This is a genomic window from Pseudomonas sp. GW821-FHT05H12, from assembly GCF_059419385.1.
This window is the reverse complement of the sequence record NZ_JBWKRS010000010.1, coordinates 150,479-191,955: the sequence shown is the minus strand read 5'-3', so window position 1 is coordinate 191,955 and position 41,477 is coordinate 150,479. Positions and strand designations below refer to the sequence as shown.

Annotated in this window: 31 protein-coding genes and 1 pseudogene; 19 read left to right on the top strand and 13 right to left on the bottom strand. The window is 61.4% G+C overall.

Annotation, left to right across the window (positions count from 1 at the left end; genetic code table 11):
• Positions 1-91: 91 nt before the first annotated feature.
• The 7 genes from AC07SU_RS11745 to AC07SU_RS11715 all read left to right on the top strand — a co-directional run bounded on the left by AC07SU_RS11745 (position 92) and on the right by AC07SU_RS11715 (position 7,982).
• Positions 92-2,557 (top strand): TonB-dependent receptor plug domain-containing protein, encoded by a 2,466-nt coding sequence (locus AC07SU_RS11745; protein WP_494997106.1) that lies wholly within the window; start codon positions 92-94, stop codon positions 2,555-2,557.
• Positions 2,558-2,807: 250 nt separating this feature from the next.
• On the top strand, positions 2,808-3,560 hold the full coding sequence (locus tag AC07SU_RS11740) for an ABC transporter permease (RefSeq protein ID WP_494997105.1): 753 nt from the start codon (positions 2,808-2,810) through the stop codon (positions 3,558-3,560).
• 9 nt (positions 3,561-3,569) lie between these two features.
• Positions 3,570-4,331, top strand: coding sequence for an ABC transporter permease (locus tag AC07SU_RS11735; RefSeq protein ID WP_494997104.1), 762 nt, complete (start codon positions 3,570-3,572; stop codon positions 4,329-4,331).
• An 11-nt stretch (positions 4,332-4,342) separates the two neighbouring features.
• Positions 4,343-5,131 (top strand): ABC transporter ATP-binding protein, encoded by a 789-nt coding sequence (locus AC07SU_RS11730; protein WP_494997103.1) that lies wholly within the window; start codon positions 4,343-4,345, stop codon positions 5,129-5,131.
• A gap of 113 nt (positions 5,132-5,244) precedes the next feature.
• The gene (locus AC07SU_RS11725) at positions 5,245-6,204 is read left to right on the top strand and encodes a threo-3-hydroxy-L-aspartate ammonia-lyase (RefSeq protein ID WP_494997102.1); all 960 of its coding nucleotides are present in this window, start codon (positions 5,245-5,247) and stop codon (positions 6,202-6,204) included.
• Between the two features lie 136 nt (positions 6,205-6,340).
• Complete coding sequence (locus AC07SU_RS11720; RefSeq protein ID WP_176999096.1) at positions 6,341-7,594, top strand: dicarboxylate/amino acid:cation symporter; 1,254 nt, start codon at positions 6,341-6,343, stop codon at positions 7,592-7,594.
• Between the two features lie 7 nt (positions 7,595-7,601).
• A complete protein-coding gene (locus tag AC07SU_RS11715) occupies positions 7,602-7,982 on the top strand; it encodes a RidA family protein (protein WP_176999095.1) in 381 nt (126 codons plus the stop codon).
• Here the strand turns inward: AC07SU_RS11715 and AC07SU_RS11710 are convergent.
• On the bottom strand, positions 7,970-8,596 hold the full coding sequence (locus tag AC07SU_RS11710; RefSeq protein WP_176999094.1) for a helix-turn-helix transcriptional regulator: 627 nt from the start codon (positions 8,594-8,596) through the stop codon (positions 7,970-7,972). The two genes, AC07SU_RS11715 and AC07SU_RS11710, sit on opposite strands and share 13 nt — an antisense overlap.
• A 70-nt stretch (positions 8,597-8,666) precedes the next feature.
• Between AC07SU_RS11710 and AC07SU_RS11705 the strand changes: the two genes are divergently transcribed.
• Entirely contained in the window at positions 8,667-9,770 is a 1,104-nt protein-coding gene (locus AC07SU_RS11705) for an alanine racemase (RefSeq protein ID WP_494997101.1), read from the top strand.
• Positions 9,771-9,995: 225 nt separating this feature from the next.
• Positions 9,996-11,390 carry a sodium:solute symporter family protein gene (locus AC07SU_RS11700; RefSeq protein ID WP_494997100.1) on the top strand — a complete coding sequence of 465 codons (1,395 nt, stop codon included), beginning with the start codon at positions 9,996-9,998 and terminating at the stop codon, positions 11,388-11,390.
• Between the two features lie 220 nt (positions 11,391-11,610).
• Here AC07SU_RS11700 and AC07SU_RS11695 read toward each other — a convergent pair whose 3' ends face one another.
• From AC07SU_RS11695 to AC07SU_RS11665, 7 genes are all read right to left on the bottom strand, one after another.
• Positions 11,611-13,224, bottom strand: coding sequence for a GMC family oxidoreductase (locus tag AC07SU_RS11695; RefSeq protein ID WP_176999091.1), 1,614 nt, complete (start codon positions 13,222-13,224; stop codon positions 11,611-11,613).
• Positions 13,225-13,250: 26 nt separating this feature from the next.
• Positions 13,251-14,468 (bottom strand): mandelate racemase/muconate lactonizing enzyme family protein, encoded by a 1,218-nt coding sequence (locus AC07SU_RS11690; RefSeq protein WP_494997099.1) that lies wholly within the window; start codon positions 14,466-14,468, stop codon positions 13,251-13,253.
• A 1-nt stretch (position 14,469) separates the two neighbouring features.
• Positions 14,470-15,780, bottom strand: coding sequence for an MFS transporter (locus tag AC07SU_RS11685; RefSeq protein WP_494997098.1), 1,311 nt, complete (start codon positions 15,778-15,780; stop codon positions 14,470-14,472).
• A 76-nt stretch (positions 15,781-15,856) separates the two neighbouring features.
• On the bottom strand, positions 15,857-17,281 hold the full coding sequence (aldA, locus tag AC07SU_RS11680; protein ID WP_494997097.1) for an aldehyde dehydrogenase: 1,425 nt from the start codon (positions 17,279-17,281) through the stop codon (positions 15,857-15,859).
• Between the two features lie 122 nt (positions 17,282-17,403).
• On the bottom strand, positions 17,404-18,849 hold the full coding sequence (locus AC07SU_RS11675; protein WP_494997096.1) for a mechanosensitive ion channel domain-containing protein: 1,446 nt from the start codon (positions 18,847-18,849) through the stop codon (positions 17,404-17,406).
• Between the two features lie 166 nt (positions 18,850-19,015).
• Positions 19,016-19,882, bottom strand: a complete 867-nt coding sequence (locus AC07SU_RS11670; RefSeq protein WP_494997095.1) for a pirin family protein — start codon at positions 19,880-19,882, stop codon at positions 19,016-19,018.
• A 76-nt stretch (positions 19,883-19,958) separates the two neighbouring features.
• Positions 19,959-21,164, bottom strand: coding sequence for a multidrug effflux MFS transporter (locus AC07SU_RS11665; protein ID WP_494997094.1), 1,206 nt, complete (start codon positions 21,162-21,164; stop codon positions 19,959-19,961).
• A gap of 101 nt (positions 21,165-21,265) precedes the next feature.
• On the opposite strand from AC07SU_RS11665, the gene AC07SU_RS11660 reads away from it, so the two are divergent.
• The 4 genes from AC07SU_RS11660 (at position 21,266) to AC07SU_RS11645 (ending at position 30,744) form a co-directional block, all read left to right on the top strand.
• Positions 21,266-22,372, top strand: coding sequence for an efflux RND transporter periplasmic adaptor subunit (locus AC07SU_RS11660; RefSeq protein WP_494997093.1), 1,107 nt, complete (start codon positions 21,266-21,268; stop codon positions 22,370-22,372).
• 2 nt (positions 22,373-22,374) lie between these two features.
• On the top strand, positions 22,375-25,458 hold the full coding sequence (locus AC07SU_RS11655; RefSeq protein ID WP_494997092.1) for an efflux RND transporter permease subunit: 3,084 nt from the start codon (positions 22,375-22,377) through the stop codon (positions 25,456-25,458).
• A 134-nt stretch (positions 25,459-25,592) separates the two neighbouring features.
• Entirely contained in the window at positions 25,593-30,329 is a 4,737-nt protein-coding gene (locus AC07SU_RS11650; RefSeq protein ID WP_494997109.1) for an RHS repeat-associated core domain-containing protein, read from the top strand.
• A gap of 1 nt (position 30,330) precedes the next feature.
• Positions 30,331-30,744 carry a hypothetical protein gene (locus AC07SU_RS11645; RefSeq protein ID WP_494997091.1) on the top strand — a complete coding sequence of 138 codons (414 nt, stop codon included), beginning with the start codon at positions 30,331-30,333 and terminating at the stop codon, positions 30,742-30,744.
• A gap of 159 nt (positions 30,745-30,903) precedes the next feature.
• Here the strand turns inward: AC07SU_RS11645 and AC07SU_RS11640 are convergent.
• Positions 30,904-31,401, bottom strand: a pseudogene (locus tag AC07SU_RS11640) (M20/M25/M40 family metallo-hydrolase); the annotation flags it as partial.
• Positions 31,402-31,407: 6 nt separating this feature from the next.
• Here AC07SU_RS11640 and AC07SU_RS11635 point away from each other — a divergent pair.
• The 3 genes from AC07SU_RS11635 to AC07SU_RS11625 all read left to right on the top strand — a co-directional run bounded on the left by AC07SU_RS11635 (position 31,408) and on the right by AC07SU_RS11625 (position 32,958).
• Complete coding sequence (locus AC07SU_RS11635; RefSeq protein WP_494997090.1) at positions 31,408-31,779, top strand: hypothetical protein; 372 nt, start codon at positions 31,408-31,410, stop codon at positions 31,777-31,779.
• Positions 31,780-31,870: 91 nt separating this feature from the next.
• On the top strand, positions 31,871-32,269 hold the full coding sequence (locus AC07SU_RS11630) for a hypothetical protein (RefSeq protein ID WP_494997089.1): 399 nt from the start codon (positions 31,871-31,873) through the stop codon (positions 32,267-32,269).
• A gap of 563 nt (positions 32,270-32,832) precedes the next feature.
• On the top strand, positions 32,833-32,958 hold the full coding sequence (locus AC07SU_RS11625; protein WP_494997088.1) for a hypothetical protein: 126 nt from the start codon (positions 32,833-32,835) through the stop codon (positions 32,956-32,958).
• A gap of 168 nt (positions 32,959-33,126) precedes the next feature.
• On the opposite strand, the gene AC07SU_RS11620 is transcribed toward AC07SU_RS11625, so the two are convergent.
• From AC07SU_RS11620 to AC07SU_RS11610, 3 genes are all read right to left on the bottom strand, one after another.
• Positions 33,127-34,356, bottom strand: coding sequence for a M20/M25/M40 family metallo-hydrolase (locus AC07SU_RS11620; protein ID WP_178923523.1), 1,230 nt, complete (start codon positions 34,354-34,356; stop codon positions 33,127-33,129).
• A 47-nt stretch (positions 34,357-34,403) separates the two neighbouring features.
• Positions 34,404-35,462: a diguanylate cyclase gene (locus AC07SU_RS11615; RefSeq protein ID WP_494997087.1), complete on the bottom strand. Its 1,059-nt coding sequence runs from the start codon at positions 35,460-35,462 to the stop codon at positions 34,404-34,406.
• Between the two features lie 78 nt (positions 35,463-35,540).
• Positions 35,541-36,173, bottom strand: coding sequence for a LysE family translocator (locus tag AC07SU_RS11610; protein ID WP_494997086.1), 633 nt, complete (start codon positions 36,171-36,173; stop codon positions 35,541-35,543).
• A gap of 123 nt (positions 36,174-36,296) precedes the next feature.
• Here AC07SU_RS11610 and AC07SU_RS11605 point away from each other — a divergent pair, with 123 nt between their 5' ends.
• The gene (locus AC07SU_RS11605) at positions 36,297-37,709 is read left to right on the top strand and encodes an aminotransferase-like domain-containing protein (protein ID WP_494997085.1); all 1,413 of its coding nucleotides are present in this window, start codon (positions 36,297-36,299) and stop codon (positions 37,707-37,709) included.
• On the opposite strand, the gene AC07SU_RS11600 is transcribed toward AC07SU_RS11605, so the two are convergent.
• Positions 37,687-38,766, bottom strand: a complete 1,080-nt coding sequence (locus AC07SU_RS11600) for a sigma-54 interaction domain-containing protein (RefSeq protein WP_176997491.1) — start codon at positions 38,764-38,766, stop codon at positions 37,687-37,689. The two genes, AC07SU_RS11605 and AC07SU_RS11600, sit on opposite strands and share 23 nt — an antisense overlap.
• 463 nt (positions 38,767-39,229) lie before the next feature.
• On the opposite strand from AC07SU_RS11600, the gene AC07SU_RS11595 reads away from it, so the two are divergent.
• On the top strand, positions 39,230-39,970 hold the full coding sequence (locus AC07SU_RS11595) for a response regulator (protein ID WP_176997492.1): 741 nt from the start codon (positions 39,230-39,232) through the stop codon (positions 39,968-39,970).
• Positions 39,967-41,271: an ATP-binding protein gene (locus AC07SU_RS11590; RefSeq protein ID WP_494997084.1), complete on the top strand. Its 1,305-nt coding sequence runs from the start codon at positions 39,967-39,969 to the stop codon at positions 41,269-41,271. Before AC07SU_RS11595 ends, AC07SU_RS11590 begins: the two co-directional genes overlap by 4 nt.
• Positions 41,272-41,477 lie beyond the last annotated feature (206 nt).

Sequence of the window (41,477 nt, the reverse complement as noted above, 5' to 3'; positions counted from 1 at the left end):
CCTCCCCCCTCTCCCCCCCCCCCCCCCCCCCCCCCCCCCCCCCCCCGTGCTCCTACAAAGGATGGTGTGATTTTCTCTAAGGACCACTTTTATGTTCCAACGCACTCCGTTGGCCGGCGCCATTGCGCTGGTCATGGGCAGCCTTGCCGTGCCTGTCTTTGCAGCCGACAACAGCCAGCCCACCGCCAAAAACGATCACCTGGACACCGTCGTGGTGCTCGGCACCCGCCGCAGTGACTTGACCGCCCTGCAGAGCGCTGCCCCCATCGACGTGTTGTCCGGCGAGCAACTGCAGCAAACCGGCGCCACCGACCTGTCCGGCGCCCTCACCGCCCTGTCGCCATCGTTCAACTTCCCGCAGTCGCCCCAGGGCGCGTTCGCCGGTTCCATCGCCCAAGGCGCGTCGCTGCGCGGCCTGGCCTCGGACCAGGTGCTGGTGCTGGTCAACGGCAAGCGCCGTCACAGCAGCGCCAACATCACCCGCCAGAGCCTGGTGAACGGACGCGGTGCGGCAGCGGTGGACTTGAGCCTGATCCCCCTGAGCGCGATCCAGCGCGTGGAAATCCTGCGCGACGGCGCCGCCGCGCAATATGGCTCCGACGCCATCGCCGGGGTGATCAACATTGTGCTCAAGGAAAACGACGACGGCGGCAACCTCGGCTACCGCTTCGGTGGCTATGACAAAGGCGACGGCATCCAGCGCAAGCTCAGTGGCTGGAAAGGCTTTGCCCTGCCCAACGACGGCTTCCTCACCCTGAGTTTCGACGCCGGCAGCCAGGACCCGGCCAGCGACACCAACCCTGACAATCGGATCTTTTACCCCGGCGACACCAGCGTCAACACGCCGCGCGAGCAGAACAACCGCTACCGCACCTGGCGCTGGGGCTCGGGCAATATCTCGGACCAGTACAACGTCGTGGCCAACAGCGAGATCGGCCTCGGCGAGGGTTTCACCGCCTACGGCTTCGCCACCTACGCCCACAAGAACACTGACGCCGAAGGCTTCTTCGACCCGCCCACCACCTTGCGCAACAACTACGGCAGCACCGCGTTGCAACGTTACCCGGACGGCCGCTTGCCGGTGACCCGCTACGGCCTGGAAGACTATGCCGTGACCGGTGGCCTGCGCTTCGAGGACGATCGACTGGGCAAGTTCGACCTGGCGTTGAACCATGGCAACAACACGCTTAAGTCCGATGACCGCAACGCGATCAACCCCAGCTATGGCGTGAACAGCCCGTCGAACATCTACACCGGCAAGCGCGAGAACGACCAGACCAACCTGACCCTGGACTGGGTGCGGGACTTCCCCACCGACTTGCTGTTCAAGCCGCTGACGCTGTCGGCTGGCCTGGCCTGGCGTAAAGAGAACTACCAACTCAGTGCCGGTGAGGCGGCTGGCTGGCAGAACGGGCCGTTGTTCAATACGGTCGACCCGATCACCGGGCGGCGCATTCCCGGCTATTACTCGGGTATTACCCAGGTGGACGCGGCGTCCCTGGAGCGCAAGGTGCTCGGCGCCTACATCGACGTCGAAGGCCAGATCACCGAGAAGTTCCAGGCGGGCGTGGCGGTGCGCACCGAGCACTATTCGGACTTCGGCGACACCACCAACGGCAAGCTGTCGCTGCGTTATGACTTCACCCCGCAGATCGCCGCACGGGCCACTGCCAGCACCGGCTACCGTGCGCCGTCGCTGGTGCAGAGCGGCATGTCGTCGTTCAGTGTGCAGGTGGTGGAGCAGCCGCCGGGCAGCGGCAACTACGTGGAGGTGCAACAACGCACCCTGCGCGCCAACAGCCCCGAAGCCCAGGCACTGGGCGGCAAGGCGCTCAAGCCGGAAGAGTCGACCAACTACTCCTTGGGCCTGGTGTGGCGCCCCCTGGAAAACGCCTCGGTGACAGTGGACGCCTACCGCATCAACATCGACAACCGCATCACCCTCTCCGACCAATTGCCGGCCAGCGTGGTGACGCCGATCTTTGCCGGCACGCCCTACGCCAACATCCAGAGCGCGGCGTTCTACACCAACGTGGCCGACACCCGCACCAACGGCATCGAGCTGACCGGCAACTATCAGTGGGACTTGCAGCAATGGGGTCGCCTGAACCTGAGCAGCGGCTTTGCCAAGACCAATACCACCATCACCGGCTTGCGCGACGTGGGCAATATCAAGGGCTCGCAGATTGTCGGGCGCAACACCCAGGGCCTGATCGAGGACGGCACGCCGGATTCCAAGCTGACCTTGAGCGCCAACTGGCTGTATGAGAACTGGGGCCTCACCGTGGCGCAGCGTCGGTATGGCGAATGGAAAAGCCTCAACGCCACCAACCCCAACCTGGACCAGACCTTCAGTCCGCAATGGGTGACCGACGTGGACTTGTCGTACACCTTCCACAAAGGCATCAAGGTTTCGGTGGGCGCGATCAACCTATTCGACACCCACCCGGACAAGGCCGACGGCGCGCAACTGTACGGCGTGCCGAAGTACTCGATCACCAGCCCCGAAGGTGCCCAGGGTGCGTTCTACTACACCAGTGTGAGCTACAACTTCTGAGGCGACTGCTGAAGGGGTGCTGCTCCAGCAGCACCCTTCTGCTGCCCAGGCATCAACCCATCTCCCTGAAGATCCACTGTAGGAGCTGGCTTGCCAGCGATGGCGGCGGCACAGCCAACCATGATGTCGACCGGAACATCGCTATCGCTGGCAAGCCAGCTCCTACAGGGGATCTTCAGGGTGTTCGGGATTCGTACATGGCACATGTCTTGCGATAGCTGTCGGGTATTCAGCTGAATTAAGACCTGCCATGCGCCGACTCCGCCCCCTCACCTGGCTTATCTCACCCCTGGCCCTGCTGTTCGCCTGGGCCCTGGTGGTGCACCTCGCCATCTTCCCGCGCAACCTGTTGGTACCACCGGCCCAGGTGCTGCAAACCTTTGAAGCCCTGCTCGCCAGCGGCGAACTGCTCGACCACCTGGGCAACAGCCTGTCGCGCCTGGGCCTGGGGTTTGGCATCGGCTCGCTGTGCGGCCTGGCCTTTGGCGTGCTGATGGCGCTGTCGAAAAACGTCGAGGCGTATTGCGGCCCGCTGTTTCACACCCTGCGCCAGATCCCGAGCATCGCGCTGATCCCGATGTTTGTGCTGCTGTTCGGCATTGATGAAACCTTCAAGATCATCATCGTCGCCAAGACCGCGTTTTTCCCGGTGGCCCTGGCGGCCGGCGAAGGCGTGCGCGGCATCCCGCGCAGTTACTTTGAAGTGGCCGATGTGTACCGCCTGCGCTGGCCGAGCTTTGTACGCCTGGTGGCCCTGCCCGCCGCTGCGCCGCCGATCATCACCGGTTTTCGCATCAGCCTGACCCGCGCCTGGGTGGTGCTGGTGGCCACTGAGTTGCTGGCGGCCGACAGTGGCCTGGGGCAGATGATCGAAATGGCCCGGCAGATGCTGCGCATCGATGTGGTGATGGTCGGCGTGGTGGTCACCGGAGTGATCGGCTTCGGCCTCGACTACGGCTTTCGACGCCTCGAACAACGCCTGTTCCGTTGGCAGACCCGCTAGGAGTGTCCCATGCTGCCCTTGTTGAAGAAATCACGCGGCCTGTTGCTGCCGCTGCTGTTGATCCTGGCGTGGGAATACGCCTCGCGCCAGGACGCGGCAGGCGCGTATGCGTTTGTGCCGCTGTCGGCGATTGGCTCGGCGCTGTGGGAAATGCTCGGCAACGGCGAGTTGCTGGTCAACCTGCTGGCTAGCCTGGCGCGCACCAGCACCGGCCTGGTGCTGGGCATTTTGTTCGGCGTGACGCTGGGGGTGCTGATGGCGCTGTCAGGCGTGGCCAACCGCTTGATCGGCCCGCTGTTCCATTCGATTCGCCAGGTGCCGATGCTCGGCTGGATCCCGCTGATTGCCATGTGGTTCGGCAACGGCGAGTTCTCCAAGGTGCTGATCGTCAGCCTCGCGGCGTTTTACCCGATGGTGCTCAACACCTATCAAGGCTTCAGCCATGTGGAGCGCCGCTACCGTGAAGTCGGCCAGGTGCTGGGGCTGACGCCGCTGCAACAGTTCACCCAGGTGCTGTTGCCGGCCGCACTGCCGAGCATCGCCACCGGCGTATTGCACGCCCTGGCATTTGCCTGGGTCACGGCGATCGGCAGTGAGCTGTTCCTGTCCTCCGGCGCCGGCCTGGGCAACTTGATGATGAACGCCGAAGCCGGTTCGCGCATGGAGGTGATCGTGCTGAGCGTGTTGTGCATCGGTTTGCTCGGCTACTTGATGACCCTGTTGTTCACCCTGCTGAGCCGCCACCTGTTGCGCTGGCGCAACCTCCGTTGAAAGGTCCCGATATGAATGCCATTGCCCACCACACCCTCCACCAGCACGTGCAGACCGGCGCCCTGCAGATTCGCGGCCTGAACAAGGCCTATCGCATCGAAGGCCGCGACCTGCCGGTGTTGCAGGACATCCACCTCGACGTGCGCCCGGGGGAGTTCATCAGCATTGTCGGCGCCAGTGGCTGCGGTAAATCCACCTTGCTGCGTCTGATCGTCGGGCTGGAAGCCGAGTATCAGGGCGATATTCTGCTGGACGGCAAGCGCATTGCTGCCACAGGCCTGGAGCGCGGCATTGTGTTCCAGGATCACCGCCTGTTCCCGTGGATGACCGTCAGCCAGAACATCGCCCTGGCCCTGAAAAACCACACGCTGCCCCAGGCCGAAAAAAGCCGTTTGGTGACCGAGCATATTGCCTTGGTGAACCTCAGCGGCTTCGAGAACGCCTATCCCCATCAACTCTCCGGTGGCATGGCACAACGTGCGGCAATCGCGCGGGCGCTGATCAACAAGCCCAAGGTGTTGCTGCTGGACGAACCCCTGGGCGCCCTGGATGCGTTGACCCGCGTGCACCTGCAACGGGAGCTGCAACGCATCTGGGTGCAGCAGCGCTGCACGGTGATCATGGTGACCCACGACATCGAAGAAGCGCTGTACCTGGGTGACCGGGTGATTGTGATGGACGCCCACCCCGGGCGGATCAAGCATGAAATCCGCGTCGACCTGCCCCACCCACGGGACCGTGCCTCGCCGGTGCTGCAAGGCTACAAGGAACAGTTGCTGGAGGAACTGGTGGCCCACTGAGGCCAAAGCGCATGTGACAGACGGAACTTTACAATTTGTCTTGATATGGATATTTTATCCAAACATAGACAACAGGGCTTCCGTGCCCGGGTACTTTTCCAGAGGTCCGTCCCATGCAACTGTCCACCTACCACGACGTCATCGCCGCCGCCCAGCGCCTGGAAGGCTTTGCCCATCGCACGCCGGTCTTCACCTCGCGCACCCTGGATGCCGAGACCGGCGCCCAGGTGTTCATCAAGTGCGAGAACCTGCAACGCACCGGCTCGTTCAAATTTCGCGGTGCGTTCAATGCCCTGTCGCGCTTTGACGAGCAGCAGCGCAAGGCCGGGGTGGTGGCGTTCTCTTCCGGCAACCACGCCCAGGGCATCGCCTTGGCCGCGCGCCTGCTGCAGATGCCGGCGACCATCGTCATGCCCACCGATGCGCCGGCAGCCAAGGTCGCAGCCACCCGTGAATACGGTGCCAGCGTGGTGTTCTACGACCGCGTCACTGAAGACCGCGAGCAGATCGGCCGGACCCTGGCGCTAGAGCACGGCATGACCCTGATCCCGTCCTACGACCACCCCGACGTGCTCGCCGGCCAAGGCACCGCCGCCAAGGAACTGCTGGAATTCACCGGCCCCCTGGACGCGCTGTTCGTTGGCCTGGGCGGTGGCGGCATGCTCTCGGGCACCGCGCTGTCGACCCGCGCCCTGGCGCCGGACTGCCTGCTGTACGGCGTCGAACCCGAGGCCGGCAATGACGGCCAGCGCTCGTTCCAGACGGGCAGCATCGTGCACATCGATACCCCGGCCACGATTGCCGACGGCGCTCAGACCCAGCACCTGGGGGAGCACACGTTCCCGATCATCCGTGACCAGGTGAACGACATCCTCACGGTGTCCGACGCGCAACTGGTGGATGGCATGCGCTTCTTCATGCAGCGCATGAAGATGGTGGTAGAGCCCACCGGTTGCCTGGGCCTGGCGGCCTTGCGCAATGCCAATGGCCGGTTCAAGGGCCAGCGCGTGGGCATCATCGTCACCGGTGGCAACGTCGACATCGAAAAATACGCGAGCCTGCTACAAGGCTGACCCGCACCCCGCACACACCTGATTAATGGCCGAAAAGCGCCCGCCGAGGCGCTGACGGCCCCGCTTTGCCTGCTGAAAACTGCCGCCGATAAAAAACGCCCGGGCGTGCCCCGGGCCTCAACAACAAGAGGTGCTTATGAAAAACCGTTACCTGGCCCGGGCCATCGTGATTGCGATACTCCTGGGTGTACTGGTGGGAGCCGTGTTGCATGCGCAACTCGACGCCGACACCGCCAAGACCCTCGCCGGTTACTTCAACCTGGTGACCGATGTGTTCCTGCGCCTGATCAAGATGGTGATCGCGCCGCTGGTGCTGGCCACGCTGATCAGCGGGGTCGCGAGCATGGCCGACAGCGGCGCCATTGGTCGTGTGGGCCTCAAGGCGATGAGCTGGTTCCTACTGGCCTCGGTGGTGTCGCTGCTGATCGGGCTGCTGCTGGCCAACCTGTTCCAGCCCGGCGTGGGGCTTGGCCTGAATACGCCCACCAGCGGCGCCAGTGGTTTGAACACCGCCAGCTTCAACCTCTCGGGCTTTTTGTCCCATGTGTTCCCGCGCAGCATCGTCGAGGCCATGGGCAATAACGAGGTGCTGCAGATCGTGGTGTTTTCGTTGTTCTTCGGTGCGGGGCTGGCGTTTGTCAAAGGCCAGGGCAAGTCGAGCATCCTGAACGTGCTCGAAGAGCTGACCCAGGTGATGTTCCGCATCACCGAGTACGTGATGTGGGTGGCGCCGCTCGCGGTGTTTGCGGCCATCGCCGCCACCATCAGCCTGTACGGGCTGGGCATGCTGGTGAGCTTCGGCAAGTTGATCGCGCAGTTCTACCTCGGCCTGGCGCTGCTCTGGCTGGTGATCGGCGGCGCTGGCTACATCGCGCTGGGCGCACGCTTCAAGCGCCTGTTGCACTTGCTGCGCAGCCCGGTGTTGCTGGCGTTTTCCACGGCCAGCAGCGAGGCCGCCTACCCCAAGACCATCGCCGCCCTCGACAACTTCGGCTCGCCCAAGCGCGTGACCAGTTTTGTACTGCCCCTGGGTTACTCGTTCAACCTCGACGGCTCGATGATGTACCAGGCCTTTATCGTGATGTTCATCGCCCAGGCCTACGGCATCGACATGAGCTTCGGCCACCAGGTGATGGTGCTGCTGACCTTGCTGGTGATCAGCAAAGGCACGGCCGGCGTGGCCCGTGGCTCGCTGGTGGTGCTTGCGGCCGGCTTGCCGATGGTGGGCCTGCCGGAAGCCGGTTTGCTGCTGATCCTGGCAGTTGACCCGATTCTGGACATGGGCCGCACCGCCACCAACGTGTTCGGCTGTGGCGTGGCCACGGCAGTGATCGGCAGCACCACACCCGACGAACAGCCTCAACCGGCTCCCCTTCCCTCCCTTGCTTGAGACCACTATGACTCTGCATCACACCCCAAACGCGTCGCCGCCTGCCGGCCATTATTCCCAGGCCGCCAGCCACAACGGAACGCTGTACATCTCCGGGCAATTGCCGGTGAGCCCCGACGGGCGCCATAACTTGTCGGCCCCGTTTGCCGAACAGGCCCAGCTGGCGTTGGATAACCTGCTGGCGATTTTGCAGGCCGCCGGCGGCACGCCCCAGGACCTGGTGAAGGTCACGGTGTATGTGGCCGGGGTTCGGCACTGGCCGGAATTCGATCGCGTGTACGCCGCCGCGCTGGGCGAGCATCGGCCGGCACGGGCGGTGGTGCCGGTGCCGGAGTTGCATCATGGGTACTTGGTAGAAATTGAAGCGGTGGCGCGCTACTTGGCGTAGGTGTAGACCGCCGCGCGCGACACGCCCAGGTGCGAGGCCACGGTCTCCATGGCCCGGCGCACGTCCATGCATCCGGAGTCCTTGAGCTCCTGCATGAGCAGGCGCCGGTCTGCGGCCTTGAGGGCTCGCGGGGTGGTGGCCAGGCGCGCGGCGAACTGGTCGATGCGCGCACGGATGGCGTCGGCCCCGGACGGGTCCAGGGATTCGCCGGGCTTGTCGCCGCTCACCGAGCCGAACTGTTCAAGCAGGCCCTGCAAGCCACGGAACAACGACAGGTCGACGTTCATGCACAGGGCCGCCACGTATTGGCCGCTGGCGTCCTTGATGCCGATGGAGGTGCTTTTGACCTGGCGGCCATCGCTGAACTGGTTCTGGTAGTTGGCAATGATTTGCGGGTACTCGGGGTCGGCGATGCGCGCCAGGCCCAGCTCGGTGGCCGGATCGCCCGGCGCACGGCCCGAGAGGTTGTTGTGGATGGCCAGGATCGCGTGCTGCGGGTCGCGCAAGTCGTGCAGCACCACTTCGCAGAACGGGCTGAAGGTTTGGCTCAAGCCTTCGGCGATCTGTTCGAGCTGGCTGATCAGGGTGGTTTCTTCAAGCGAGGTCTTTTTCATGCAAGACAACATATCCAGTCCTGGACAGGGCGTCAATTTCGACCCTGCCCCCTATCGTGGAGCTTCAACCATGGACACCCCTGCCGCACTGATTGATACCGTGAAAATGCAGCGCAATCTCCGGCGCATGCAGCAAAGGGCCGACGCCCTGGGCGTGCAGCTGCGTCCGCATGTCAAAACCCATAAGTGCGCCCAGGTGGTGGCGGCACAAATCGCGGCGGGCGCCCGAGGCATCACGGTGTCGACCCTCAAGGAAGCCGAGTATTTTTTTGATCTGGGCATCCCTGACATTCTCTACGCAGTGGCGATGGCACCGCATAAGCTGCCTCAGGCCCTGGCACTGCGCCGTCGCGGTTGTACCTTGACGCTGATCACCGACAGCCTCGCCGGGGCCCAGGCGATTGTCGATTTCGGCCGCAAACAGGGCGAAACCTTTGCGGTGATGATCGAGATCGATTGCGACGGCCATCGCTCCGGGGTCAAGCCGCAGGATCCCGTCTTGCTGGAGATTGCCCGCGTGCTAGGCGACAGCCTGGTGGGTGTGCTGACCCATGCGGGTGAAAGTTACGGGCTGGACACGCCCGAGGCCTTACAGGCCATCGCCGAACTGGAGCGCTCCCGCTGCGTGGAAGCGGCCGAGTGCATTCGTGCCGCCGGGATGCGTTGTGGACAGGTGAGCGTGGGCTCCACGCCGACTGCGCTGTCGGCGGTGAGCCTGGAAGGCGTCACCGAACTGCGTGCTGGTGTGTATGCGTTTTTCGACCTGGTGATGCACAACATCGGCGTATGCCGCACCGATGAATTGGCCCTGAGCGTGCTGACGACGGTGATTGGCCACCAGCCGGAAAAAGGCTGGATCATCACCGATGCAGGCTGGATGGCGATGAGCCGGGACCGTGGCACGCAAACGCAGAAGCGCGATTTTGGTTATGGCCAAGTGTGTGACGAGGCCGGTGAGCTGATCGATGGGTTGCTGTTGAGCAGTGCCAATCAGGAGCACGGTGTGGCGCGGTTCCAGGGGCACGGGGCGGAGGTGGTTGCACAGTTTCCACTGGGGACACGCCTGCGGATTTTGCCGAACCATGCGTGTGCCACAGGGGCGCAGTTCGGCAGTTACAACGCGGTGTTGGAGAGTGGCGACGTAGAAGTGTGGGAACGCTTGCGCGGCTGGTAAACCCAGCATGCCCATCGATGGGTTGCGATACGCCGGGATCTGTAGGAGCCCGGCTTGCCGGCGATGGCGTCCGCAAGGCCGGCAGAAGATTCGAGGGACCCATCGCCGGCAAGCCGGCTCCTACATACCTGGTGGGTATCACCTGATACTCACTTGATATTAGACGCCAACAAAACAGAGGGGTGAAACTAGCGCCAATTATAAAAATACCTAAAGAGTATAACCATGCCCTCCCATTCCTCCTGGATCGTCCTGTCCATCACCGGCCTGTACATGCTCAGCCTCGCGCTGATCAGCTACGGCGTGCGTCGGCACTCGCGCAGTGCTACCAACTACACCACCGGTGGCGGGCATTTTCCGGCCTTTTTGATCGGCTTCCTGATGCTCTCGGAGTTCATCGGCACGGCGGTGAGCATTGGTACCGCGCAGACCGGGTTCAAGGTTGGCTTGTCGGCCGCGTGGAACCTGTTTGCCCTGGCCTTGGGTTTTGTATTGTTCGCCTGGCTGCTGGCGCGCAAGTACAAGGAATTGGGCGACAACACCATCTCCGGCGTGCTCTCGCGCAACTACGGCCAGCGCACGCGCTTTGCCACGTCCATCATCACCATTTTTGCCCTGGAGATCGTCGCCGTGTCGATCTACGCCAGCGGCGGCGCGGTGTTGGCGAGCGTGATGCAGGTGGACCGCACCCTGGCCATCGTCATCGTCGGCGTGGTCTCGGTGGTGTACGTGAGCATCGGTGGCATGCGCTCGGTGATTTACACCAACTTCGTGCACGCGGCGCTCAAGTACCTGGGGGTTGGCCTGGCACTGTGGTTCGGCCTTAAGCAGGTGGGCGGCATCGGTCAGTTGCAGGCGCAGTTGCCGGCCAGCATGTTTGAGTGGACCACTGTGGGCTGGGGCCAGATCATCGCGTGGATGATCGCCGGCATCGGTTCGATCTTCTCCACCCAGTACGTGATCCAGGCAGTCAACACCGTGAGCCATGCCGGCAAGGCCCAGCGGGCGTGTTTCTATGTGGCGGTACTGATGGTGCCGTTTGGTATCGGCGCGGCGTTGATTGGGATGTGCAGCGCGGTGCTGTTTCCCCAGGTGGATTCGCTGCAAGCCTTTCCCAGCCTGATCGCCAGCATGGACCAACTGACCGCAGGCCTGGTGGTGGCGGGCCTTGCCGGTTCGCTGTTCGGCACCATTTCGGCGGTGAGCATGGGCTCGGCGACGTTGTTGCTACGCGACTTCTACGAGCCGTGGTTCAACCCGGAAAAAAGCGACGTGAAGAACCTGCGCTTCGTGCGCCTGGCGACGATTGCAGTGGGTTTGCTGCCCATTGCCCTGGCGCTGACCTCGGACAAGGTGCTGATGATCGCCTTCCTCGGCAAAGCCCTGCGCGCGTCCCTGGCAGTGCTGGTGTTGCTGGTGTTCTATGCACCACGGTTTGGCACAGCGACGGGGGCGTTCCTGAGCATCATTGCGTCATTGGTGGCGACGGTGGGATGGTTTCTGGCGGGGAACCCGTGGGGGGTTGATAACGCCTACGTGGCGTTGCTGACGCCGTTGATCATAATGAGTTTGAGCCATGTGATGCAGCGCCCCACCCCGCTGACCACACAAGCCACCTGACCGGTAGGAGCCCGGCTTGCCGGCGATGGCGTCCGCAAAATCAACACATGATTTGAGGGCCTCATCGCAGGCAAGCCAGCTCCCACAGAGAGAGGTGATGCCCTGGGATTTGTAGGAGCCCGGCTTGTCGAATCGTCGCACCGCGGCGATGGCGTCCGCAAAATCAACACATGATTTGAGGGCCCCATCGCAGGCAAGCCAGCTCCCACAGGGCGACGGGTTAGCCGGCGTCTTGCAGGATCAGGTCGGCGCCCTTCTCTGCCACCATCAACACCGCCGCGTGGGTGTTGCCCGAGGTCACGTTCGGGAAGATCGACGCATCGACGATGCGCAACCCCTCCAGCCCGTGCACCTTCAAGCGCTTGTCCACCACCGACACCTGCGGGTCCGAGCCCATGGCGCAGGAGCCGCACAGGTGGTAGATCGAGCCGCTGTTCTCGCGGAAGTATTGCAGCATTTCTTCGTCGGTCTGCACCGCCGCGCCCGGCAAGACTTCGGCCACGGTGATGCCCTTGAGCGCCGGCGCCTGCATGATCTTGCGCATCAACCGGCTGCCCTGGATCACCTCGTCGATGTCCTTCTGGGTGCTCAGGTAGTTGGGGTCGATCAGCGCCGCATCACGCGGGTTTTTCGAGGCGATGCGGATGGTGCCCCGGCTGGTCGGCCGGCACGGGTTGAAGCACAGCAGGAAGCCGGAATACGGCTCGGGCTTGAGGCTGGCCTTGTTGTTTTTCGGGATCTGGTACGACAGCGGGTTGAAGTACAGCTGCAGGTTCGGGTCTTTCTGCTCTTCGTTGCCGCGAAAGAAACCACCGGCCTGGTTGACGCTCATCGCCAGTGCGCCCTTGCGGGTGAACAGGTATTTGAGGCCCAGCTTGAACTGGCCGAACAGTGAGCTGAGTTCATCGTTCAAGGTCGGGATATTGGCCTTGTAGTAATAACTGGCACACAGGTGGTCCTGCAGGTTTTCACCCACGGCCGGCAGGTGCTTGACCAGCGGGATATTGTGCTCGGCCAGCAGCTGCTGATCGGCCACGCCGGACAGTTGCAGGATCTTCGGCGTGTCTACCGCGCCAGCGCAGAGAATCACTTCCTTGCGCGCAGTGAAGGTGCGGCTCACGCCGTGCTGGGTCACGGCAATGCCGGTGGCGCGCTGCTGGTCGTCGAACAACACGCGGTCGACCAGGGCATGCAACTCCACCGTCAGGTTGGAGCGCCCCAGCGCCGGGTGCAGGTGCGCAAAGCTACTGGAACTGCGCTCGCCGTTGCGGGTGTTGACGTCATACAGGCCGGCGCCTTCGAAGTTCGGGCCGTTGAAGTCGTCGCTATGGGCATAGCCCAGTTGCTCACAGCCCTTGAGGAACACGTCGCAGATCGGGTGGGTCTGGCCCTTCATCGGCGTGATGCTGATGGGGCCGCTGCTGCCGTGGTACTCGGTGTCGCCCAGCGGGTGGTTTTCCAGCTTGCGAAAGTACGGCAGCACGTCTTTGAAGCCCCAGCCGTCGTTGCCGTTGGCCGCCCAATCATTGAAGTCGTGGGCCTGGCCACGCACATAGATCATGGCGTTGATCGAGCCCGAACCGCCCTGCACCTTGCCCCGTGGAGCATAGATGGCACGGTCGGCCAGCTGCTTTTGCGGCTGGCTGTAGTACATCCAGTTGAAGGTCGGGTTGTAATACATCTTGGCGAAACCGACCGGGATCTTGAACCACCAGGAGCTGTCCTTGCCACCCGCTTCCAGCAGCAACACGGAGTGTTCGCCCGAGGCGGACAGCCGGTTGGCCAGCACGCAGCCTGCGGCGCCAGCCCCGGCGATGATGTAGTCATATGTCATTCACGGTTACCGCGTAGTCGTTTTTTTTAGCCCTTGGCGGGCGAAGTGTCTTTCACGTCAGCTGGTGTGGGCGCCATTTGCAGGTGCAGGCGCTCGCCGGTGTACGGCGTGTGTTTGCGCACCACGTCCATGTTCAGCTCCACCCCAAGGCCCGGCTCGCTGGACGGGATGATGTAGCCGTCCTCCCATTGCAGCGGCTTGGTGAGGACTTCGGCATGAAACCCGCCCCAGGTCATGATGCTTTCCTGGATCAGGAAGTTCGGCGTGCAGGTGGCCAACTGGAAGCTGGCGGCCGCGCCAATCGGCCCGTTGTACAGGTGCGGGGCGATCTGCGCGTAGTAGGCCTCGGCCATGCTCGCGATCTTCTTGGCTTCCAGCAGCCCGCCGCAGCGCGCCACGTTCATCTGCAGGATCGACGCGCCACCGGCTTGCAGCAGCTTGAAGAATTCGTACTTGGTGGTCAGGCGCTCACCGGTGGCAATCGGGATGCTGGTCTTGGCCGCGACCTGGGCCATGGCGTCTTCCTGGCCTGGCGGCACCGGTTCTTCGAACCACAGCGGGTCGTATTTTTCCAGGCGCTTGGCCAAACGGATCGCCGACGACGGCACCATCTGCCCGTGGGTACCGAACAGCAGGTCGCACTTGTCTCCCACTGCTTCGCGGATCTTGCGGCAGAAGGTTTCGCAGCGCTCCAGCACTTCCAGCGAGATCTGGTGACCGGAGTACGCGGTGTACGGGCCGGCCGGGTCGAACTTCACGGCGGTGAAGCCCTTGTTCATGTTCTCGATGGCGCACTCGGCCGCCAGGTCCGGGTCGTCGTAGTCGTACTCACCCTTGCTGTTGACCGGGTACAGGTAGGTGTAGGAGCGCAGGCGCTCGTTGACCTTGCCGCCGAGCAGTTCGTAGACCGGCTTGTTCGCCGCCTTGCCGATGATGTCCCAGCAGGCCATTTCCAGGCCGCTGACCACACCCATCATGGTCAGGTCCGGGCGCTGGGTGAAACCGCTGGAGTAGGCCTGGCGGAAGAAACGCTCGATGTGGTGCGGGTCATGGTTGAGCAGGTAGCGCTCGAACACGTCCTCGATGATCGGCAGCATGGCCTTGGGGCCGAAGGTGGCGGCGTAGATCTCGCCGACGCCTTCGATGCCGCAGTCGGTCTTGAGCTTGACGAACAGCCAGTACATGCCGCCGATGTGCGGCGGTGGAACGGCAACGATATGGGTTTCAAGGGCGACGATTTTCATCTCAGGCACCTGTCTGGTTGAATTTTTTACGGTTGATACGGGCGCGCAGGGTCAGGGCCGCGAGGGTGCCGAGCACGCCGATGAAGGCGATGTAGCCGAAATACAGGTTGTAACCGGCCTTGCCCGGGTAGGCGTCGGTCAGGTAGCCGTTGATCAGCGGAATAAACGTGTCCGGCAGGTAACCCACCACCGACACGATGCCGATGGCCAGCCCGGTGATGCGCAGCGGGATGTCACAGCTGTCGAGGATCGCCCAGTACAGGCCACGGATCGCGTAAGTCATCAGGCCGATGAAGATCACGGTGCCGATCAGCAGGCCCAGGCTGTTGAACGCCGGGAACACGATCAGCCCGACCATCGCCAGGGTCACCAGCGCCAGGGCGACGATCAGCACCGAGATGTTCGAGAACTTGTCCCCCAGCCAGCCGCCACCGATGCCGCCGATGGGGCGCATCCACAGCTTGATGGTGGTGATGGTGCCGGCCATCACGGCGGTCATGCCGCTGCCTTGCAGGTAGTCGGAGAAGCTGTAGGTGGCCCAGAACATGTGGTAACCACAGAACACGATGGCGGTCACCAGCCACAGCTCGGGGATTTTCACCAGGGTGGTCAGGTCGGCGATCAGGTTGAACTTGCCCTTCTCCACCGCGGCGGTCTCGGCCAGGGACTTGGGGTCCTTGAGCAGCACCAGGCCGCAGCCGATGGCGATACAGATGAACGAGTACATGTACACCACATGCTTGAAGCCTTCGGCGGCCGACTCGCTGCGGGTCTCGGTGGCGTAGGCGAACAAGCCCAGGGCGACGGTGGCGAGCAAGGCTTCCACCAACCCACGGCCGCCGTCGAGGATGCCGAAGAAACGGCCCTGTTCGGTGTGGTGGGCAATCATCTTCACGCGCTTGAGCACCGAGGCCCAGAACGTCAGGCCGGTGGTCAGGCCCCAGCTGCCGAAGATGATCATCAGGCCGGTCATCGACGGCACGCTGGCGTACCACAGGCCCAGTGCGCCGGTGGCGACCAGGGAGAAGAAGATCAGGAAACGCGGTGGCAAACGGTCGGCCAGCCAGCCGCTGGGCAGGTAGCTGAGCAGGAAGATCGTGCCCAGCATGGAGTACAGGTAGCCCAGCTCGCTGTGGTTGATGTGGAACACTTCCAGCATGGTGGTCTGGTAGACCTGACGCAGGTAGAGGATCGGGTAGATCGCCCCGGCGGCCAGTACCAGCAACAGCAATTGGACGTAGCGACTGGCTTTGTCGCTGTTTGCCGCGGACACGGCAACGGAAACCTGGGCAACGGGTGCAGGCTTGGACATCGTGTGGACCTCAGGCACCCGATGCGCGGGTGCCCTGATAATTGTTTTTATTGAAGGTGCAGCAGGTGTTCGTGGATCAGTACTTCATGACCACCAAGCGGGTCTGGGTGAATTCAAGCATCCCGTGCTTACCGTCATCGCCGCCCAGCCCTGAGCGCTTCCAACCGGCGTGGAACCCTTGGTAAGGGTCGGCCGGGGTGCGATTGACGTACAACTCGCCGGCCTCAATGGCATTCGCCACTTTCATCGCCGTGCGGTAGTTCTCGGTGTAGAGCACCGACGACAGGCCGAACTGATGGTCGTTGGCCATGGCCAGTGCTTCATCGATGTCGCGGTACTTGAGCACCGGCAACACCGGGCCGAAGATTTCTTCCCTAATGATTTCCATGTCCTGGCGGCAGCCACTGAGCAGGGTCGGCGGGTAGAAATGGCCTGGCCCCTCGGGCAGCACGCCGCCTGTTTCCAGTACAGCACCAGCGGCGACGGCGCGCTCGACCATGGCGTGGATATTCTTTTGCGAACTGGCGTTGACCAGCGGGCCCATCAGGCTGGCGTCGGTTGCGCGATCGCCGAACTTCACCGCGCTGATCTTTGTTTTCAGCAAGTCCAGGAACCTTTCATAGACAGCCTCGTGTACGTAGACACGCTCCACCGCCGTGCACAGCTGGCCGCAATGGGTGGTCTTGGAGGCGACGATGGCGCTGGCGGCCTTTTCCAGGTCGGCGTCGGCTTCGATGATCGCCGGGGTCTTGCCGCCCAGTTCCAGGGACGGCTTGGCGATGTTGGCCTTGCAGTAATCCAGCACGATGCGCCCGGCATTCACGCTACCGGTGAGGGTAATCAGGCCCACCGCTTTGTGGGTGCAGACGCTGGCAGCGGTGCCGTGGTCCATGGTCAGGATATTGATCACGCCTGCCGGAATGCCGGCCTTGACCACCGCGCGGGCAATCTCGAAGGCCGACAGCGGCGTGTTGTTGCTCGGGCGCACCACCACGGTATTGCCCGCGATCAACGCCGGGGCGATCTTGCGCAGCAGGGTGTAGACCGGGTAGTTGAACGGAATCAGGCAGGCCACGACGCCAATCGGCTCGCGTTGCAGGAACAGGTTTTCGTCCGGGGTATCGCTGGGGATGATCTCGCCTTCGATACGGCGCGCCCATTCGGCGTGGTAACGGGTGATCTGGGCGGCGTAGCGCGCTTCGTTGCTGGCGTCGCTGACGCTCTTGCCCGACTCGCTGGCCAGGGCCGTGCCGATGGCTTCGGCGCAAGCGTCCAGAGCATCGGCAAAGGCCCGCAGGTGTTCGGCGCGTTCGATACTGGTGAGCTTGCCCCAGGTTTTCTGGGCGATGGCGGCGGCGTCGACGGCGGCAATCGCCTCATCGGCGGTGGCCGCGCTGACGTGGCCCACCAGGGTTTCGGTGGCCGGGTTGTAGACGGCGATCAGCGCGTCGCTGGCAGGTTCGACAAATTGACCGTTGAAAAAATTGCGCTCGAGTTGCATGTGGTTCGCCCAACGTTGTTGTTATCCGAGTGACATGCAGTTTTGTCATCGGCCAGCCGTTGGACAAACGATTTATTGCGTGGGGTAACGTGCGAAAAATGCAGGTTAGTCGGTTTTGGCCCTCACAAGCCGCGTTGGCGCAGCCACTGCAGGAAGCCCTTCTTCACCGGCACCACCGGCGCCTCCTGGGTCAGGGCCTGCGCGGCGTGCACGCGGAAATCGAGCAACGCCTTCATCGCCTCGCTGATGTCGTGGCGCGCGTCCAGGCACGGCTTCAAGTATTCCTTCTCGATGCGGTACAGGGTGCAAAAGGTCTTCGCCGAAAAATCCGCCAGCGCGGCCTGGTCCGACAAGATCCCCGCCTCGCCAATCACCTCCCCCGGCCCCATGCGCCCGGCCTCAAACTTATGGCCGCCCTTGATCAGCATCACCGAGACCACGCCGGACTCGACAATGAACAAGTGATCGCTGACCTCCCCGGCCGGCAGGATCATCTCGCCGGTGCGGTAGGTGTGCAGGGTCATGTTCTGGCTGAAGGTGTCTTTTTCTTCCTGGCGCAAGGTGGAGAAGATCGACGAACGCTCCAGCAACGCCCGCGCCGCAGACATGGCCGGCGGTGCACTGCTTTCAGTGGCCGACAACAGCCCCACCCCCGCTGCCTGCAAGTGCCGGAACGCCAGGTCGTACAGCTGATTGCGCACCTCGCGCTTGAGGGTCATGGTCGGCACGAAACCACTGATTTCGTACTCGACGCCACCACTGGCAGAGGTCTTGAACGCCACGCTGGGCGCCGGTTTGGCCAGCAGCGGCCGGCAACCCTGCATCGCCCGCTCCAGCGCCTCGATCACGATTTGCGGGCGCGCATGAGGGCTGACTTGCAGGCTGACCGACAAACCGAACATATCGGCCGGACGCGAAAAGTTGATGATCTTGGCCTTGGCCGCCAGGGAATTGGGGATCACCGCCAGGCTGCCCTGGGAGGTTTGCAGACGCGTGGCGCGCCAATCGATGTCGGTAACCCGGCCTTCGGTGCCGTCGATGGAGATCCAGTCATCGATCTGATAAGGCTTGGTGGTGTTGAGGACGATCCCGGAGAACACGTCGCTGAGGGTACTTTGCAAGGCCAGGCCGACGATGATCGCCACCGCGCCGGAGGTGGCGAGCACGCCCTTGACCGGCAGGTCGAGCACGTAGGCCATGGCGGCAATGATGGCGATCAGGAAGATCACCGCGCCCACCAGGTCCTGCAACAACCGCCCGGTGTGGCCGACCCGCTGCATCATGACCGTGCCGAGCAACACCGTGAGGGTGCGTGCCGCGAACAGCCACCAGCCGATCTGCAAGGCCGTGGCCGCCAGGTGCAAGGCCGTGTTGTCGGCATAGGGCGCCATTTGCATGGGGTTCATGCCGTCGTTGAACAGCACGGCGCTGTACACGGCGAAGATCGCCAGGCGTGCGGCGAGCTTCCAGCTGGCGAGGTTGACGGAGATGAGGCGCCACACGGCGATGTCGATAAAGATCAGCGCCAGGGCGCACAGCATCGGGTGTTCAGCGATAAATGAGGGCATCCAGGCGGCTCCAGGGGACATGCCGAGAAGATCGCATGAAATGAAAACGCTGGAAACAAAATGTGGGAGCTGGCTTGCCTGCGATGCAGACGCCTCGGTGTATGAGTTACACCGCGCTGATGCTATCGCCAGCAAGCCGGCTCCTACAGGGTTTTACGGTGAGCGGTCAGGCGTGCATCTGGCCGAATTTGCCCGAGTGGAAGTCCTCGAACGCCTGGTGGATCTCCTGCTCGGTATTCATCACAAACGGGCCGTGGCCGACGATGGGCTCGTCGATCGGCTCGCCGCTGAGCAGCAGCACCTTGGCGTCGTCGTTGGCTTCCAGGGTGAGCTGGCGACCATCACGCTCGAACAGCGCCAATTGGCCTTGGCGTGCGACTTCTTCGCCGTTGACCAGCACCGTGCCGCGCAGGATCACCAGCGCGGTGTTACGGCCGGCGTGCAGGTCCAGGGTGACCGGTTTTTCGGCGTTGAGGCGCAAGTCCCAGACGTCGATAGGCGTAAAGGTGCGCGCCGGGCCCCGGGCACCGGCAAACTCACCGGCGATCAGGCGCAGGTGCCCTGCGCCGTCAGCCAGGGGCAACACAGGGATGTCGCCGTCGACAATCGTCTGGTAACCGGCGTCGGCCATTTTGTCCTTGGCGGGCAGGTTGACCCACAGTTGCACCATCTCCAAGGCGCCGCCGCGACGGGCGAAGTCTTCGGAATGGAACTCCTCGTGGATGATGCCCTTGGCCGCCGTCATCCATTGCACGTCGCCAGGGCCGATTTTGCCGCCGGCACCGGTGGAGTCGCGGTGTTCGACCTCGCCGTCATACACGATGGTCACGGTCTCAAAACCGCGATGCGGGTGTTGGCCGACACCGCGACGCTGTTCGGTGGGTGTGAAATCGGCCGGGCCGGCGTGATCCAGGAGCAGGAATGGGCTGATGTGCTTGCCCATCGAGTCGTAGGAAAACAGCGTGCGCACCGGGAAGCCATCACCGACCCAATGGGCGCGGGGGCTGGTGTAGATGCCGATCAATTTTTTCATGGTGTACCTCCAAAGTGAGTACACCTTAAGTCGGTTGGCCGGTGAGCACTAGCCGGCAAAAGCGGCCTTGATCGTTCTATGTATAGGACAATCCCTTGACCTGGCGCTGACGCAGCAGGTGAAACGCGATGAAGGCCGTCACCGCAAAACAGGCCTGGATGATGATCATCGGCGCGGCACTGCCATCGCGCAGCTGGCTTAGCAATACGCCGCTGCAGGTGGCGCCGAACATCTGCGCAAAGCCCATCAAGCCTGCAGCCAGACCCGCGCGGTGCGCATTGGGCATGACGCCACCGGTGACCGAGCCCGGCAACACCAAGCCACCGCCAAGGGTGACCAGCGCGATCGGAACATCCAGGCCAAGTACCGACAAGCCGAACAGCTCGTAAATGGCCACGGCGGACACGCCGCCGACAGCCACCATTGTCACACCGATCGCCACAATCCGCTGCGGGCCCAGGCGCATGATGTTGCGCCGGGTATAGGTGGAGCCAACGATGAGCATCGACACGATCAGGCCGAAATTGATGCCGTACTCCAGACTGCTGAAACCCAGCAGATTGATGAACACGGCCGAAGAACCGGCAATCACCGCAAACATGGCGCCATAGGTGCACGCCAGGGCCACGGCGAATGCGCGGTATTGGCGGCCCTTGAGCAGGTCCAGGTATTGCCCGCCCAGCGTGCGCCAGTGGCCGGCTTTGGGATCGAGGAAGTGGTTGCTCTCGCGAAAGAACAGCAAGGCCAGCAGTAACACCACGCTGCCGATCACCAGCGCGAGGATGATCGGCGCGTGCCAACCGAACAGCTTGATCAACAGGCCACCAACCATCGGTGCCACCACAATGGCGTAGAGCATGCCGATCATGGTCAGGGCCAGTGCAGGCCCCGCCTCGGCTTTCCACACATCCCGCACCACGGTGCGCGCCAGTACCAATGCGGCGCAGGCGCCCAAGCCTTGCAACACGCGCGCTGCGATGAATTGGTGAATGTCGTGGACCAACAGCATCGACAAGGTCGCCAGCACGTAAAGCACCAGGCCGCCGATCAGAACCGGGCGACGGCCAATACGGTCCGACAGCGGCCCGAACAGCAATTGCCCAAGACCGAAGGCCGCCACAAAGGCCGACAACGCCAGCAATGCCGAACCCGCTGGCGCCGCCAGTGCGTGCTCGATAGCGCCAAGGCCGGGAATGATCAATTGGGTCGAAACCTCACCCAAGGCGGTAAGGGCAACCAGTAGAAACAACAAGCGGCGTGACGGTACCGGGGCGTTTGCCATGGGGAATATCCGGGGGCTGGATTAATTTATATTTCGACCATAATATGCGTAAAAAATTATGTCCATAATTTTTTGCCCACTGGTTACCCCCGGAGCCCGTCATGAACCTTCTCCCCCTGCGTCTTCTCACGCCCCTGGCCCTGTTGATCACCCTTAGCGGCTGCAACAGCAAGGCCGACACCGCCGCCGAAGTGCCCCTGCCCCGCCCGGTATTGGCGGCCAATGTCGAAGCCGCCGGCACCCAACAAAGCGCCTACACCGGCGTGGTGGCGGCGCGCACGGAAAGCGATTTGGGCTTCCGGGTCAGCGGCAAGGTCATCGAACGCAAAGTAGACCCGGGCCAGCACGTATCCCGTGGCGACACCTTGCTGGTGCTCGACATCGGCGACTTCGAACTGGCCCTGCGTTCGGCGAAGAACCGCGTCAACGCCGCCCAGGCGCAGCTGCGCCAACGCCGCGACGATGAAAACCGCTACCAGCGCCTGGCCAGCACCGGCGCCGTGTCGCGGCAGATCTTCGACCAGTCGGCAACCAACCTGCGGGTGGCCGAAGCCGAACTGGCCGCCGCGCAATCTGACGCCAGCCAGATCGAAAACCGGCGCACCTATTCCATCCTCAAGGCCGACGGGGACGGCATCATCACCGACGTGCGGGTCGACCGTGGGCAAGTGGTCGCCGAAGGGCAGATCGTCGCGCGCCTGGCCCATGACGGTGCCCGTGAAGCCATCGTCAACCTGCCGGAAAACAGCCGCGACCAGGCCTCGCAGAAAGCCCTGGCCTTCCCCTTCGGCGCCCCGGACCAGGCCGTCACCGCCACCCTTCGTGAGCTGTCCGCCAGCGCCGACCCCACCACCCGCACCTACCGCGCCCGCTACGTGCTGCACGGCGCCGTCGACCGCTTCGCCCTCGGTTCCACCATCACCGTACGCCTGCAAGGCAACGGCCAGGCCCAGCAAACCCGGGTGCCCATCGGCGCGTTGCAGGATGCGGGACAAGGCACCGGCGTGTGGCTGATCGGCGCGGACGACAAGGTCACCTTCGCCCCGGTGAAAGTCGCCAGCCTCGGCCAGGAAGACGCCCTGCTCGACGGCGGCGTGGCCCCCGGCCAGACCATCGTCGCCCTCGGCGCGCACTTGCTGCACAGCGGCGACAGGGTGCGCCTGCTGCCGGCCCAGCAATTGGCCCTCAACCGTAAACAGGACCACTGAGCATGCGCGGCATCAACCTCTCGGAACTGGCGGTCAAGCATCGCGCCGTCACGCTGTTCCTGATCATCGCGATCCTTGCGGCCGGGATCTTCTCGTTTGGCAAACTGGGGCGCGCTGAAGACCCCTCGTTTACCGTCAAGGTGATGACCATCACCGCCGCCTGGCCCGGGGCAACCGCCCAGGAGATGCAGGAGCAAGTGGCCGATCGCCTGGAAAAACGCCTGCAGGAACTGGATTACTACGACCGCGTCGAGACTATCGCCCAACCGGGCTTTGTCTCGATGCGCATGACCTACAAGGAGTCCACGCGGCCCAGCGAGATCCAGGACCTGTTCTACCAGACCCGCAAGAAGCTCAGCGATGAAGCCTCGAAACTGCCAAAGGGCGTGATCGGACCGTTCTTCAACGATGAGTATTCCGACGTCTACTTTGCGCTGTACGCCCTGGAGGCCGAGCACCTGCCTCATCGGCAACAGGTGCAAATGGCCGAGGACCTGCGCCAGGGGTTCCTCAACCTGCCGGGGGTGAAGAAGGTCAATATCCTCGGCGAGCAGGCGCAGCGCATCTTCGTCGAGTTCTCTTATGAACGCCTGGCGACCCTGGGCATCAAGCCCGACCAGATCTTCGCCGCCCTCGCCGCCCAGAATGCCGTGGCGCCTTCGGGCTTCGTGGAAACCGCCGGCGCCCGCGCCTACATCCGCATCGACGGCGCCTTCGACAGCCTGGCGTTGATTGAAAACGTGCCGCTGGAAGTCAACGGCCGCGTGCTGCGCATCGCCGATGTGGCCAGCGTCAGCCGGGGTTATGAGGACCCGCCCAGCTATCGGATTCGCCATCAGGGCGACCCGGCGCTGATGCTCGGGGTGATCATGGAAAAGCACTGGAACGGCCTCGAACTGGACAAGAGCCTCAAGGCCCAGGAAGCCAAAATCCAGGCCGACCTGCCCCTGGGCGTGAACTTCGCCAAGGTGTCCGACCAGGCGAAGAACATCAGCCTGGCGGTCAATGAATTCATGCTCAAGTTCTTTGTCGCCCTGGCCGTGGTGATGGTCATCAGCCTGCTGGCCCTGGGGTTTCGCGTGGGCTTGGTGGTGGCCGCAGCGGTGCCGCTGACCTTGTCGGTGGTGTTCGTGATCATGCTGCTCACCGGGCGCGAGTTCGACCGTATCACCCTGGGCGCACTGATCATTTCCCTGGGGTTGCTGGTGGACGACGCGATCATCGCCATCGAGATGATGGTGGTGAAGCTCGAAGAAGGCTTCGACCGGATCCATGCCGCGACCTTTGCCTGGAGTTCCACGGCGGCGCCGATGCTGACCGGTACGCTGGTCACGATCATCGGCTTCCTGCCCGTGGGCTTTGCGCGCTCGGGCGCCGGGGAATATGCCGGCAATATCTTCTGGATCGTCGGCTTTGCGCTGATTTCGTCCTGGCTGGTGGCCGTGGTGTTCACGCCCTACCTCGGCGTGAAACTGCTACCGCAGATCAAACCCGTGCCCGGTGGCCACGACGCGATCTATGCCGGGCGCTACTACCAGAAGCTGCGCCGCCTGGTGGAGGCCTGCGTGCGCGGCCGTTGGCTGGTCACCGGACTGGTGGTGGCCGCGTTTGTGCTGTGCGGGCTGGGCATGGGGGTGGTGAAGAAGCAGTTCTTCCCCAACTCCGACCGTTCAGAGCTGATCCTGGAGGTGTACATGCCGCCTGGCAGTGCGTTCAAAAGCACCGAGGCGGTGGCCGCGCAGCTGGAAAAAGCCCTGTTGGAAGAACCGCAAACCAGCTTGGTGGACACTTATGTGGGCGGCGGCGCGCCACGCTTTTTCCTGTCGCTGAACCCCGAACTGCCGGACCCGGCCTTTGCCAAGCTGATCGTGCAGACCCCGGACTCCCATGCCCGTGACGCCTTGAAGCTGCGTATGCGTGAGCGCATCGCGGCGGGTGAGTTTCCATCGGCACGGGTGCGCGTGACCCAACTGCTGTTCGGCCCGCCGGTGCCGTTTCCGGTGGTGTTCCGTGTCTCCGGACCGAACGTGGACGTACTGCGCGGTCTGTCTGAAGAGGTGCGCAAAGTCGTCGCCGCCAACAAACTGACCAAGGACGCCTTCCTCGATTGGGGCGAGCGCACCAGCGGTTATCGCCTGGTGTTGGATCAGGACCGTCTGCGCCTGCTGGGTTTCACGCCCAATGAGGTCAAGTCGCAGCTCAATGCATTGCTCAGTGGCAACCCGATCACCGAAGTGCGCGAAGGTAACCGCACTGTTTCGGTTGTTGCCCGTGCCCAGGGCAACCAGCGGGAGAACCTGGGTAACCTCAACAACATGACCCTGACCAACAGCGCCGGCACCTCGGTACCGCTGGCCCAGGTCGGGCATTTCCAGGCGGTGATGGAGGAGCCCATCCTCAAGCGTCGCAACCGCGCGACCACGGTGGAAGTACGCGCCGACATCATCGACGGCGTGCAACCGCCCGACGTGGAAATGGCCGCCTACAAAGACCTGCAACCGCTGATTGCCAAGTTGCCGGCCGGCTACCAGATCGACATCGGCGGCCCCGTGGAAGAAAGCGCCAAGGCCAACGTTGCCCTGGCGGCGCTGTTCCCGATCATGATCCTGCTGACCCTCACGGTGATCATGTTCCAGGTGCGCTCGTTCGGCGTGATGTTCATGGTCTTCGCCACCGCCCCGCTGGGGCTGATCGGTGCGGTGCCGACCTTGTTGCTGTTCAACCAGCCGTTCGGCTTCAACGCCATCCTGGGGTTGATTGGCATTGGCGGTATTTTGATGCGCAACACGCTGATCTTCACCGACCAGATCCGCCAGAACGAGGAACACGGCATGGCCATTCGCGAGGCGATCATCGAAGCCACGGTGCGCCGTGCAAGGCCGGTGATATTGACCGCGCTGGCGGCGGCGCTGGCGTTCATTCCGCTGACGCTGTCGGTGTTCTGGTCGTCGCTGGCGTATGTGCTGATCGGCGGGGTGCTGGTGGGCACGGTGTTGACGCTGTTGTTCCTGCCGGCAATGTGCAGTTTGGTGCTGGGACGCAAGCGTACGAATGCTGTTGAAACCTCGCACGTGACGGCCGGATAAGCTCTACAGAAAACGCCTGAAAACCACTGCAAAGTCCTTCGCCTGATCACACAGTGCGAAGGATTGCAGATGGATTTTCTTGTTGTTGGAGCTGTTTCTTGAACCCGGCCATTGGCAGGCTCGCCCTGACCCCAATGGACGTGAAGACGGTCGATGTCGAAGCCGTCTTTCGCGATTTCCGGGAATGCCTGAACACGTTTGATGACTGGGCGGAAAGCTTTTGGAGCTTTTCAGCGCTGGAAGTCGAACAGGTCTTCAAGGTCGGCGATGAAGTAGCGCTGGTCGCGCCGATCTCCTCTAAAGCACCAAGTCCCACCGTCGGCATGTGCGACGCACAGGGTTCGCTGACGCTGGTGCACCTGTTTGAAAGCACCCAGTTCGTGCCAATCGGCAACACACCCGTGATGCTCCAAGCCATCGCCCCGGATGGCAGCCCAATCGGCCCTCCCCTTCATCGCACCATCGGCCCCAGCGGCATTCTTGAAGTAAAGGATTGCACCCGCGATCAACGTTACCAGGTCACCTTTTATCCCAACGTTTCCAAGGACCACGTCAAGGCGCTGTATGCGTCTTACCAGACTGTGATCGAAGGGTTGGAAACGCGTTTGCGTGAAGCCTGGAACAGCACCTTCGAAACCCAGTGGAAAGACTATACCGACGCCACCCCGCTTGACCGACGCCGGATGCTGGAGACAGCGTTTCTGAGTGGCATGGGCAAGGCGTTGTACAGCCTTTGGGACAACCTCACCCAGCTGTTCGACTTGCTGGCCGATATAAAGCCCAACAGTGAAAAGCTGCTGCACTACCTGTCGCAAGCCGAACTAGATGAACTGCTGAAGCTGGGCAGTGAATCCATTGCCAAGGGTTTGCTGGTGCTCAATGACGAGCCGCTGTTGTTCATTTATGTGTCGGCGATATCCAGCTGGATTCGGATGTTGCCACCGCAGGAAATGAACGAGGTGATGGGCGAAATCACCGGCGAGATCCTGATCAACCTGTTGCTGATTCGGGCAACGGCAGGCATGGGTGTAACGGTGCGCCTCGGGGTTCAGGTGCTGGGGCATATCAAGTCCGGCCGAGTGCGTAAATGGCTGGAGATGTTGGCGGAGCAGCTTGTAGGGCCCCGTTTGGACGCACATGTCGAGGTGGTTAGACCTTTATTGCTTGGGGGGCCTGCAACGCCGATCAAGATGATCCCGGCTGTGCCGTTGAAGGCTGGGAATCACCTGGTTTCAAACCCGGTGCCGGTAGTTCGGGAAAAGGCTGCACAGCGTACGGTGCTGGTCAGGCAGGAACAGGTCGATGACGTGCCGGCGTCAGGGAAGAACCAGAACGGTGATGCGGCGACGTGTTCGGCGACTACGTGCACTAACGGTTGTCCGGTGTCGATGGTCACCGGCGAGGAATTGCTCACCCTCACCGATGGCACGCTCGATGGGATATTGCCGTTCGAATGGACGCGGCTTTATCGCACCAGCGCGGTGGAAGTGGATTGCGGGTTGGGGTTTGGTTGGAGTCATGCGCTGGCGCACCGGCTGGAGGTTTCCGGTGATTCGGTGGTGTGGACCGATCATGAGAACCGCTCGACTGAGTTTCCACTGCCCTCCTCCGCCCGCCCTGCGATCACCAACAGCTTGGCCGAAGCGGCGATTTATCTGGGGGTATTGCCGGATGAATGGGTGCTGGCGCAAGGCTCGCGTTTCTACCATTTCGTTAATGGTTTTCTGACAGCCATCAGCGATGCGTATGACAACCGGCTGCGTATCTCCCGGGACTTCAGGGGGCGCATTGAGCGAGTGGATAACGGCGTCGGGCGGTCGTTGTTTTTGCGCTATTCGTCGGGCCGCATTGTTGGTGTGGACTATCAGATTCATCGGGCCGAAGGGCCGGGTGAGTTTGTCTGGGTCACCGAGTACACCGTTGTTTCCTACGCCTATGACGACCTTGGCCGGCTTGTGTGTGCGACCAACGCTGTCGGTGAAAGCGAGTTTTATCGCTACGACGATCAGCACGTCATTCTTGAACGCCAGTTGGCCGGTGGGGCGAGTTTCTTCTGGGAGTGGGAACGGTCTGGCAAGGCGGCGCGCTGTGTCCGGCACTGGGCGAGCTTTTCGCAGATGGACACGCGCTATGCCTGGGATGACAACGGCCAGGTCACGGTGTTTAACGCCGATGGCAGCCAGGAAGTCTATGTGCATGACGAGCGTGCGCGGTTGGTGCAACGCATTGATCCGGACGGCGCCGAGCACTTCAAATCCTACGATGACAAAGGCCGGCTGACGGTTGAGCAGGACCCACTGGGCGCGATCACGGCCTATCAGTACGACGAAGCTGGACGCTTGGTGGCGTTGTTTCCGGGGGACGATGAGCCGACGTCCTACGAGCATGACAACGGGTTCGTACGGGTTGTAAGGCGTGGTCAGGCAGTCTGGAAGTATGAGCGAAATGACAGGGGCGATATCACCCGCAGGATTGACCCCAACGGCCACAGTACGGACTACAGCTACAACAAATATGGGCAACTGACGGGGGTTTGGTTTCCGGATAACAGTTGTCAGCGGCTGGTGTGGAATGAGCGTGGGCAGTTGCTTGAGGAGCATCTGCCGGAGGGTGGGATTAAGCGGTATCGCTATGACGACCTTGGCCGTCAGGTGGCGCGAGAGGATGAACATGGCGCGCTGACCCAGTATCAGTGGGACAGCGTGGGACGCTTGATTCGGGTGGTGTTGCCGGGGGGCGCTTTTAGGGAATACAGCTACAACCCTTACGGAAAAATCACGTCTGAGCGGGATGAGTTAGGCCGCGTTACCCGCTATGAGTATGCGGATGGGCTGCATCTGATCAGCCGTCGTATTAATTCCGACGGCACCCAGGTCAAGTATCGCTACGACAATGCGCGGTTATTGCTGACTGAGATCGAAAACGAAGTCGGCGAGATCTATGGGTTGCAGTACCACCCCAATGGCCTGATCCAGCAGGAGACAGGGTTTGACGGTCAGCGCACGACCTACGTCTACGACCTCAACGGCAACCTGCAGGAAAAGACCGAACACGGCGACGACGGCAGTCAGCTGGTTACTAAATACCAGCGCGATCCTGCTGGCCGCCTCGTAAGAAAAACCCTCCCCGATGGCAAAACCGTCGACTACACCTACGACCGCCAAGGCAACCTCCTCGGTGTCGAAGACGGTCACTGGGCTTTAGCCTACGAGTACGACAGCCAAAACCGCCTCACCGCCGAACACCAAGGCTGGGGCACTTTGCGCTATGGCTACGACGCCTGCGGCCAACTCCAGCACCTGCGCCTGCCCGACAACAACCGTCTTGTTTTTAATCATGCCAAAGGCGGCCACCTCGCCACCGTCGAACTCAATGGCGAAGTCCTCACCTCCCACCTGTTCAAAGCTGGCCAGGAACACCAGCGCCAACAAGGCCAACTGCTCAGCCACTACCACTACGACGACCAACAACGCCTGCATGCCCACACCGTCACCCAACAGGAGCACCACCTCTACGCACGCCACTACACCTACGACAAATCTGGCAACCTCACCCGCCTGCTCGACACCCGCAAGGGCCAGCACGACTACACCCACGACCCACTGAACCGCCTCACCCGCGCCGACCACTCCCAAGATTTACAAGAACGCTTCGCCCACGACCCGGCGGGCAACCTGCTCATACAAAACCGCCCCGGCCCGGACATCGTGGCTGGCAATCGGCTGATGATTCAGGGGGATCGGCATTACGACTATGACGCGTTCGGTAATCTGATCCGTGAGCGGCGTGGCAAAGGTCATCTACTCGTCACCGAGTACCGTTATGACTGCCAGCATCGGCTGGTTGGCATCACTCAACCCAATGGGCAGACCGCCAGCTACCGATATGACCCGTTTGGGCGGCGGATCAGCAAAACCGTAGATGACATAACCACGGAGTTTTTCTGGCAAGGCGACAAGCTGATTGCCGAGCACCACAAGGACCGGCACCGCAGCTACCTCTACGAACCCGGTAGCTTCAGGCCGCTGGCTTTACTGGAAGGCTTCGGTCCCAAACAAACCAAGCCCTACCACTACCAACTCGACCACCTGGGCACCCCGCAAGAACTCACCGCCCCCTCCGGCGAAATCGTCTGGTCCGCCCACTACCGCGCCTACGGCGAAATCAGCCGCCTGGACGTCGGAAAAATCGACAACCCGCTGCGATTCCAGGGTCAGTACTTCGATCAGGAAAGCGGGCTGCACTACAACCGCCATCGCTACTACAATCCAGATATTGGTCGTTACCTGACACCGGATCCGCTGAAGCTGGCGGGTGGGATCAACGCGTACCGGTACGTGCCCAATCCTACGGGGTGGGTGGATCCGCTGGGTTTAAGCACATGTCCGGGTGACGGGTGTAAACCGGGGGTTATAGCTGAGAGCCCATCTGCAACAGTAAAAGCTAACCAGCAAGAACCCACGCCACCCGAAACAAGCAATGCCGAGGACTATTTATATAGAGGAGACCAAAAACATCCGGATGAAATTTTTAAGAACGGTTTTAAAAGCAAGGGCGACAGCAACGACCTATATTTACACGCCTATGATAGTAATGACCCTCCAAGCAACTTTATCAGCACTTCCCCCTCAATTGATACCGCCAAAGACTTCGCAACGAGTTACGGGACAAAAAAAGGCTATCTATACACTCTAAAAAGCCTGCCGGGACACGATGTAAATTTAGAGCTTGGAAAGGCTACCCCTTTTGCAAACGAAAACGAATTTGCTATCCATCATAAGATAAATCCAGAGGACATTTTGGGCGTAACACCTTTGAAACGTGACGGAAGCTATGTAGGCTATTCAATACCGAACCCAAATAGGAAATAAAATGGAAGAGCAAAAAATAAAGGCAATTATAAATGGTCAGAAATCGGAGGTATCCGTAAGATACGACGCCCAAAAACTAACGATGACATTTTCCGAAGCAGAAAATTTTAACAAAACTTATCAGGAAAAGGATCTTTATATCTGCCTTGCGAAAATCAGAGCAGACTTTCCTCATATAACATTTTTATGCAAAGGAGCCAAAGTAAACGTCTTCCCCTCAAGAATGGCATCCCAGATGAGTGCGGGAATTGTTGCTTATGAGATGACGCTAGGAGAACAGGCAAATAGAGATAATATAGTTAATATATTCTCTTACGAGGAAAGCAATCTCACGAACAACCCACAAGATCAAATCAACTTCTTCAAGAGCTGGCTGAAGTCATTAGGCGCAGAGGATTATGAAAAGCTCAGCTAAGCCCCAAATCGTTCTAATCCCCGTAGGTTGCTCACGCCGGACTGCGAAGCGGCCCCAAGCGAGGCGCCGCTTTTCTTCAGGCAGATCACCGTCGGCTGGATTAGGGCTGCTTCGCAGCCCAGCGCAGGGCAAGCCTGCTCACTACAAGGACTGACTCATTCAGCGTTTGCTCAGTTCCATGATCATCCGGCTCAGCAGGTAGATACGTGGCGCTACGCTTTCCACTTCTGCGTATTCCTCCGGCGTATGGATGTTGCCGCCCACAATCCCGAACCCGTCCAACGTCGGCGTCCCGACCCCGGCCGACAGGCTCGCGTCCGCCGCACCGCCGCTGCCTTCAACTGTGAGTTTCTTGCCCAACTCGCCAAAGATCCCCTGGGCGATCGCAACGAGCTTGTCCGACTCCGGCGTCTGTGGCATCGGCGGCAGGCCGCGCTGCAACGAGGTCTTCACTTCGGTTTCCGGGATCAACTTGTTGGCCGATACCCGCGCCAGGTCTTTCTCGATCCGATCGAATTCTTCCGGCAGCGCCGCGCGCACGTCGGCCTTGGCGGTGGCCTGGTCTGGGATCACGTTAACCCGGTCACCCGCCTTGAGCACGGTGAAGTTGATGGTGGTTTTCTTCTCTTCATCCCCCAGCTTGCCCAACTGCAGGATCGATAGATGAAAAACAAACCGAATCTCGAAATACTCCAAGGCCTTTTGTTCATATATTGCACGGAAAACACCAAAAATTTAGAACGAGAAGAGATCATAGCTTCAAAAAACGTCAACAGTGAAACTGAGCTTGCAGAGCTTTTTAATATATTGACAAAGCCTGAATTCCTCTCATACAGAGAGGATGAACAGATATGGTTTATAGATACCATTGAACTATACCTTTCAAAAGGCGATGACTTTGAGGCCGTCTTTTATCTATTCGACACATACTTTGAAGATGAAATAACGGACAAAAGACAATTCATGAAAGTACTGCTTGAAAGCCTCAAGCGCTACAGCAGCGAGGCAAAAATTCAATCAGGGACAATAAAATAAAAACATTAAATCTTTCAAGCATTACATAAACATCCTGACTCGATCACTTGCCACTTTCTCACGTGAGTATCCAATGCTGAAATGTCCCTTCATGAAAGCTCCATACATCCCCAGAATTTCGCACGTATTAGGGGCACTATCGATATACGACCTTGAAGAAACCAAAGGTGCGGCCCTATGGAAGTACGACCCTAACAATACTGAAGAGCGGCAAATAATAATTAAAGAGTTTATTTTAAAAGAACTGTTATACCTATCCTACAGACACAGATACGTCCTGAGCTCCTTGCTTAAAGACGCACTAAATAGTCCAGACTATATTTTCTCTAAAGAGTTCGAAAGCAACTACGACGAATACACAACCATGGCATGGGACGAAACCGAAATCGTCGACCCCCGAGGCTTCTTCGCCGACATCTACCGACTCGCCCATGAAGTCTGGAAAGATGACCTCCAAAAAGCTAGTCTCGAAGACCCATCAACGTGGTAACCCCCATACCAGCAAACGTAATCTACACCCCCTGTAGTGAGCGAGCTTGCTCGCGCCGGGCTGCGAAGCGGCCCAAACCGAGGCGACTCGTTTCTTCAGGCAGATCGGCGTCGAATGGTTTGGGGCTGCTTCGCAGCCCGGCGCAGGGCAAGCCTGCTCACTACAATGAACGTGAACACTTTGACTGCAGAATGGGAGCAGCCCAACTAAACTAGCTCTGTGGCTCTTGAGATTTTTAATACAGTTATTCCCACTTGGAAAAACCGGATTTGCTATATCACCCTTTATCCAAACACATCCATTTCAACGCCAGCCTAAAATATTTCGTCGGAATTTTTGACATTTACGACAGAGAGAACACTAAGGGAAAAGCACTCGCCCGCTTCAACCCAAACGAACGTAAAGACCGAGAAGCATTAATACTTGAATACTGTCTAGATCCATTCAACAAACTTTCCTATCGCCACAGATACAAGCTAATAGAAACGTTAACTTATGCACTGAACACAGAAGACTTTAATTTCCATACTTATTTTGAGGATGACCCAGAGGAGTATTCAAAAATGGCTTGGGACGAAACCGAGATCGTCGACCCCCGAGGCTTCTTCGCCGACATCTACCGACTCGCCCATGAGGTCTGGAAAGACGACCTCCAAAAAGCCAGCGTCGAAGACCCATCAACGTGGTAACCCCCACACCAGCAAACGTAATCCACACCCCTGTAGTGAGCGAGCTTGCTCGCGCCGGGCTGCGAAGCGGCCCCAACCGAAGCGCCGCATTTCTTCAGGCAGATTGGCGCCGAATGGATTAGGGCTGCTTCGCAGCCCAGCGCAGGGCAAGCCTGCTCACTACAAGGACTAGCGTTTGCTCAGCTCCATGATCATCCGGCTCAGCAGGTAGATACGCGGCGCTACGCTTTCCACTTCTGCGTATTCCTCCGGCGTATGGATGTTGCCGCCCACAATCCCGAACCCGTCCAAGGTCGGCGTCCCGACCCCGGCCGACAGGCTCGCATCCGCCGCCCCACCGCTGCCTTCAACCGTGAGTTTCTTGCCCAATTCGCCATAGATCCCCTGGGCAATCGCAACAAGCTTGTCCGATTCCGGCGTCTGTGGCATTGGCGGCAGGCCGCGCTGCAACGACGTCTTCACTTCGGTTTCCGGGATCAGCTTGTTGGCCGATACCCGCGCCAGGTCTTTCTCGATACGGTCGAACTCTTCCGGCAACGCCGCGCGCACGTCGGCCTTGGCAGTGGCTTGATCAGGGATCACGTTGACCCGGTCGCCCGCCTTGAGCACGGTGAAGTTGATGGTGGTTTTCTTCTCTTCATCCCCGAGCTTGCCCAGTTGCAGTATCTGATGGGCAGCTTCCATTGCGGCGTTACGGCCCAGCTCTGGCGCGACGCCGGCGTGAGCGGCCTTGCCTTTGACTTCGACCACGGCGGTCGCGCTGCCTTTGCGCCACACGACCAAACCATCGGCTGGGCGGCCGGGTTCCAGGTTGAGGGTCACGTCGTGGCCCTTGGCGGTTTTGCGGATGAGGTCGGAGGCGGTGTCAGAACCGGTTTCTTCGCTGGCGTCGAGCAGGAAGGTGATTTGGGCGTAGTCCTTGAAGCCTTGGTCCTTGAGCACTTTGAGCGCGTAGATGCCGGCGACGATGCCGCCCTTGTCATCCATCACGCCCGGGCCGTAGGCGCGACCGTCCTTGATGTGGAACGGGCGCTCGGCGGCGGATCCTTCCTTGAACACGGTGTCCATGTGGGCCATGAGCAGGATCTTGGCTTTACCGGTGCCCTTGAGGGTGGCGATCACATGGCTGTTGTTGGCCGCTTTGTCTGGCACCAACTCAATGGAAAAACCCAGTTGCTTCAGCTCGTCGACGGCAATGTCGCGCACTTGGGTCAGACCTGGCTCGTAGCCAGAACCGGAATCGATATTCACCAAACGCTCCAGCAGTTTCAGGGCGTCGGGCTTGTACTGCTCGGCCTGTGCCTGGATCTGTTTGTGGGGTTCGGCGCTGTAGGCTGGCACGGCAAAGGACAACGCCAGGGTGGCGGCCAGCAGGGTACGGGAGAAGGTGAAGAGCATGAACCGATCCTTGTTTTTGTGATGAGGTGCCGCAACACCCTACCCCACTAAACCGAGCGTAACCAACTCCCCTGTACCGAACTGACCCGGTTGCGCCCGCTGCTCTTGGCTTCGTACAACGCCTGGTCGGCATCGTTGAGCCAACTGGTGGAATCGGCGTGGTCCGCCTGGTAGGGCGCCAGGCCGATGCTCAAACTCACGCGCAACGTCGGGTCCTGCGCATAGGCCAACGCGTTGAAGCGATCACGCAAGGCGTCCATCACTTCGGTGGCGCGGTTGAGCGGCATGTCCGGCAGGATCACGCAAAATTCATCACCGCCATAACGCCCGGCCAGGTCGGTGGCGCGCAGGTTCTGGCGCAATACCTTGCTGAGCTGGCGCAGCACGATGTCGCCGGTAACGTGGCCGTAGGTGTCGTTGATGACCTTGAAGTGGTCGATGTCGATCAAGGCAATCGCAGCGCCCGCCGGGCCACGTCGGCAACGCTGGAATTCGATTTCCAGATGGTCTTTCCACGCGCCGTGGTTGAGCAGGCCGGACAGGCTGTCGGTACGGCTCAGGGCCAGCAACTCGCGTTTGTGCCGGGCCAGGGTCACGGCCTGGCGGTAGCAGATCCACCCCAGCGCCAGGGGATACACCATCAGGATCGGCAGGCACGCATAGAGCTGTGCCGAAGTGGTGACGGCGATGAAAGCCGGAGTAAAGAGCAGCAACGATGTACCCATCCCCAACGCCTGTGCCACCCAGCCGGCAAGCATGAAGCGCGGCCCGCCGATGGCGACGTTGTTCATGGTCATCATCGACAGGGTCGTCACGCTGGGCAGCGGGTTGAAGTGCATCGCCCCCACCCAGAACCCGCCGCAGAACGAATCGAACAGCAAGTTACGACGCTCACTGCGCAACGCATGGGCGGCGCGCAGCGACAGGCGGAACGCCAGGTGTGGCCAGACAAACGCGTTGATCACCATCCACACCCAGACCCAGGCAGGCGGATGCAACGGGTACATGCCAAACGCCACGCACACAAAACCGAGCGTCAGCCCCAGTGTGCGCGACTTGTACAACCGTGAAGCGAGCGGAAGTCCATTTCCTCCGGCAGCCGTCATGGTGAGGGTGTGATCCTTGATGAATGCCTGGAGTCTATCAGGGGGGCGTCAAATCGCCACTACCGCTCATAAGCCCGATCAATGCGTCAAACCACGGGCCAGCATCAACGCCACGCCCACCAGCAGCACGGCTGTCGCCCGTTGCAGCACTTTCTGTCGTTGGGGGTTTTCCAGCAGGTGCTTGATGCGCTGGCCGAAATAGCAGTACAGGCAACCGCTGATGAACTGCAGCACCAGGAACGTCAGCCCGAGGATGGCAATGTCGACCATCGAGCTGTGCCCCCCGCTCCCGGCAAACTGCGGGAACACCGCGCTGAACATGATCAGGGTCTTGGGGTTGGAGAAGCCGGTCAGCAGCCCTTTGCCGAACCGGCTGCGCGCGGCCTCCACGTGGCCAATCCGGTCGATCGCGATGCCGCCGCTGGTCCACTGTTTGTAAGCCAGGTGCAGAATGTACGCCACGCCCACCACCTGGATGACCTGGGTGATCACCGGGTAACCGCGGACCAACTCGGAAAAGCCCACGGCAAAGATCAGGATCGAGATCAGGTACGACACGCTCGCCCCGATCTGCGCCGGGATCGAACTGCGCAAGCCGTCGCGCAGGCCCAGGCTCAACAACATCAGGGTCATGGGGCCGGGGCTGAAGGTCATGGCCGCGCAAAACAGCAGGAAGTAGAGAAACGAAGACAGGGTTAACGCGCTTGTCATGACCATGGACCCGAGGAAGAGAGCGCGCAGTCTAGGCAAACGGCATTGCACAAGGCAGGTAAAGTCAGGCCTAATCTGGCCGAACTTTACCGGTAAAATCACCGGCAAACGCAAGGAAGGTTTATGTTCGTATCCGCCATTGCCTTTACGCCAGGCACCCCAAAAGTGCAGCAGATTGTCGAGGCGTTCAGCCAGGCCATCCAGAACGGCGAATGGGCCCCCGGCAGCAAGTTGCCGTCGGTGCGTGAGCTGACTCAGGTTTTGGGCGTGAGCAAGTTCACCCTCAACGAGGCGCTGGACCGGCTGCGCGGGCGCAACCTGCTCACGTCCAGCCAGGGCCGTGGCTACTTTGTGGCGATGGACACCCTGCGCCCGACCAGCGCGAACTGGGTCGACCTGCTGCCCCAGGATTTACTCAGCGTGTTGCGCCGCCCCCTGGCCACCGTCGGCGCCGAACTGCGCCCCGGGGGCGGCCACCTGCCGGAAGACTGGCTCAACAGCGAAGCCATCCGCCAAGCCATGCGCAGCGTGGTGCGCGCGCCATCGTTGCGCGTCGCCGGGCTGGGCACGCCGGCCGGGCTGCTGCCGCTGCGTCAGGCCCTGCAACAGAAGCTGCACGCTGAAGGCTTGTCGGTGCCGGTGGAACAAATCATCACCACCCCCAACACCGTGCAGGGCCTGGACATGCTGATGCGCCTGCTCGCCCGCTCCGGCGACACCGTGCTGCTGGACGCCCCGTGCTATTTCAACTTCCACGCCAACCTGGCCCTGCATGGGGTCAAGGTGGTGACCATCGAGCGCCGCCCCGACGGCTTCGACTTCGCGGCCCTCGAACAGCTATTGGCCGAGCATCGCCCCAGCCTGTACCTGACCACCGGTGTGCTGCACAACCCCACCGGCCACTCCTTCAGCCCCAGCCAGGCATTTCGCCTGCTGCAACTGACCCGGCAGTATCAGTGCCACATCATCGAGGATGACCTCTACGGCGACCTGCACCCCAACCCTCCCCCGCGCCTGGCCGCCCTCGCCGGACTCGACCAGGTCACCTACCTGTCAGGTTTCTCCAAGGTCCTGAGCGCGAACGCGCGTGTGAGTTACGTGGTGGCCGCACCGCAACTGGCGGCCAACCTGACCAACATGAAGCTGATGAGCGGCGGCATTACGTCGGAGCTGTTCGAGCAGATCGTGTACCGCATGCTCAGCGAAGGCAGTTACGCCAAACACCGCAAGCGTATGGTGCAGCGGTTGCTGGAGGTCGGTGGGCGTGTCGAGCAATGGCTCAAGCGCTGTGGCTGCGAGCTGCCAATGGCGTATGAAGGCGGGATGTTTATCTGGGCGCGCCTGCCCCGAGGGGTGAACGGCGAGCAGTTGGCGCAGGACGCCTTGAAGCAAGGCCTGGTGCTCGCGCCGGGGGTGCTGTTCGGTTATGACCCGGCCCATCGCGACTCGATGCGCTTCAACGTGGCCCACAGCGATGAGCCATCGATGCAAAAGGTGTTTGAAGCCTTGTTGCTCAAGGCTTCGCGCGCCCCTTGAGCATGCCGTGGTTGACCAGCAGCGTGCGCATGGCATTGCGGGTAATCCCCAGCAAGTCTGCCGTGCGCAGTTGGTTGAAGCCACAGAACCCGAATGCCTCGCGCACGATCAGGTCTTCGATGTCGTGCAACAGCGTGTCCCCCGGCACCTCGAACAAGCGCAACAACTGCTCGCGAATCACCTCTTGGGGAATGCGCGGCGCGCCGTTGTTGACGCTGGCGTGCATCGCGCTGAGGCCGGCGGAAAACTTGAGATGGCTGGGCATGATCGGCTTGTCACCGGCTACCAGCAGCGCCAGGTGCACCACGTTTTCCAGCTCGCGGATGTTTCCCGGCCACGGGTAATCCAGCAGGGCTTGGGTGGCGGATTCAGACAGCATCGGTTCGGCAATCTTTAGCTTGGCGCTGTACAGCCGACGGAAGTGTTCCACCAGCGGCAGGATATCCAGCGGCCGTTCACGCAGGGGCAACACCTGCACCTGGGCGACGTTGATGCGGTAGAACAGGTCCAGGCGGAAATTACCCGCTTCCACGGCCTGCTCCAGGTCGATGTTGGTGGCGGTCACCAGGCGAATATCGATCTTGATCGGCTTGCGCGAGCCTACGCGCACCACTTCCTGCTCCTGCAGCACCCGCAGCAACTTCACCTGCAGGGGCAGCGGCAGATCGCCGATTTCATCGAGGAACAGCGTGCCGCCGTGCGCCTCTTCGAACCAGCCACCACGCCGGCCCACCGCACCGGAAAACGCCCCGGCCTCATGTCCGAAGAATTCGCTCTCGGCAAGGGTTTCGCTGATGGCGCCGCAGTTCACCGGCACAAACGCCCCGGTACGCCCGCTGGCGCTGTGGATGTAGCGTGCCACCAGCTCCTTGCCGGTGCCGGTCTCGCCATTGATCAACACCGGCGCTTCGCTGGGGCCGACGCGCTTGAGGTAGTCGAGCAGTTGCAGCGAACGCGGGTCGGAAAATACCAGGGCCTTGGCGCGGATCGACAACGGGTCTTTTTCGCCCTGGGGCAAAGTCAGGATCGGCGTGGGCTGCCCGTGGGGACGGTTCATGAACAATTTCCCGGCGGCGAGGATGGAGAATGATGGGCAACTGTACTCATCACCGGTTATAACCAGAAATACTTAAAATTCATTAGCACATAACCGACGTGATCACCGGCGAAAGCCCACCTGAGCTCAGTGGTGAAATTGAAATCGCCATCGCTGGCAAGCCAGCTCCTACAGGGGGCAGCGCAAGGCTGGATATCACCATCAATCCCGTAGGAGCCGGCTTGCCGGCGATGGCGTCCTTGAACACAACGGTGATCTTGCGGCCACCATCGCTGGCAAGCCAGCGCCTGCAAGCGATGGCGTCCGTAGCGCGTAAAGGTACCAATGCCCCCCTCTGTATCGGCTTTTTTGCGTCGTCGTGTATCTCCCCAACGCCAGATACACTGCAATACAAAGGGCACAAGGCAAGGCCTCGGGCAGTGGCTAGACTGCGCACCATTGACTACTTATTGAGGAAGGCAGCATGGATCATGTCGATCACATCCTGATCGTCGATGACGACCGGGAGATCCGCGAACTGGTGGGTAATTACCTGAAGAAAAACGGTATGCGCACCACCGTGGTCGCCGATGGTCGGCAGATGCGCAGCTTCCTCGACACCACCCCCGTGGACCTGATCGTGCTCGACATCATGATGCCCGGCGATGACGGCTTGCAGCTGTGCCGCGAGCTGCGGGTGGGCAAACACAAGGCTACGCCGGTGCTGATGCTGACCGCGCGCAACGACGAAACCGACCGCATCATCGGCCTGGAAATGGGCGCCGACGATTACCTGGTCAAGCCTTTCGCCGCCCGCGAATTGCTGGCGCGCATCAACGCCGTGTTGCGCCGTACGCGGATGTTGCCGCCCAACCTGGTGGTCAGCGAAACCGGGCGGTTGATCCGTTTTGGCCGTTGGCGCCTGGACACCACCGCCCGCCACCTGCTCGACGAAGACGACACGCTGGTGGCCCTGAGCGGTGCCGAATACCGCCTGCTGCGGGTGTTCCTCGACCACCCGCAACGCGTGCTCAACCGCGACCAGTTGCTCAACCTCACCCAAGGCCGCGACGCCGACCTGTTCGACCGCTCCATCGACCTGCTGGTGAGCCGCCTGCGCCAGCGCTTGCTGGATGATGCGCGGGAACCGGCCTACATCAAGACCGTGCGCAGCGAAGGTTATGTGTTCTCCCTGCCGGTGGAAATCCTCGGGGCTGACCAATGAATTTCAAGTGGGGCTGGCCGCGTACCCTGGCGTCGCAGTTGTCGCTGATCTTCCTGATCAGCCTGCTGTGCGCCCACGGGTTGTCGTTCAGCGCGCAGTTCTACGAGCGCTACATCAGCGCGCGCACGGTGATGCTGGGCAACCTGGAAAACGACGTGGCCACCTCGGTGGCGATCCTCGACCGCCTGCCCGCCAATGAACGCGCCAGCTGGCTGCCGCGCCTGGACCGGCAGAACTACCGCTACCTGCTCAACGCCGGTGAGCCCGGCGAGCCGATGCGCAGCGACGATGTACCCATGGCAGCCACCTCGATCAGCGATGCGCTGGGTGAGCACTATGCCCTGACCTTTCGTGACATCCCCGGCAAGCAGAAGCACTTCCAGGCGCACCTGACCCTGGCCGACGGCAACCCGATCACCCTCGACGTGCGCCCCGCCGCCCAGCCCGTGGCCTACTGGTTGCCGGTGGTGCTCATCCTGCAACTGGCGCTGTTGCTGGGCTGCACCTGGTTTGCTGTGCGCCTGGCGATCCGCCCGTTGACGCGCCTGGCGCGTGCCGTGGAAACCCTCGACCCCAACGCCCACCCCACGCCACTGGACGAAAAAGGCCCCACCGAAGTGGCCCACGCAGCGGCGGCGTTCAACGAAATGCAAAAGCGCATTGCCGAATACCTCAAGGAGCGCATGCAGATCCTCGCGGCGATTTCCCATGACCTGCAAACCCCGATCACCCGAATGAAACTGCGCGCCGAGTTCATGGAAGACTCGGTCGACCGCGACAAACTGTGGAGCGACCTCGGGGAAATGGAGCACCTGGTGCGTGAAGGCGTGGCCTATGCGCGCAGCGTGCACGGTGCCACCGAAGCCAGTCACCGCATCAACCTAGACGCCTTTCTCGACAGTTTGGTGTTTGACTACCAGGACATGAACAAACAGGTCAGCCTTACCGGCAAGAGCGCCGTGGTGCTCGACACCCGCCCCCACGCCTTGCGCCGGGTGCTGGTGAACCTGGTGGACAACGCCCTGAAGTTCGCCGGTTCTGCACAACTGGAAGTGGGCTCGACGGCGGGTGGCGAGTTGTCGATCAAGGTGCTCGACAACGGCCCCGGCATTGCCGAAGACGAGTTGAAACAGGTGATGCAGCCGTTCTACCGGGTAGAAAGCTCACGCAACCGCGGCACCGGCGGCACCGGGTTGGGGCTGGCGATTGCCCAGCAACTGGCCGTGGCGATTGGCGGTTCACTGACCTTGAGCAACCGCCCGGGCGGCGGGTTGTGTGCGCAGATCACGATCAACCTGTAGGCGCTTGCCTGCGAAAGCGGCGGCACGGTCAATAGCGATGTCGCCTGAACCACCGCCTTCGCAGCCTCGCCAAGGCTCGACAACTCCCACAGGTGGCCGGGTCCATCCTTTGAAATGCCGTCAAATGTGGGAGCTGCCTTGCCTGCGAAAGCGGCGGCACAGCTAATAGTGATGTCGCCTGAACCACCGCCTTCGCAGCCTCGCTA

Bases quoted from the DNA above. Each gene is read 5' to 3' on its own strand.
- AC07SU_RS11630 (WP_494997089.1), top strand. From the start codon at position 31,871: ATGAAAGCTCCATACATCCCCAGAATTTCGCACGTATTAGGGGCACTA.
- AC07SU_RS11720 (WP_176999096.1), top strand. From the start codon at position 6,341: ATGAAAAACCGTTACCTGGCCCGGGCCATCGTGATTGCGATACTCCTG.
- AC07SU_RS11725 (WP_494997102.1), top strand. From the start codon at position 5,245: ATGCAACTGTCCACCTACCACGACGTCATCGCCGCCGCCCAGCGCCTG.
- AC07SU_RS11715 (WP_176999095.1), top strand. From the start codon at position 7,602: ATGACTCTGCATCACACCCCAAACGCGTCGCCGCCTGCCGGCCATTAT.
- AC07SU_RS11610 (WP_494997086.1), bottom strand. From the start codon at position 36,173: ATGACAAGCGCGTTAACCCTGTCTTCGTTTCTCTACTTCCTGCTGTTT.
- AC07SU_RS11700 (WP_494997100.1), top strand. From the start codon at position 9,996: ATGCCCTCCCATTCCTCCTGGATCGTCCTGTCCATCACCGGCCTGTAC.
- AC07SU_RS11740 (WP_494997105.1), top strand. From the start codon at position 2,808: ATGCGCCGACTCCGCCCCCTCACCTGGCTTATCTCACCCCTGGCCCTG.
- AC07SU_RS11665 (WP_494997094.1), bottom strand. From the start codon at position 21,164: ATGGCAAACGCCCCGGTACCGTCACGCCGCTTGTTGTTTCTACTGGTT.
- AC07SU_RS11615 (WP_494997087.1), bottom strand. From the start codon at position 35,462: ATGACGGCTGCCGGAGGAAATGGACTTCCGCTCGCTTCACGGTTGTAC.
- AC07SU_RS11745 (WP_494997106.1), top strand. From the start codon at position 92: ATGTTCCAACGCACTCCGTTGGCCGGCGCCATTGCGCTGGTCATGGGC.
- AC07SU_RS11620 (WP_178923523.1), bottom strand. From the start codon at position 34,356: ATGCTCTTCACCTTCTCCCGTACCCTGCTGGCCGCCACCCTGGCGTTG.
- AC07SU_RS11735 (WP_494997104.1), top strand. From the start codon at position 3,570: ATGCTGCCCTTGTTGAAGAAATCACGCGGCCTGTTGCTGCCGCTGCTG.
- AC07SU_RS11685 (WP_494997098.1), bottom strand. From the start codon at position 15,780: ATGTCCAAGCCTGCACCCGTTGCCCAGGTTTCCGTTGCCGTGTCCGCG.
- AC07SU_RS11595 (WP_176997492.1), top strand. From the start codon at position 39,230: ATGGATCATGTCGATCACATCCTGATCGTCGATGACGACCGGGAGATC.
- AC07SU_RS11600 (WP_176997491.1), bottom strand. From the start codon at position 38,766: ATGAACCGTCCCCACGGGCAGCCCACGCCGATCCTGACTTTGCCCCAG.
- AC07SU_RS11645 (WP_494997091.1), top strand. From the start codon at position 30,331: ATGGAAGAGCAAAAAATAAAGGCAATTATAAATGGTCAGAAATCGGAG.
- AC07SU_RS11670 (WP_494997095.1), bottom strand. From the start codon at position 19,882: ATGAAAAAATTGATCGGCATCTACACCAGCCCCCGCGCCCATTGGGTC.
- AC07SU_RS11710 (WP_176999094.1), bottom strand. From the start codon at position 8,596: ATGAAAAAGACCTCGCTTGAAGAAACCACCCTGATCAGCCAGCTCGAA.
- AC07SU_RS11625 (WP_494997088.1), top strand. From the start codon at position 32,833: ATGGCTTGGGACGAAACCGAGATCGTCGACCCCCGAGGCTTCTTCGCC.
- AC07SU_RS11590 (WP_494997084.1), top strand. From the start codon at position 39,967: ATGAATTTCAAGTGGGGCTGGCCGCGTACCCTGGCGTCGCAGTTGTCG.
- AC07SU_RS11655 (WP_494997092.1), top strand. From the start codon at position 22,375: ATGCGCGGCATCAACCTCTCGGAACTGGCGGTCAAGCATCGCGCCGTC.
- AC07SU_RS11690 (WP_494997099.1), bottom strand. From the start codon at position 14,468: ATGAAAATCGTCGCCCTTGAAACCCATATCGTTGCCGTTCCACCGCCG.
- AC07SU_RS11695 (WP_176999091.1), bottom strand. From the start codon at position 13,224: ATGACATATGACTACATCATCGCCGGGGCTGGCGCCGCAGGCTGCGTG.
- AC07SU_RS11730 (WP_494997103.1), top strand. From the start codon at position 4,343: ATGAATGCCATTGCCCACCACACCCTCCACCAGCACGTGCAGACCGGC.
- AC07SU_RS11705 (WP_494997101.1), top strand. From the start codon at position 8,667: ATGGACACCCCTGCCGCACTGATTGATACCGTGAAAATGCAGCGCAAT.
- aldA (WP_494997097.1), bottom strand. From the start codon at position 17,281: ATGCAACTCGAGCGCAATTTTTTCAACGGTCAATTTGTCGAACCTGCC.
- AC07SU_RS11635 (WP_494997090.1), top strand. From the start codon at position 31,408: ATGAAAAACAAACCGAATCTCGAAATACTCCAAGGCCTTTTGTTCATA.
- AC07SU_RS11650 (WP_494997109.1), top strand. From the start codon at position 25,593: ATGGACGTGAAGACGGTCGATGTCGAAGCCGTCTTTCGCGATTTCCGG.
- AC07SU_RS11660 (WP_494997093.1), top strand. From the start codon at position 21,266: ATGAACCTTCTCCCCCTGCGTCTTCTCACGCCCCTGGCCCTGTTGATC.
- AC07SU_RS11605 (WP_494997085.1), top strand. From the start codon at position 36,297: ATGTTCGTATCCGCCATTGCCTTTACGCCAGGCACCCCAAAAGTGCAG.
- AC07SU_RS11675 (WP_494997096.1), bottom strand. From the start codon at position 18,849: ATGCCCTCATTTATCGCTGAACACCCGATGCTGTGCGCCCTGGCGCTG.